Raw genomic sequence first — 54,643 nt, 5'->3', positions numbered from 1 at the left:
GCTGGCCAACCCGCCAGGACTCGCCGACGATTTCACCGCCTGGGTCCGCACCGGCTGAGGCATTCGGGCAGTTCCAATACCCGACGTCACCATTAGTGACGGAGGAGCGAACTCGCAAGGCGGTTGACACCGTCGCGCGGTTCCACTTCGACCGGCATGGGAACCGGATCTGGCGCGAGGCCAGGCAGTTGATGGAATCCGAGCATGTGCGACGGGGCCTGGAGTCGGTCCCGGTGCCGTTCGGTGGGTGTGGGGAGCCGTCCAACGTCCAGGCTGGTGGGGGCGAGTGTCCGATCCGGTTCCGGTGCGTGGGCTGCGACCACTTCAACACCGATGTGTCCTACCTTCCGGATCTGGAGCGATACCTGTCCGATCTGCTTCAGACGCGCGAGCGGATCGCGGCGCTTACTACCGCGGACGAGTGGGCCAAGGCCGAGGCGACGCCGTCGGAGCACGAGATCCAAAGAGTGCGCCGGCTGATCGCCAACGTGAAGGAGTCACTCGCTGAGCTCGAGATAGACGAGCAGGACCAAGTGCAGGAGGCGATGGTGACCATCCGCAAGAGTCGGGCTGTCATGCTCGGCATGCCCCGCGTCGGCCAGCCGGTGCCAGACGTTCGACCAGAGAGGCCTGATCGTTGAGCAAGACCGGCTCCCGTCGCACGGAAGCGATGGTCCTTGGCCGCCAGGCCGACACTGAGCGCCGTCGCGCTCGAGTTGCCCAGGCGCTTCGCGATCTCCAGGCCTCAGGCGAGGAGGTGTCGGTGACCGCCGTGGCCAGGCGAGCGGGCGTGGACCGCACGTTCCTCTACCGCCACCGCGACCTGCTGACGCAGATCCACACGGCTGAGCAGACGCCGACCGAAGGCGCTGCAGTGGGAGCGGCGGTCTCGCGGGCCTCGTTGATGGCGGACTTGGCTGCCGCGCATGAGCGCAATGCGCGGCTGACAGGCCGGATCACCCTTCTGGAACAACGTCTGTCGCAGTTGATGGGCGAGCAGACCTGGAGGGATTCCGGTCTCGGCACCCCCGACAGCGTCGAGCAGGTCCAGAGAAGGGTCGTCCAGCTTGAGCAAGAGAAGGGCGACCTCAAGCTCAAGCTCGAGGAGGCCCTGGAAGATCTGGAGGCCTCGCGAGCTGCGAATCGTGAGCTGACCAGGGCCCTCAACCAGGCCGACTAACCAAGATCGATGGCACCTCCCGAGAGACGGGGTGATGCCGTCGATCTTGGGCACGGCTTTCACAGTTTCCAAGACGATCAAACGATGAAATCGTATCGTCCAGCTCGCACCCAACGGCCTGACTTGGCATGGCGCGGCGCGTGCCACTCCTCGCCAGGAGGTCCCGTGGCATGCCGCTCCCTCGGCTGGCACTGCTGTGACGTGGTGGTTCGTACGCCTGGGCGATCAGTAAGATCGCAGCAGGTCAGGCCTCATGAGGAAGAGGGTTTCAGCAGTCAGAACAGACTATGCACAGGACAGCCGAGCGGATGACGGGTGGCGGGGACTTTCCTCAAGATGGGGGTCTACCTGCGGCTGCTGCTCATGGTGATCGAACTTCACGTACGCGCATGCGCGGAGAACGCGATCTGAAGACGCACGGAGGACGCCTGCTAGCCCCGCGAGGTGCCGTTCGGTGTCCACTTCCCAGTAGATCGTACGGTTTTCCAAGCCACCGGAGTTGGGAGGCATCTCAGCGAGAGCCTTTTCAACGACGTCCCGCTCCAAGTCCGCATCCCGGACCCACTCGGCCAGCAGAGCGTTGAACGTGGTGCCCTTCTTGTGCGCCTCCATTGCCACGGCGTCGAGCTCGCCGGCGGGCCAGCGCAGCGTCCGTGACACCATCGAGGGACGGCGCCACACGTTCGGTTCACTCATCTCCGCCTCCGGCGTTTCCTGATTAAACCAACAAGCATACAGGTCGACTCAGTGTCCGTCCAGAGCACAGTAAGGCCGAAGGATCCGATCAGACAACAACCCGAGGCAACCGAGATTCGAAAATCCTGGACCCTCCATTTCGTCAGCGAGCATCGGCAGATGCAGCCGAGGTCGAACGTTTCTGATGTCCAAGTAGCGCCCCATTCGGCGACGGATACGCCTTTCTGTGATTCCGGATTCTTCCTCCTCGCCAGCCATTGGCATGGCGTCCAATTGTCTCTCAATAAGAGTGCGGGCTTGATCGCCCAGCTTTTCCACCCACCACATTCCGTCGAATCCCATCGCGATGATTACGTGATCAAATTGCTCAATGCGACCGTCTGAGAAATGAACCTTAACCTGCTCCTCTCTTGCGTCTAGAAGTTTAACGTAGCCCTGCACGGTTTCAACATTTGTTGCTTTGTTGATGTGCGACTTCGCCTCCGACGAGAAAACGCCGCGAAGTGTATGGTCAATAAATTTCTCCCGATTCTTTCTGCTGAGATTCTTCCAGTCCTTCGGGTTGGAATAATGCCGATTCTCGTCATAGCTTTCGCCGCGAGAATAAACCACGCCCGCTCTGGATATGATCTTGATGTAACAGCGCTCCCTGGGTATCATTTGCAGCAATGTCAATACGATCGAGGCGGCTGCACCGCCGTCACCTATGACCCCGACCGTGACTCGCGACTCGGATTCCACCCTGTATATGTTGGTCCAAAAACTTTCTGCATCGGTCACGCGGTCGCGGTGGTCGCCGGTGACCTTTGGCTGATTTGCGGTTCCGGGGCCTGTTATGACAAGGCCATCCGCTTGAACTGGTTTGCCGTCATTGAAACTTACCAGCCATTTCCCGTTGACAATATCGACATGGGTGGCGGTCCGAATATGAACAAAATCCTCCGACTCTCGTGCAACCCACTCCAGGTAATTGGCCCACTCGGTCAGTGACGGTGGTCTCGAACCCCGGTCGACCCAGTCAGCGAATTGGCTAGTCGCTTGGGAGGTATCAATCAGAAATGACTGCCAGCTGAAGTTGAGCATTGCAGAGTCAATGGCTTTATTGGCGGTGTGCCAGGATTCGGAGTGGTAAGGGAATCCGATATCCTTCATCGGTGATGTTGCAAGCGCATGTTCGCCATTTGTGAAGCCGGACCGACCTGTCCAATTCGCTGCGACGCCAGTCTTGTCTACGATGTAAAGGTCGGGAACGTCGCTGATGTGCCCCCGCAACATCTTTGCTTTCGCGGCCAAGGCTAGCCCCTTAGGGCCTGCTCCAACGACAACCAGACGCTTGGCACCCACATCAGCCTCCCGTTCGGGTGCTGTCCTCTCAAGCGAGGTGTACGTGCGGGCGGGGCTGCCAAATAAGACTCTCCCCATGCCCTATAAGCCATTTTGCGCTCAGGGGTCTCATTTCGCACGTGGACGCGTCATCGTGTGGCGGGGCACGTTCGTATACACGCCCGGTGAAGGTTCCCCTCGTGACTGGACACCTCGAGACTGGGACATGAGGTTCCAACGGAGAGTGTCCAGGATCACGGGGAAACGTCACCTGTCGTGCTGGCCGGATCCCGTCCGGGCTCAATTGACCGGGTCGACGTCAGTGAGTCTCCGGCCTCCAAAGGTCAGGCCGAGCATGAGCGCACCCTCCAGTGCGGTAAGCACGTGTTGCAGTTGCTCGCGTTCCTTCGGAACACCGCTGTCGGCGTGCTTAAGCTTCTGAAGCTTGTTGCGCGCAGAGACGAACACCATTGCGATGATTCGGTGTATGAGGGACGGACCTTCGCCGGTGTCGTACTGGGAGGGCTCACGCGGTTCCACAGGCGCGCAACTGTAGACGAAGCACAATGCCTCACCGAGTTTGCTGGGCTTGCGCTTTCCTTCATCAAGCCATGTAAGTCCCGACTCCTGGGGGAAGTTCGCGTCAATCCACTCCAGCACCAACGCTGGCGGGAACGTCTCGCGCATGAGGCGGTCGATCAGTTCGATCAAGGAGTTGGCGGCCTGAGAGACCCCGTCTTCCGAGTACTTCAAGGCATCGCGCGCACCTCTGATCTTGCGGACCAGGGGAGAACTGGCGCGCTCCACGCGTTGGGCCGAGGCCTCAGAGACAACGGAGCGAAACCGAAGGGCCAGGCCGGCCACATCGTCTGCGTCCCACGGCTCGAGATCAGCTTCGGTTGCGGCTGCCAAGTTCATGGGCAGCGGTGCGAGGAGCTTCTCCCCAATGAACATGTCTAGTTGCACCACTAGTTGGACCGCATTGAGAGCCAAGACATCTTTGGCTCTCAACTGCTTCAGCTGCTCGCGCGACATCAACGAGATTGCCTCATTCCACGCGGCCGCGAACGGGACGATAGCCCGGACCAGGCGTCGCACGGCGAGCGCAACGACAGCAGCGTCAGCCTTCAATGCACAGATGAACGAGCGGTACTCACCCGGCCCGAGCAGCCTTTCGGCGAAGATCTTGTAACCCTCGCTCCGAAACCGCCGGATCCATTCATCGGCGCCCTGAGCCTCGAGAGTTTCCTTGAACGCTGCCCCGACTTGCTGCAGCTGAGACAGCTGCTGGTTCGAGATGAGGTCCGCCAAGCGATCCGTCCAGGGACGCCTGTCGCCGGGTGTGCTGACCGTTCGACTGATCGCGACGAGAGTCTCGATTACGAGGAGTGATGCGTCGTCCAGGCGGAGAGCGTGCCGCAAGCCTGGGTCAAGGCTGCGCGCGTAAGCGGCAAGCTTGGATGGAACGTCGTCCTCGAGCTTTTGCATCGTGACCTCTTGGTGAAGTTGACCCTCTCACTGAATGTAGTGATATGAGCAGTGAACAGGTAGCGATTTTAGTGCTGGTGCCGACGAAGGAGAGGCGACGGTGGTCATGCTGACGGATGCTCTGTGAGCGGGCTCCTGCTGCCGATGTCGCGAGTGGATGCTGCTCCCCCCGATCTTCGGCGCACGCACTCGGTCGCTCTCGCTGAGACTTCATTGCTTGATCGCCGTGTCCAACTTGGAAGAGCCGCACCCATCGAGCTTCGAGTGAAGTCCACTTGCACAACAGCTGTTGCACTCGATAACCTCAGCGGCATAAGGCAGCTGAGCTGCAGCTTTTGAGAGTCGATGAGCTCCACAGGGCTGGGTCTACCCCACAGAACAGGGATGGCGTAGGTGATCGTGGCGCCGTCGATCTCGACCGGCTCCAGAACGCCACGCGGGGCGATGATGCCGGTGCGGCCCACGTTCCACTCCACCGCCAGCAGCCGGGTGATCTTCTCGACGGCGGGCAGCTTGTAGGCGATCGCCCACCGCGGCGCCCGCGAACCGGACCCGGCCGCCTGCTGATCGGCGGCCAGGTCGGCCTTGACGACGATGCCGTCGATCCCGAACGGCAGCCCGGCGCGCAGCGCGGCGATCTCCTGCACCCGGGTCAGGACCTCGCCGGTGGTGGCTGCGGTGATGCCCGGCACCGCTGTACTGGCGGTGGTGTTCACGCCCAGTCTGCGGCCAACATCATCAGCTCACTGTGGGCGAGGCCGCCCAGCCGGTCGGCCAGGGCGCCGTCGGTATCGGGCAGCGGCAGCAGGCCGTAGCCGAAGAACGTCATCGGGGCCGTGTAGGCGCGGTCCTTGGCCCGCAGGGTGCCGGCGGCCGCGCCCCGGGGGTTGGCGAAAGGCTGCCCGCCGTGCGCGGTGCGTACCTCGTTGGCGTGCTCGAACTGCGCATTCGTCATGAGGACTTCGCCGCGCACCTCCACGCTGACCGGCTGGGACAGCGTTTCGGGCAGGCCTTCGACGGTGCCCATCGCGTGCGAGACGTCCTCCCCGGCCGTCCCGTCGCCGCGTGTGATCAGCCGGGCCAGCCGCCCGCGGGTGTAGCGGGCGGCGATGGCGAGTCCGTCGAGTTTCGGCTCGACTGAGAAGCGTTCCGCCTCGTGTCCGATCCGGCGCGCCAGCGAGGTGGTCCAGGCCGTGAACTGCTCGGGCGAGAACACGTTGTCCAGGCTCAGCATGGGCACGGTGTGCGGCACGTCGCCTTCCACGGCACCACCGGCGACCTTCCCGGTCGGCGAGTCGGGAAGCACCTGATCGAGATGATCGGCCTCCCACGCGGCGATGCCCCGCACCAGCCGGTCGTAGCTGTCATCGTCCAGCGGGGACGTGCCGTCCGCGTAGTAGGCGGCCGCGGCCTTCACCACGGTCTCGACCGCCTGCGCGTAGGCAGCGGCATCCACGATCTGAGCAACTGGTGTGGTCATGCCCGTCATCCTGCCTGCCACCACTGACATTGATACTCGTAGCGGCTTCCGGCGGTCGTGGGCACCCAGCGGAGCCCGCCTGTCAACGAGCGGGCGCTGGCCCGGCCGGTCGGAGAGGACACGCAGTCGGCTCGCCTCTGCCGCGCATCCTCCCCGGCCGTCGTGAACGGTGGGGCGTCACAGTCGCAGGAGCAGGGACGAGCGCGGGCGCTTGCACGGCGACGAGGACCACAAGACCGGAGCCGAAGAGAGCGACGGCGAGGGCGGTGCGGTTGTCGGGGGCAGGGGACACGGATGGCCTCCAAGGTGTCGGTGCGGCTGGCCGGTTGGCGAGCCGCACCGACTTTCGAGGGCCAGGGGGTTAGCCACGCAACCCCGTGCGGTTCCCCTGCGGGTCGGTCAGTCCTCAGCTGTCTCGTTGAGGATGCCAAAGGCGTTTGGCACGCTTTCGTCCCGTCCGTCCCAGGAGGGGTGGGGGGCCTCCAAGGCGCCAGGGGCGTCTTCGTCCCAGGGGTGGTGGGCCTTGGGGGGAGGTGATGACGGCTGGGAGTGCGCCGGCGGCTGCGGTTCCGGTGATTTCCGGGGCCGGCCACGGGGCGTTTCCGCAGGCCAGTGCTCGTTGAGCAGGTTCAGGAAGCTGTCTGGGTCGGCGACCAGGGCGTTGAGGCAGGCGACGACGAAGGCCTTCATCTCGCGGTCCCGATCGGTCAGTTCCTTCTGGGCGTCCGCTTTGAGTGTGGCGGGCGGCCGCACGGTCAGGGGCGGGTCGCGGTGCTGGCTGCTCATACGGAGAACCTTCCACCAAGTGGCTTGCCACTTTCAAGGCCGGGAGCTACCTTAAAAGTGGCAAGCCACTTTATTGAGGGGGATTGCATGGACACCGACCCAGTCAGCAACGTCCAGAACCACACGGCCAGCGTGCTCAAGATCAAGTTCACCCCCGCACTGCCCGAAGAAGCGGAAGTCGAGCCGGGCATCGGCTATCTCCAGCCCGGTGGCCTGGTCGTGCACACCGGCTGGTCGTATCCGCGCCACGGTGAGGAGTCGGGACTGCGCCAGCACCCCGCCTACGAGGGCGGCAGCGTCCAGTGCTGGCACATCTCCACCGCCTGCGGGCACCGCGCGACCCGCTTCCGCTACCTCACCCGACCGCATGCGGAGGCCGCGGCCGCGCGAGTGGCTACCGCGTTGCCCGGGGGCGTGTGGCCGCGCGAGGCCGCCACCGCGGCGCTGCTCCCGCTCGCGCTGGAGGCGTCCGAGCAGTCGGCGCTGCTGCCTCTCACCCACCGGGGCAAGCCCACCTGGGGTTCCGGCTTCGGTGGTGACCTCGCCAGCTTCTGGGTGCCCGACACCCGGGACGAGTACGAGCGGATGATTGCCGCGCACGGCCGGATCCCGGAGAACTGCCAGGCGTGCGCCCGGACCGTGCGCGCACAGAAGAGGGCGGGCTGGGGACTGCGGACCAACCACTGGCCCGTGTGGTCGGTGCATGGTCGCAGTGGCGCCGACCGCTACGTCCGTCCCCACTGCCCGTGCACCGTCTGCATGCGCGTCCAGATACGCATCGGGGCCGTCAAGCCCATCACCGATGAGCACGGCGCCACGACTACGGGCTCCTGCGCCGTCTCCCCCTGGACCGACACGAGTTCCGTCATCGGCGCCGTGGAGCGGGACGAGCGGCCCTTCGCCTGGTTCCAGTACTTCCTGAGCGACGCCGGGTGCGTGGTGATCGACGAACGTTCCGGCGTGGGCCTGTGGCCGACAGGCGTCCGGCACGACGACGCCCTGTTCTGCGAGACCGGAGAGACCGGAGCGCTCGGTCTCGACGGCGTCACTCACGACTCCTGATGAGACCCGCCCGGCGGAACCCAGTCCGGGCTGATCCATATCCGCGCACTCCGCGTGGTGTGCCGCCAGCCTCCCGGCGCAGCGAAACCAGCTTCCGGGAGGTACTCCGATGACCAAGGAAGGAAGACCGAAATGACGAACAAGGACGTGGCCGTACCGGAGGTCGAGGTGGCCCGCTACGCGGCGCCGCAGATCAGCGTCTCGCCGGTGACGGAGGTCGTCTCACCAGAGCCGCTCGACGGGCGTTCGACGCCGGGCCAGTACCAGAAGGTGCTGCTCGACACCCGGACCGGTGAGCTGCGGTTCCACGAGAACACGCGACACCTGGAGCCGTGGAACCCGGCCTGGGTGGGCGCCAACGACGTGCCGCGCGAGACGTGGAGCCGTTGGTACCAGGGAACGGGCTTCTCGTCCAACGGTCCGCACATGTGGTTCGGGCCGGTACCGCAGTTACTGTCCTGGACGGTCGACTCCGGCGTCGAAGAACTGCCCTACCTGGACGTCGCGGCCGCCAACACATTGCTTCAGGAGCTGACCCCTCTCGCGCAGGACCTGATGGACGGCCTGTTCGACGGCGGTGGCGACCTCGACTGGTCCGCCGACTCCGCCCGCGCCGGCCGCACCATCCAGCGCCTCGTCTCGCGCCACCGGAAGGCCGCAGGGCCCGAAGCGGACGGCGACCTAGTCGACTTCGGTGTGATCGTGACCCGCTTCCCACAGGTGTACCAGCCGGAGCTGCTGCGCCACCCGCTGGACAGGCTCGCCGAGGGCTGCGAGTGGGTCACCCGGTTCCTCGGCTGCAACGAGTGCTGGCACGAGGAGATCAAGGAGGTTTTCGGGATCCCGCACCGCGACGGGAGCGGCATTAACCTGCAGGTGCTGGGCGTGCGGGCCTGGTACCGCACGGTCCTCATGAACGGAGACCACCGGCCGGCGCGGGAATTCGCAGACTGGGACGCTCAGCACGGCCGCCTGGCCGCTGGTGAGATCACCTCCACCACCACGGACGCCGAACTGGCCACCTGGGTCGCCCACGAGGAGGACCGCGCCGCACGTCAGGGGTGGCGCCTGCTCGGAACGCAAGCGGCCGCCGCCGGCCACCGAGAGTACCTGCGCGTCTTGGAGTGGGACCGCCTGGCCGTGGTCGGCGCGGACATTGCGTGGCTGGAGGACGAGGCCGATCTCGTGGACGCCGAGCTGGAGGCGAAGCACGCCGAGCGCATGAGGCTGGTCACCGCGGCGATCGGCTGGGGACGCAGCGACAGCGAGATCGCCATCCGTGCCAGGATGCCCCGTCATATGGTCTTGACGCTGCGGGAGAACAGCGCGAGGCCCGGGAGCCAGCAGAAGTAGAGCGTGCCCGGGACTGCCGTTAACAGCCCCGGACACTGGATCATCATCCCATCCGGAGCCCTGCCCGTGCGGGGCTCCGGATGTTCGTGTGCCTATCGCGCCAGCCGAGGCCCGTGGACCTGTCCGGCAGATGTTCGGCGCCGCGACAGCCGCGCGGGACCCTGCACCCTCAGGGCGACCGAGCGGCACTGGGCAGGTACTGCTCAATTCGGTTCCAGGTCTGCTCCAGCGAAGCGGCAGCCTGCTGCTCCTCGTGAGCGCGGCGTGGTTGGCATGCCAGTTGCGCGGCGGCAGGCAGACAAGGAAATCTGATGTGGATACCGGTGCCTGTGTCATCGGCGGAGGGGATGAGGAAGTGAATGCCGACAAGCAGCGCATCGGTTGGTCCGGCAAAGTGTGGCGTGCTTGGGAGTCGTTGCGTGGCAGAGGCTGCTGGTACGTAGTCTTCTGGCCAGGTGGCGAGCCGTACAGCGATGAGCGGTCTGTTCTCCTGCGACGCACACGGTACCGGTGGCAGGCTTCCCGGTGGGTCCGAAACTTCGGTGCGGGGCTCCGTACGCCGATCCTGGTTACGCCGCACGACCTGGACCCGCAGTACGAGGGACGCCGACCTCTGTATCCGTACCCTGACCGGCCGCTTGGAATGGATGAGCAAGTCGTAGGCCGCATGCCCGGGAAGCCTGACGCCCGCGGAGCCTGAGGACATCCCACGCCTTCCGCGGCAGCGCGCCCGGAGTGACCGTCGGGTCGGCGTGGGTAGAGCCGCGCCCACCTTCCGGTCCGTCGTACGGGGGCTGCTCATTCAAAGAGGGCTCTGCGAGCGGCGTCTTCCCGAGCTGCCGTCAGATGGGTTCCAGGAGGTCGACGACGGAGAGCCCGGTTTCGCCGCTGACGAGTTGGAGGGCGACTTCGGCCCGGGCCGCGAGGTCGAGGGGATCGAGGTCTTCGGCGTACGCGGCGTGCACGATGCGGTCCAGGCCCGCGCCGACCAGCGGGGCGGCGGTGCGCAGCGAGGCATCCAAGGCCACGCCCTGGGTGGCGCCGCCGTGCAGGATGATGTTCCGAGTGCGGTACAGGCGCCGCAGTGCGATCCGGAAGGCGCCAGCGACGTCGCCCAACACTGGGCGGGGGCCCTGGACCAGGTCGGCCATGCGTTGGGCAGCGGGGCGGTCGCTGTATTTCGTGGGCGCCCCGGTGAAGTCCAGAGCTGAGGCACCGCGCGCTTGCAGCGCCTCGGCGACCAGGCGGGCGCGCTGTTGATTCGTGGTGCAGGCCGCGATGCCCCGGGCGAGCTCGTCCTCGGTGCGGGGCTTGTGGTGATGGGCGAGGGCGGTGAGCTCGGCGCGGGGCCAGGAGCAAGCGATGATGGCCGACATCCGGTCGGCGGCCACGGCTTTGCCGGACCGCTCGTTCTCGCCCTTGGGGTCGTCCGGGTGGGTCAGCAGCGATTCGACGGCGGCCCAGGCGCCGGCGACGGCCGGGGCCATTGGGCCACGGTTGACCGCGGCCGCCAGCTCCAGGGCGTCGTCGATCCGGCTGCGCGTGCCGGCGACTTGGTAGAGGTGCCCCTCATTGACCAGGGTCAGAACGTCGGCGCCTCGCGCCGGGGGATCGAGCGGGATGGGATGCGGGTGTCCGGCCACCCAGATATAGGGCAGTGGTTGCACTCGGCCGCGGTCCCGGCGCAGGAACTGGGAGCGCGCGGTCATCCGCTCCAGCATCTGCCGCGCCTGCTCGGCGGCGCTGAAGGGGTCCAGCGCCGTGAACCGGTAGACGAACCCGCCTCCGGGCCGGATGCCTGCGGTGCCGTGGCCGTGTTCGCGCAGCCAGGCGACGACCTTGCCCTTGTCATACCAGTGCTCCAGGGGTTCTGCCAGCTCCCGTCGGGGCACCTTCTCCAGCGCCACCAGTACGTCGTACGAGCGGGCCGGTGTCCGGGCGAGCTGGGCAGCGCTGTCCGCTATGTCCGTCGTGGTGGCCCGGGCGCGGTAGAGGTCCTTCGCCCAAGCCTTGAGGTGGCTCGCGCTGTAGCCCAGGTCCAGAAGGTGGGAGGCGACCGTTCGGGAGAACCGCTCCGGCTTGACGCGCTGGTCAACGGGGACGTTGACCGCGGCCGCCCACCGCTCCAGGTAGTCGGCCCGGACGTGCCCGATGATTTCCTTGAGCCGACGCCGTGCGGGGCTGGGATCGGGCAATGGGTACTTCAGCAGGCTGGTGAGCTCCTTGCGCAGCTCCTTGTCTCCGAGGCCTCGGTCGGGGCCGATCAGGGCGTTGAGCTGGATGCGCTGCCAGTCGCAGGCGGCCGGTGACAGCACTCCGTGGGCCTGCCAGTAGCCAGCCTCCCAGAGTTCCTCAAGCGCGAGGACGGAACCTATGTCCCACAGGCGGCGCGCCCACGGCGTGCCTTCGTCGGTGAAGAAGTCCGCCATACGGGCCAGCACGTGTCGAGCGTAGGGATCCGAAGCAGGAGGGGCCGTGACCATCGCAGCACCCTAACCGAGCAGGAGATCAGCCGCCGCAAGTCGAGCGGGTCCGTGCTACTCTGATCGCAGACTTAAAGGGGCACCCGCCGTCTAACGGCCGCTGCCCCTTTCTTCTTGGCCTCATACCCAAGCTCTCGGCACCACGAAGCCCGGACTGCCCGGCCGCCGACGAGAACGAGCGGGCGCTCCCCGAACTCATACCGTTGATCGTGCTGAGTTCTTGACACGCCTCGTGAGGTCGGTGACGGACACGAGATCAAGATGTCTCGGTCTCGTACCGCAAGACGTCTTTACCGCGCCGGAAAGGTCGCAGGAGCCGCAGAGGTACCTGCGCATGATGAATCTTTAGCGCGGAACACCATCGGCGATAAGACTTGCGGACACCCGAGAAGATGCAGCGGCTCGCAGATGCGTCTTGCTGATGAAGTCAGAGTGCCGCGAGACTGCAGCGAGAACGTGCTGAGACCGTATCGAGAAGGCAGTCGTTGCAATCGCGGATGTTGGCATTGAATCGGACGACGTGAGAACCTAGATTGCCGGTGAGCCAAGTCGAGCAAGCCAGAGGCAACTCGAGCTCGATGAAGTTCTCGGTCTCACTCCGGAAGGTGTGCAGAAGCACGAAGGGCCTAGCTCCGGCGGCAACCAGAACTAGGCCTTCACGCAGTTGACGAGCCCGGTCGAGTAGATGCCGACCGGGCTCGCTGCATGCAGCTGCCGGTCCGACCGGGTCCTCGGGTGGGCACTCAGAGGTACTGAGCGAACTGTCCCACCAGGGCGATGACCGCCACCCCGAAGCTCAGCCCAGACAGGATGACCTGCCACTTCTCAGGGCCGGTCCACTTCTTCCTGCCGCGCTTGTCCAGGTCGGACATCGCAACCACCTCACCTTTCCCTCCGTCCGGCACCCGCGGTTCGGGTCCCGGTGGTCTGTGAACTCTCGCCCCCCAACGAGGAGTTCAAGGCAGTGTCCGGTGAAGCGGCATTCATACTACTGGGGCCCCCGACAGTAGACGTCACCTCAAGTGCAAGTCGCTCGCGCAGCGTTGACGGTCGAAGGAGGGGGACAGCAGGCCATACCACGGAAGCCCACCCCGATATCACACCCCCTCCCGCCGCGAGGGGAGAGGGACTGCATCAAGGGCTGCCGGCTAGGGGCCGTGACATGCCGAGCCCCCCGGAGACCACTCCGGGGGGCTCGGGAAGGGATGCGCGGGGTCAGGCCAGCAGGCGCAGCAGCGCGGCTGCCATAGCAATTGTCGCCTCGGCCTCGGCGCGGCTGTACTGGAACGACTTGGTGACGGCGTCCTTGTGCAGCGCGCCGCTCGCCTGGTCATCGAGGGCGGCCCTGATCCACGCCCACCGTTCGTCCGGGGTGCGCTCGCGGGGTGGCTTGTTGCCGGGCCAGGACCAGCCGCTGTTGACCTTGATGTACTCCAGCGTGCGGCGCGCTTCAAGCATGGCGCCGTCGACATCGTCGTCCCGCAGTCGGCGCTGTGCCTCCCGCAGGTAGCGGACGGCCTCCTGGCGCTCTTCATCGTCCGCGGGGAAGGGCACGGACATCTCGACGGCGAGAGACGGACCGAGTCCCTCGATCTGCTGGCGCCAGCGGCTTTCGGCGACGGCAAGATGCAGCGTCGCCGAGGCACCCGGGTAGGAGGTCGCCTGGGGCAGGGTTGCTCGAACCTCGATCTCCAGGCGCAGGTCGCCGGACCGGTGTTCGTCCAGGGCCCGCACCTGCGCGCTGGTGAGCATGTAACGCAGCTCCGGGCGCTCGACGGAGTCGGGGCGGAACGCGACGGTGGCTGTGGCGGCGCCGAGCATGCCCCGCAGTCCGTTGTCGAACGGCGCCCACAAGACGGTGTCCAGGATCAGCACGCGCCCGGCCTCGACGACCGCAGGGGTTTTCACCTCCAGTTGCAGACGCAGGCTATGCGCCCCGAGCTCCTTGAGGAGCATCAGGCTGTTGTCCCGGTGGCCGATGGCCATCGTCCCGACCGGCGCGTCGAAACGCAGTTCGTCCATCGTGCGGCGCCTTCCTGGTGGCTCGAATGCTGCCCCGATTGTGGGGCCTCAGCCCGGCACGGTGCCCCTGCATTTTGGGCATCGGGCTCCCGTTCTCCCCAGCGCCACAGCCGGGCCACGCCCAACAGCGGCGTCACGCGATGCGGCGCAGAAGGCGTCAGATGACCGAGGGGAGCCCCGCACCGGTGGTCATCGGATCCGCCCCCCCTCAGCCGACCAGAGGCGGAGACACTCGCCGTAGGCGACGGGAAGGACCGCTCACGCTGCGGCGAGTTGGAGGAGTTCCGGTACACCCTGGGCGCGGACGTAAGGCTGGAAGCGGGGGAGGAGGTCCTCGATGAGCTGCACGCAGCGAGGTGCGCCGAGGCGGCGGGCCAGGAGCAGGGATTTGGCGGCGGCGGCCGCGGCGGGTTCGGGTTCCCTCAGGTCGAGGTGGCTGGCGGCGCGGTAGGCGAGGAACACGCCGCGGGTCTTGTCCCGGGCCGGGGGCAGCAGTTGTTCGCCCTCGGTGATGAGCTGGTGGGCGGGGCCGGTGTCGCCGAGGTCCAGGAGAGCCTGACCGGAGTCCACCGCGAGATCGGCCGCGGAGATCCAGGCGCACCAGGCGGGCCGGATCGCGCCGGCGTCGTTGAGGTGTTTCTCGGCCGCAGTGAGGGCGCGCAGCACGGCGCGTCGTTCGCTTCGGTCTCCACGTGCGGCGAGGGTGCGGGCGAGGCGCAACTGCAGCAGGCTGCGGGCGGCAGGGTGCTGGGCGCGGGCCAGGGCGTGATGGAGGATGCGGGCGGCGGTGGTGTGGTCGCCTCGCCAGGCGGCCTGGTAGGCGAGGTCGCTCAGGAGGCCGGCGCCCATGTCGTGGTCTCCGGCCGCGTGGGCGTGGTGCAGGGCGGCGACCCAGTTCTGGCTGGCGTGGGTGTGGCGGCCCAGGTCGAAGCGATGCCACGCGACGGTTTGAGACAGGGAGGCGGCGAGGGTGTGAAGCCGCTTCCCGAGGGCGGGCATATAGCGGCCGTCTTCGAGTAGTTCAGCCACCGTGGCCGGGTGGGCATCCAGCAGGACAGCGCTGTGCTGTCGCTGCTCGGTGGCGAGACCGGCGAGATGCTGGGTGGTGTTTTCCAAGAAGGCGACGAAGTCTTCGCCGACCGGTTTTCCGTTGTCGAGCTGGGTGAGCGCGGCGGCAGGGCCAGCGGCCCAGTCCGCGGCCAGGGTGGACAGGGCGGCGCCGGAGATCGTGAAAAAGGTGCGACGGTCCATCGCTGTTCGCTGGGCCTCTCTCAGAGCGGGTACGGAGCTGCGGGGTCCGAACGGAAAAACACGCCGTCGGCGGGGAGCGGCAGGAGGCATGCTCAGAGTTCGGCGGTGATCAAGGCTTGGGTAGTCAACGCACCGCGCAGGTTTCTCGCCGAGCCAGTCCGGGTCGCCACGGCGACGGCTCGGGAGGCAAGGTCGGCGGCGATGTCCAGGTCTCCTGCGGCCTGGTACATGCGAGCACTCGCAGTGAGTACCTCGGCAGAGCCACGCACGATCGTGGCTGGCCAGATGGCGCGGGCCTCGTCGAGAGCGGCTGTGCCTGCGGGGATCAGGGACGGTGTCTTGGCAGTGAGCCGGACCATCGCGTGGCCTGTCCATTTTTTCAGTTCGGCGGTGCTCAGGTAGCCGATGTAAGGGGGCTTCTCACCGTCGTCGGCACGTTCGAACAGTGTCCACGCCGTGCCGAGGTCGGCTTGGGCGGTGTGACCAGCGCCGAGGCAGGCGTGATGGTGTGAGCGGACGGCGTGCAGCCAGGACCGTACGGCAGGGTGGGCGCGTGTGCCGGCCAGGTGGAGGGCGCGGTCGGCGAGGGCGAGCGCTCCGTCGTAGTGGCTGAGGTCGGCCAGAATGCGGCTCATCTGGCCCAGAAGGTTCGCGCAGGAGGAGACGTCGCCGGCCTCTCGGGCGTGAGCAGCGGCATCGCGATAGTGCATGGCTGCCAGTTCGGCCTGTCCGAGATCGTATGCGAGGAAGCCGACGAAGCCTCCGGTGTCGGACGCGAGGGCAGCAATCCGCTCCCGCTCAGCGCCGGCCGCACAGGCGTGCCAGGCGAGGATCTGCTGGTGATGGTCGACCGCTTGGCGGTACACGGCGTCTGCGCCGCGGAGATTGTCCAGGCGGCCGTGGACGGCGCGTAAGTCCTTATGGGCGTGCAGCAGATCGCGGCTGTCCGCGTTGACGGCATCGTCCACACCCAGCCCCGTGGCCAGTGCCGCCGCTGCGGCACCGGTTCCTTTGAGGAAGTCTCTGCGAAGCACGTCGTCCCATTCCCGCAGGAGACCTTCCACGGCGCTGTCCGGAGCCGTAGGGGCTGCCCGCTCACTCGCGCGATGTCGTTCCGCCTCGGCTAACACCACCAGTCTGCCCCCCGCCCCGAGCGCTCTGTCCAGAGCGCTTGCTATCCGGGGCGTCGGTGTCCGCCGCCGGTGCTCGAGATCGCTGATGATGCTCTTGCTGCAGGCGGCCCGCCGCGCGAGTGAGCGCAGAGGCAAGTCCCCGCGTATCCGTCGCAGTTCCGCGGCGAAGGTCACGTCATCGGATTCCGGCATCACTACCTCCACGGCGTCGTGGTTGATGGTCGTTGTCCGCAGAACAGGTGCGGACACGCCGTACTGCTGTGACCAGGACACACTCTCCTGCCGGGCCACGGGAGGCGGTCAGCTCGGCTGCGGACAAGTGCGGACATCCGTCCCCTGCCCAGGTGCCTTGAGCTGTGGCCACACTGGCGGACGTCAACAGGCCGTGCCGAACCGGCCTGGCCGCTCAACTCCGTTCTACAGGAGGAACCATGTCCAAGTCCGCTGCCGCCGCCGCGGCCGCCACCGCCACCGCGGAGGAGAAGCCGGTGACCACCGAGCCGGTGGTCGTCGCCGAGGACGTCGAGCAGGACGACCCGTACGTCCCCTGATCCGCAGCCGTGCCCAGAGTGTTCCTCCCGGTGTCCGACGGACACCGGGAGGAATACTCCTCCCCGTTGGACTGTCTGGAGGAGCCTTGCACCACGTGTACGTCGGGCCGACGCTGCCGCGTTGCGAGCCGGTGCTGTCGGAGCCGGGAGTACAGGTCCATCCGCCAATCCGGCACGGCGGCCTGTTTGATGCTGCCGTCCGCGACGGCGACACCGCCGTGATCATCGACGGGGTGTATCACCAGGCCCCGGCGCTGCGGCACAAGGAGATCCTGGCCGCGATGGGCCGGGGCGTGCGGGTGATCGGGGCGGCCAGCATCGGCGCCCTGCGGGCCGCCGAGCTGGATACCTTCGGGATGCTCGGCGTCGGCGCCATCTACAACGCCTACGCCCGGGGAGAGATCACCGGCGATGACGAGGTGGCAGTCGGCCAGGCCCCGGACGGTGACCGGAAGTCGCTGACCTGGCCCCTGGTGAACCTGCGGCACGTCCTGGATCTGGCCCGGGCGGCCGGAATCGTTGACGAGGCGCGGGCGACGAGGCTGCTGGCCGCGCTGCGCGGCGTCTACTACCCGCAGCGCACCACGGCGGCGGTGCGGGCCGTCTGCCGGCAGCAGGGGGAGATGGAGCTCGCCGACTGGCTGGGCGAACAGCGCGAACGAGACCGGTACTTCGGCGATCTCAAGCGCCTCGACGCCCTCGCCGCTGTACGCACCGCGCTCGGCGGCCGGGGCCCGACCGGAGCCCCGCCGCCACCGCTGGCCTGGGACTCGGCGTACTTCCGCGGATGGTCCAACCACTTCGCCCACAGCATCATGGACGGAAAAGAGCTGTCGACCCTGGACCGTGTCGTCTACCAGCAGGTGTTTGACCGAGGCTTCCGGCAGCGGTGGGCTGCCTTCCTCGCCCACCGTTCCCGGCATCCAGCCCACGGCGGCGAGGTCCTGCCGCTGCCCGAGCGGCTTCAGCGTGCCACCGGCGGCGTGCTGCCCGCGCACCGGGTGTTCCACCCAGTGCTCGACCTGCGCGACGAGGCGACCCTCGTCGTGCTGCTGGCCGGGGAGACCCGCGACGACCGTGACGCGGTCGCCCGGTACGCCGAAGCACGCGCCGCCTACCGCCCTGAGCGGCCGGGAGCGGCGGCCGTGTCCGACGACGTCGCCCGCCGGGTCCTGCTGCAGGTGTGGCGCTGTCGGCCGAAGGCGCTCGATGCGCAGGCGTCCGCCCGCGGCCTGATCAGCGAGGCGTACGCCATCGAGACGGTCAAGCGGTTGGTGCCCGGCTTCCTCGCCGAAGTAAGGGAAACGACCGAGACGAAGCAAAGGGAGGTGGCCGGTGGTGGGCGGTGACGGCCTGGTGGATCTGCCGGGGACGGTGCGCGCCCGGGCCCCGGAGCATGCCTGGGAGCTGCTGGCAGGGCGGTTGGAGAAGTACGGAATCACCCGGGTCGCCGAGTTGACCGGCCTCGATGTGATCGGGTTGCCGGTGTGGACGGCGATCCGGCCGGCCTCCCGCACCCTGAGTACGTCCCAGGGCAAGGGTGCCACCGACCTGCTGGCGAAATTGTCGGCGGTCATGGAGGCCATTGAGCTGTGGCACGTGGAACAGCCGCTGCTCGTCGCCGCGCACGGCCCCGCCCGGGACGTCGGCCCGCACTGCCCGCTGACCGCGCTGCCGCTGACCGTCCCGTACACCGAGCGTGTCCTGGAGCGGATGATGTGGGAGTGGACGGCGGGCAGCGGCCTGGTGAGCGGGGACAAGGTGCTGGTGCCCGTCGACGTGGTGCGCCGACGGGTGCAGCGACCGGAGTGGAGCCCGGACCTGCTGCGGGCCACCAGCACCGGCCTGGCCTGCGGGACCACCCGCGACGAGGCACTGCTGCACGCCCTGTGCGAGATCGTCGAGAGGGACGTCCTCTACCGTGACGGCCAGCCGGGCGGACAGCGGCGCACCCTGATCGACCCCGGCACCGTCGACGCCCCCTACGCCCGGCAGGTCATCGACCGTCTGACGGCGGCGCAGATGGCACTAGAGATTGCGCTCGTGGACGGCCCGTACGGGCTGCCGGTCGCCCTGGCCTACCTGTGGTCGGAAGACTTGCCGATGGTGTTCGCCGGCGGCGGCTGCCACACCAGCCCCGTCATCGCGCTGACCAGGGCGCTGACCGAGGCCGCGCAGTCCCGGCTCACCGTGATCTCCGGAACCCGGGACGACCTGCCGAGCGAGCCCGCCTCCGCCGACCACGTCCCCACCTTCCGTCCCGCACAGCAAACCGGTCTCGTCGCCTGGCCACAGGCGACGGCCGGTCTCACCTCCGCCTGCGGCGGCTTCGCCGAGCAGGTCACCGAGATCGCGCGACGCGTCCAGCGCGTCACCCGCCACGAGCCCGTGGCCCTGGACCTGTCCGATCCGGCGGATCCCGTCCACGCCGTACAGGTCGTCGCTCCCGGCACCCGCTCACGGATCACAAGGTCGATGCCCCGATGACACACCAACCCCTCCCCGCGGCCGCGCCTTGCACTCCGCCGCCCGGGCCGCAGACAGTGGCGGCCGCGTTCGACACCTGGCACACGGCCCGCCGGGCCGGCGCGCCGCTCATCGCCCGCCTGTACGCCGAGGCGATGGGCGAGCGCTACCCGCACGAGGTCGCAGCCAACAGCTCGTGTGACTGGCCGCTGCTGGGACTGCTCGTCGCCCGCCTGCAGATGACGCCCGGCCAGCTCCTGGTCGACGCGGGCTGCGGCACCGGCGGGGTGGGCCTGTGGCTAGCCCGCGCCCTGTCCGCCCGCCTGGTCGGCATCGACGTGTCAGCAGCCGCCATCCAGCAGGCCACCGCCCGCACCGCCGGCTTCGTCCCCGCCGACCACGCCGCCTTCCGAGTCGCCCAGCTCGAGGCCACCGGCCTGCCCGACGGCTGCGCCCGCGCCGTCGTGTGTGTCGATGCCCTCTCGTTCACCACCGACCGGGCCGCCGCCCTTCGCGAACTCGGCCGTCTCCTGACGCCCGGCGGCCGCCTGGCCCTCACCCGGGCCGTGCGACGCGATGCCGCCCCGGACTTCGAGGAACACGCCCAGGCCGCCGGACTCGTCCTCGAACACGTCGACGAACGCACGAACGAACCCGCGACATGGGAGCGAGTGTTCCGGCTGTGGACCCGTCACACGGACGCCCTCACGCGCGAGCTCGGCGACATAGAAGCACAGAACATGCTGGCCAGCGCGACCCGCAGACTCCCCTCGCTCCCCGAACGGCGCGCGGTCCTGCTGACGCTGCGACGCCCCGTGGCAACCCAGGCGATGGCCGCCGTGGCCGCTACGATGACCGCACCCGGCCACCCTGACAGCGGCCGCGGACCGGACGAGAGGACCGAGCAGTGAGCCAGCGCCCCGCCCGAGCGGCAGTTTTCTCCGCCGGATCCTGGGGCACCGCCGCAGCAACGATCCTCGCCGACGCCGGCACCAGCGTCGTCCTGCACGCCCGCCGCAACGAAGTCGCCGACGCCATCAACACCAGCCACCGCAACCCGGGTTACTTCCCCGACGTCGAGCTGCCCGCCTCGCTGACCGCCACGACCGACCCTGCTGCCGCGCTGGACGGCGCGGACTACCTCGTGCTGTCCGTCCCCGCGCAGTCGCTGCGCCAGTGCCTGCTGGCATGGGCACCGCTCATCAAGCCCGAGACGGTGATCGTCTCGCTCATGAAAGGCATCGAGACCCACACCCGTCTGCGGGCCAGCGAGATCATCCGCGAAGTGACCGGCGTACCTGCCGAGCGCATCGCGGTGCTCTCCGGGCCGAACCTGGCACGGGAAATCATGGCCAGACAGCCCGCGGCCGCCACCATCGCCTGCCCCGACGAGGACACCGCCGAGCAATTCCAGGCCGCCTGCCTCACCTCGTACTTCCGGCCCTACACCTCCACCGACGTGATCGGCTGCGAAATGGGCGGCGCGCTCAAGAACGTCATCGCGCTCGCCGTCGGTATCGCCTCGGGCATGGGCCTTGGCCACAACGCGACCGCCCTGATCATGACCCGAGGACTGGCGGAGAGTATGCGGCTGGCCACCGCGATGGGCGCCCAGCCGATCACCCTGTCCGGGCTGTCCGGTATGGGTGACCTGATGGCCACCTGCTCCTCTCCGCTCTCCCGGAACCGCACCTTCGGCACTCACCTCGGTCACGGGCTGAGCGTCGACGAGGCCGCCGCCGCAACCCGGCAGACCACCGAGGGCGTCAAATCGGCGGAGGCGATTCTCGACCTCGCTCAAGCCCACGGCGTCGACATGCCGATCACGACCGTCGTCACCGCCGTACTGCACGGCAAGGTCACTCTCGCCGAGGCCGCCGCCCAGCTGATGCAGCGGCCCCCTAAGCCCGAATAGCGGCCCCGCCACCTTCACCCTCCTCACCTCCGGAGGTTTCTTGTCATGCCCGCAGCCTTATTGACCGCTGCCCAACTCGCCATGACCGGGGGCCTGGTGGCCTGGATGTCCACCGGATTCACCCGCAGGCCCGGCCAGTGGATGCGTTATCCCCTCTTCTCCCAGGCCACCTTCGTGATCATCGACCTCACCGGAACCAAGGACGGCCAGAGCGAGCAGGTCAACCCGTATGCCTTCTTGTCGCCGGGCGCGTTCCTCCTGCCCCCACCCCAACTGCAGACGGTCATCGACCACCTGATCAACACTGGCCGGTACGACCGGATCGACGGGGATGGCCGGTGCCTGTCCGTCAAGGGCATGCAGCCGATCAAGGTGAGGGACAGCCGTGTGGCTCTCTGACGCCGTCATGTCGGGCTTCCACACTCCCACCGACCCCGGCCGGCTCCAGGCGTTCCGCATCGTCTACGGCACCGTCCTCACCACGAGGTTCGCCCTCTCCTTCAGCCAGGGCGGCTGGAAGCGGTTCACGCCCGGCTCACTCAGCCGCCGCCTCGCGCAACAGCGCTTCGGCCCCCGGCGAGGCCGTCTGCTCGCCGGCATCTACCGGCCCGCCCTGATCGTCCGCACCGCCGGCGCCGTTGCCCTGGCCGCCGGCCTCGTGCCCCGGCTGTCACTCCTGCTGGTTCTGACCGGGGCCGGGATGGAACTGCTCTACCTCAAGAGCCCCAGCGCCGTCCGCTTCACGCTCCTGACGGGCGCGTGCCTGATGGTCGCCGGAGACCTCGGCCATGGCCTCCACATCGAGCACCATCCCAGCACGGCCAACACCTGGGCCCAGGTCCTGCTGGTCGTCATCACCACCGACCTCTACTGGAACAGCGCCTTCCTGAAAATCCGGTCCCGGCAGTTCCGCACCGGCCTCTACCTCGCCCAGATGATGTACGCCTACACCCAGCTCAAAGACCGACTCGTCTACCGCCGCCAGCACGCCATTCCCGGCTTCGTCCACCGGCACACAGGCAATCTGAGCACCCGTGACATCCGCCTGTGGCGGCTCGTCTCCGTAACCGTCATCGTCGCCGAGATCGCCCTGCCCATCGCGTTGCTGATCCCGCAGACCACGCCGTACGCGGTGGCTGCGGGCATCGGAATGCACGCGGCGTTCACAGCCCTCAAACCCCGCCAGCTCATCACTTTCTCAGGACTCGCCCTGGGCACCTACCTCACCTTTGCAAGTTGACCCAACGCCGACGAGTGGAGGCTCGACACTGGAAGGCATGACGACTCCGCCGCGTAGGGAAGCCGCCCGCGCCATCGTCCTCGACGCGGACGACCGCGTCATGCTGCTGCGCTACGACGAGGAGGGCGGCTTCTGGGCGACGCCCGGCGGCTCACTGGAGGACGGGGAAGACCACGCCACGGCGACAATCCGCGAACTGTGCGAAGAACTCGGTATCGACGAGAAGGCGGTCGAACTAGGGGCGCAGCTCGCGGAGCGCAGCAAAGACCACCTCGTCGGCGGCCGTCAGGTCCGCCAGGTGGAGAAGTACTTCCTCGCCCGAGTCTCCGCAGCCGACGTCGCCCCGGCCCGGGCATCGCAGCCTGACAACATCCGCGAATACCGCTGGTGGACCCTTGCTGATCTGCAGGCCACGACGGAGACGGTCTATCCCGTAGGTCTGGCCGACCTGGTCGAGGCCCTTGTCGAGGGGCATGCGTGGGAACGGCCCGTCGTATTGAACTGACCTCCTGCTCCGGCCTGCCTCATCGAGATGAAGGCTCGTCAGTCCGGCTGGGGCGGGTCGACGGCGAACTCGTAGGCCACTTCCCAACTTCGGTCCGGAACGACGATGTCGGCCGTCTCCACGGCGCGGCCGTCGCTGTCGTAGTACGTCCGTTCGATCGCCAGCACCAGGTCGCCGGTGTTGAGACCGAGCAGCGCGCCCTGCTCCTGGGTGGCCCGGGCAGGCCGCGGGATCTCCACCCATGTTTCGATGTCGACACCGATGGAGCGCATCCGCTCGACCACGCCCTTGCCGGCGAGCGGGCCCATCTCGGGCAGCAGGATCGGCGTCTCGCCGGTGATAACCATGGGCTCCCAGCTGACGGAGAGCTGGGCGGGTTTCCCGTCGGCGAGGAACTCGTACGCCGTACGCACGGTCGGGTCCCCGGGGGCGATGCCGAGGCGCCGGGCGATGTGCTCCGGGGCGGGCGTGCGGGCCTCGGAGGACGCTTCCCAGGTGCCGCCGCTGCCGATCTCGTACATGTCGGCGCGGAAGGGGCTGCCGCCGCGGCGTTCGCGGTGCCGGGAACGGATCATCCGTCGCCGTTCGCGCTGCGGGGCCACGTAGGTCCCTGAACCGGCGCGGCCCTCGAGGAGCCCTTCGACGATGAGGCGCTCCATGGCCTTCTGCATGACGTTGGTGCCCACGCCGTAGTGCTGGGCGAGCTGCGCTCGTGAGGGCAGCTTCGTGCCGACCTCCCACTCGGCGTCCGCGAGTCGGCGCCGCAGGTCGTTGGCGACCGCCTGGTGCGGCGGCGGCGCGTCGTTGCCCATGCGCGGACTCCGTACTGGTCGGCGGCTGTCTCGGTGCCGGGTTCCGGCTTTCGATTGACAAGTTAATGCATCAGGTAGAAGCTAATGCATCAGATATACGTTACGTGATCACGTGTGTGCAGGGGAGATCCGTGAGCTCGCCGACGACCAGGGCCACCGCGATCGCCTCCATGCTCAGCGCACTGTTCGGCGACGCACCGGCCGAGGACGAGACGGACGATCGGATCCGCGTCGAGGCCACCGTACCCACCTCGCTCAGCGAGGCCGCGCGCCTCAATCTGCTCGCCTTCCTCTTCCGGATGGCTGACCGCTTCGGCCACCAGGTCGACAAGGACGGAACCTCCCGCATCTGGGCCGAGGTCGACCGCGAGGAGATCCCAGCACACCCGGCACCGAAGAGCCCGGACGCTGAAAGCGAGGCCCAGGCGTGAGCGCCACTGTCGAAGTCGTCTTCTACAACGAGGCCGTCCACCAAGCACTGCCCGTGGACACGGTCCTGGCAGCGGCCGCGATCGACCGCATTCTGGCCCCCGGAGAACCTCCTCCCGCTCGGCAGGAGGCCGAGATTCTCGCCCTCCTGTTACGCGGGCACCTCGCCGTCCTGGCCACTGAGGTGAGCAGCTTGATGGAGGCCGCTGAACAGCAGGACGACTGCACGGAACTCCCGGTCCGGGCCGCGCTCGACTTGGCAGCGCACCTCCTCGCCGCCCCGCCCATCTACACCGCGCGCCGCACCGTTTCCGTGGTCCCGCTCGCGCACTGCTGTCACGACCTCCATCGTTTCTACGCCGCAGCCAAGTCCCCACTCCCGCCCCGCAAGCCATGACACCTCGGAACTGCCTGTCATGTCAGTGGTGGCTGTCAGGATGACGTGCATGGCGATCAAGGATGTTGCCCGGCATGTCGTGAGCGAGCAGCGCATTGCGCAAGCGTTGGAGGGCATCGAGCGGCGGGCGCATCGCCGCTGGCACACGATGCAGTACGACTGTTACTCCGATGAGGAGCTACAGGCGATGCGGGACGAGCTCCTAGACCACGCAGCTGCCCGCACACTCACGGACCCTCAGCTCAGCACTGCCGCGTCGCGCATAGCCCTGCGCACCGCGGCGGAGTGCGCCCTGGGTTTCTTGGAACTTGGCTGCTATCCCAACGGGGATCAGGAGATCTTCTTTCCCCTTGTCAACGAGAGCATCAGCAGCGAGGACAAGGACTTCGAGGCCGTGGTGGAGCACGCATCCACCGCGAAAGACTGGCTGAGCGCCTTCGCTTTGTGCATGATCAGCGGCATGGTCTGGGAGCGGGACCGGGCCATCGGACTACTGCTGCACGACCACGCGACCACGATCCACGACGGGGTGCCGTACTCGCAGCTGGAGTCCAAGTCGGATCCAGCGGAACTGGCGGAGATGGACACCCTTGCCTGCTACCTGGCCAAGGCCCAAGGGCATCTGCCTGGCGACTGGCCCTCAGTGGCGATGCGCATGCCGGAGGTCGACGAGCGTCTCGATGCCGTCCTGGAGCTGAACGCCGTGGGTGCCTTGACGCCGGATCAGCAACTGCTGCGCATTCTCTTGGAGGACAACCAGCTGGCCTTCGAACAGGCCCTGGCACACCGTCTTGTCCAGCACCAGCAGAGTGCACCCTCCGATGCGGCGCCCCGCAGCCTGCTGCCGCACAAGACCATCGCCCTGGCCGCTCTGGCAGTCCAGGTACACGGCTGGGACTTGCACGTCCAGTCTGCCTACCTGCCGCAGGCCCTGCTGAATGCTCCGGAAGGCGCGCCGTCGGTTGAGAGGCCGCCCCGGCCTGCAGCGGCGCCGCGCAGCGGGCGGACGAACCGATAGCCCTGTCACCGCAGCACGCCACCGTCTGCCACGGCCACCTGATGGCGGGTTCGCCGCCGACCGCTGCGCCGACACCCGAGGCCGAAGATCCGTGAGTGCCGGACAGGCCGGGACAGCCGCGAGCGGCTACCCTGGTCCGTTCTGCTATGCACCCTGCGTGTACGGGGCCGCCGTCCTCGCTCTGCTGCCGACCCGCACGTAACGCATCCCCGCTCGGCCGAAGCCGCCTTCTTCTGCGGAGCCTTCATCGGCAGACCGCGCACGCTGGGGACGGGTGTGGCACCGTGAACGCAAGTGTGGTCCGCCACCCCCGTTATGTTCTTCGCGGTTCCGCAATGGGACCGCTCGCCTCCGGGCCCGGCATGACTGTTCCCCCCTGTCGCAGGTATGACCTGGGGGGTGGTGTCACCGGGTCCGCGGGGTGCCGTTGGAGACGCTGATGAGAGGTCCGACTACCGCCCGGCCTGGCGCAATGCCCGGCCGCTTGCGGCGGCAGGTCTGCATAACGTGGATGCGCGCATACGACACCGAAGCCCTGGCCAGCACCGCACGAACCCTGCTCGGGAGGATGGGTTGGACGACATCGACGACGTGGGCGTCTTCCTCGGCCTGGACGTCGGCAAGACCGCTCACCACGGGCACGGGCTGACCCCGGCCGGCAAGAAGGTCTTCGACAAACAGCTGCCCAACAGCGAGCCCAAGTTGCGGGCCGTGTTCGACAAGCTGGCCGCGAAGTTCGGCACCGTCCTGGTCATCGTGGACCAGCCCGCCTCGATCGGCGCCTTGCCCCTGACGGTCGCCCGGGACGCCGGCTGCAAGGTCGCCTACCTGCCCGGCCTGTCGATGCGGCGGATCGCCGATCTCTACCCGGGCGAGGCGAAGACCGACGCGAAGGACGCCGCGGTGATAGCGGACGCCGCCCGCACCATGCCGCACACCCTGCGCTCGCTGGAACTGACCGATGAGATCACCGCCGAGCTCACGGTCCTGGTGGGCTTCGACCAGGATCTGGCGGCCGAGGCCACCCGCACCTCCAACCGAATACGCGGCCTGCTCACCCAGTTCCACCCCAGCTTGGAACGCGTACTCGGGCCCCGCCTGGACCACAGCGCCGTGACCTGGCTGCTGGAACGCTACGGATCCCCGGCCGCACTGCGAAAGGCCGGTCGCCGCAAGCTCGTTGAGGTGATCCGGCCCAAGGCCCCGCGCATGGCCCAGCGCCTGATCGACGAGGTCTTCGACGCACTCGACGAACAGACCGTCGTCGTCCCCGGCACCGGCACCCTCGACACCGTGATCCCGTCCCTGGCCCGTTCCCTCGCCGCCGTCCACGAACAACGCCGGGCCCTGGAAGCCCAGATCAAAACCCTCCTGGAGGATCACCCTCTTTCGAAGGTCCTGACCTCGATGCCGGGGGTCGCGGTCAGGACCGCTGCCGTGCTGCTGGTCACCGTCGGCGACGGCACCAGCTTCCCCACCGCCGCCCACCTCGCCTCCTACGCCGGTCTGGCACCGGCCACCAGATCCTCTAGGACCTCGATCCACGGCGAACACGCACCCAGAAGCGGAAACCGGCAGCTCAAACGGGCCATGTTCCTCTCCGCCTTCGCCGCCCTGCACGATCCCGCCTCCCGCACCTACTACGACAAATGCCGGGCCCGCGGAAAGACCCATACGCAGGCCCTTCTCCGCCTGGCCCGTCACCGCATCAGCGTGCTGTTCGCCATGCTCCGCGACGGCACCTTCTACGAGCCCCGCACCCCCGAAACCGCCCTCGCATGACCCACTCAGCCTTGACGAAGGACATAGAGGCACCCCCCCGTGGTGGCGGTCCGCACCTGTCTACGTGGCCGACGGTGTCGGCTCCGACGAAGGGGCCTCCTCGAGGACCTGCCGCAGATCGGTGTACATCCGCAGCCGCACACCGGGCTGGCCGGCATCCCGGGTGGTGCGCTCGGCGACCGCGGTCCCCCAGGTTCGGGCGATCGCCGCCTGGAAGGCGAAGACGGTGTCATCGTTCGAAGCCCGCCACGTCGATGACGAGCAGGCCGGGCTCGGACAGGTGCGCTTCTCGGATCGAGTCCACGTCGGCGCAGACGTCCTGACGATCGACGGCGCACTGGCGCCGGTCCACATGCGCGACTTCATCCCTGCCGTGCAGCGCCACCAGGGGGCACTGTCGCCTTCGCACAAGGTCCTGGTGCTGAAGGCGTTCGAGAAAAAGGTGAAGGCAGCTCGGTCAGGCCAACGCGACACGGGCGACTGGAGTGGCGTGCACGCCATCTTCGAGAAGATCGTCCACGCTTTCGACTGAAGGGACGCAGGAGCGACCTGTCAGGAGGCCGCCTTCGCGACGGACCGGATGAGCTGCTCCCGGTTCATCTTGGACCGGCCCGCGATGTCCAGGCTGGTCACCCGCTGATACAACTCGCGACTGGGCTTGCGCACAAAAATGCAGGTCACACTGGATCTTCGCCCGCCTTCTGGGAATCCGCCCGGCCTCGGCGTCGGGCAGACGGGGGAGGGGTGGTGATGGCGAGGGTGGCGGGGTAGATCACCTGCTGCCCGTAGCGGGCGCGGGCGCGATCGGCGACGGCTTCGATCACGAGGGGTTTATCGTCCCCCGCGTCGAGCGTGAGCTGCCGGGTGGCCCGTTCGGCGGGGTGAAGGGCGTCGGCGCGCAGCGCGATGGTGCGGACCCGGGCGCGCTGGAGGCCGAGGGTGTCGTACACCGCGTAAGCGGCGCGGGCCAGGAGGACGGTGTGCTGGGTGGCTTCGGGCAGGGTCCGGCTACGGCGGGTGGCGCTCAGGTCGGCGTAGCGGATCGTGCAGGTCACGCCCGTGGCGATCTGGCCGGTGGCGCGGAGGCGTGCACCGAGGTCGTCGGCGAGGGCGAGCAGGGCGCGTCGGTGTTCGGCGGGGTCGAGTTCGTCCCGGGGGAAGCGGTGTTCCGTGCTCAGGCTCGCCGGGGCTGGGGTGGGATCGACGACGGTGGTGTCGTGGCCGCGGGCGTGTTCGTGGAGAGCGCGGCCGGCGCGGGCACCGAGGAGGCGTTGCAGGGTGTGCTGAGGGACGTCGGCGACGTCGCCGACGGTGTGCAGGCCGTACTCGCCCAGCAGTGCGGCGGTTTTCCCGCCTACGCCGGGAAGTTGCCGCACAGGCCGCGGCCGGAGAAAGGCCGAGATCGCCTCGGGGGAGTCGTCGATGACGGTGCGCCGCCCGAGCGGCGTGAGGGCGCAGGCCATGGCGGCGAGCATCGGAGTTCCGGCCACGCCCGCGGAACTGCGCACCCCGAAGTAGGCGAGCGCCCGGAGCTGGACGAGTTCGGTGATGCCGCGGGCATCGCGCTGCCACCATCGGGTCGCCCCGGTGAGGTCGAGAAGGGCACCGTCCTCGAGCAACTGCGCGCGCGGCGTGAAGTCCTCCAGCAAGCGGCGCAGCCGCTCGGGGAGTTCGGCGTCGGCGTCGGGCGGCAGGTCGAAGGAGAGGCGGAGGATACGGCGGCCGCTCATCATGATCACCCTGCGCTTCCCTGGCTTCGGTGGCCGAGCCGGCGCAGGTCCGCGGAGCGGGTCCCGGCGGGCTGGAGATCGGCATAGGGGTGAAGCCGAGCCCCGGCCGTGCCGTCGGCAAGCGTGCGCTGGGGCGTGGCCGGCTGGGCGGGGGTGGGGGCGGGGCTGGTGCGGCCGAGGAGGTCGAGGGCGGCCTGGGGTCCGTGGTCGCGGCGGGCGGCGGCCACCTCATCCAGGTCCCAGGCCATCTCGCCGACGACGGTGCGGCGCGGGCCGCGCGCCTCCACCTGGCCGCGTACCAGCAGAAGCCCGGAGTGGAACACGGTGTGCGCGACGTGCTCGTGGGAGTCCTCAAAGAAGGCGATGTCGACCAGGCCGGAGCCGTCTTCCAGGGTGCAGAAGATGATCCGCTTGCCGGACGGGATGGGCGGCGTCTGTGTCGAGGCCCGCACTCCGGCGACCAGCACCTTCTGCCCGGGCACCATGCCGCGCAGGTGGGCGGCGTCGGTCGCGCCGAGCTCGCGCAGCAGCCGGTGGTGGTGCTCCATCAGATGCTGGCTCACGTCGATGGAGAGGGTGTCGAGTTCGGCGCCGAGCTTGTCGCGGCTGGTCATTTCCGGCAGCCCGCTCGGTCCGGCGGTCACCAGCTCGCCGCCCAGCGGCAGCTGCCCGTCGGTGGCGGTGCGGTTGCGGGATTGGCGGTGCAGTTCGGTGGCCTGCAGCAGCAGATCCCGCCGGGTCAGGCCGGGGGAGAGGGCGTCGAGGGCACCGATACGGATCAGACGCTGGGCGAGCGGCAAGGACGGGCGGGCGCGCAGCCACAGATCCTGCAGTCCGGTGTAGGGCTGGCCGACGGTCAGGCGGGCGGTCTCTGCCTCGCTGATGCCCTTGACCGTGGAGAATGCCAGGCGCACCCCGAGGCCCTGCCCGGTCTTCTCCACGCTGTGCTGCCCTCGCGAGTGGTTGACGTCGACGGGCAGCACGGGCACGCCGTGGCGGCGGGCGTCGGCGACGATGACCCGGCGCGGCCACATGCCCGGATCGTGCTCCAGCAGGCCCGCGTACAGATGCGCCGGGAAGTGCGCCTTCAGGTACGCGGACTGCAGAGCGGGGACGGCGAAGGCCACCGCGTGGGCGCGGCAGAAGCCGTACGCGCCGAAGGAGGAGACGGTCTCCCACACCTCGTCGAGCACGTCCTTGGGGTAGCCGCGCTCCCCGGCCGTACGACGGAACCACTGCTCGACCTTGGGCAGCCGGTCGGGGTCGGTCAGGGCGCGGCGGGCGACGTCGCCGGCGGCACGGTCGCAGCCGGTCATCGTGGTGAGGATCGCGATGATCTGTTCGTGCCAGATGACCACGCCGTAGGTGTCGTTGAGCACCGGCTCCAGGTCCGGGTGCGGGTAGGTGGGGGTGGCGCCGTGCCGAGCGGCGATGTACAGGGCGGGCATGCCCCCAGAGACGGGGCCGGGGCGGAAGAGGCTGATGTCGGCGACGACGTCCTGCATGTGCCGGGGCTGCAGCCGTCCCACCAGATCCTGCTGACCGGGGCTTTCGAGCTGGAAGAGGCCGACGGTGTCCGAGGCCCGGATCATCTCGAAGGCCTGCTGGTCGTTCAGGCTGACGTGATCGGGGTTGTCGAGGTCGAGCGCGCGTCCGGTCGTGCGGCGGATCTCGGCGACCGCGTACGCCATCGCGGACTGCATCCGCACGCCCAGGACGTCGAGCTTTAGGAGACCAAGATCTTCGACGTCCTCCTTGTCGGCCTGCACCATCGGGTATCCGGCCGGGGTCGGCTGCACCGGCAGCCGGTCCAGCAGCGCCGCGTTCGACAGGATCACCCCACACGGGTGCATGGCGTAGCCGCGGGGCAGCGCATCCAGGCCCTCGGCGAGCTCCCACAACGGTCCGAACTTCCCCGCCCGGGAGGCGAGCTGCCGCAGCTCCGGCAGTTCGGCCAAGGCACCGCGAATGTCCCGGGCCCGGACGTGCGGAAAGCTCTTGGCGATCTCGCCGACAACCTGCGGCGGAATCCCGAGGGCGAGACCGCTATCCCGCAGGGCGTGCCGCGCCCGGTAGGTCTCGGGCATGCCGGTAACCGCAGTCCGATCCCGCCCGAACCGCTTAATGATCGCGTCGTACACCTCCAGGCGCCGCTCGGACTCCACGTCGAGGTCGATGTCCGGCAACGACGTACGCCGCTCGCTGAGGAATCTCTCGAACAGGAGCCGGTGTTCGAGAGGGTTGGCCGTGGCGACGAACAGCGCGTGGTTGACCATGGAGCCGGCGCCGGAGCCGCGGGCGGCGACCCGGATCCCCAGGGCCCGGGTGTCCGCGACCACCTGGGCCACGGTCAGGAAGTACCCCTCGAAGCCGAGCCGCCCGATGACCTCCAGCTCGTAGCGGAGCTGTCATGCGGCAGGCTCGTCCCGGTCCAGGCCACGCGCGACCATTCCCGTCTCACACCGTTGCCTCAGCAGCCGCATCGCCGAGCCGCGCTGGGGGCCGGCGCCGACGACGGAGGGTTCGGGGAAGTGGGGACGCCCGAGCCCGAGATCGGCCGGGGTGAGGGTGCAGGACTGGCCGGTGGCCTCGGTCTCGGTCAGCAGGCGGGCCGCCCGGGCGGGGTCGTCGCCTACGGCCTGGGCGATGCGGTCGGCGGCTGCCGCCATGGCGTCCGGTGCCTTGAGCCAGCGTTCGCCGCCGTCTAGGTGCCGGCGGTCGACGGGCCGCAGCAGGCGGGCCGCGTCGAGGACGTCGGCCAGCCGGTGCTGGTCGGGGTCGGCGTAGCGGACCGCGTTCGTCAGCACCGTACGGACGCCGAGCTGGTCGGCCAGGCCCACAATGCGCGCGGCCAGTCGCAGTGAGCCCGCGCCGGTGCCCTGCCGTCCCAGGTACACGGCTTCCAGCCGCAGCTGCTTTCCGGCGAGCTCCCGCCACGGCGCGAGCAGCTGCTCGGCGACGTCGGGGCGGCCGGCGGACAGGGCCCGCACCGGTTCGGAGGCCGGGCCGAGCAGCACCATCAGGTCCTGGTCGGCGTATGCGCTCAAGGTAGGCCAGGACACGACCGGTGCCGCGCCGTCGGCCTCAGCATGTGCGGTGGACACCAGGCGGCAGAGCCGCGCCCACCCAGTCGCGTTCTGCGCGAGCAGGGTGATCCGCAGCGGCGGCTCGAGCACGTGCGCGCCGCCGCGGACGGGCGTACGCGGCCGTCCGGCAGCCGGGTCGGGCGAGGTGAGTGGGGCGACGGCGACGTCGACACCGAAGACGGGACGGATACCGGCGGCCGCGGCGGCGGTGGCGAAGCGGACCGTGCCCGCGACCGTGTCCCGGTCGGTCAGCGCGAGCGTCGTCATTCCGCGCTCGGCAGCGCGCTGCACGAGAGCGCCGGGGAGGGAGGCGCCGTAGCGAGCGGAGTAACCGGAGGCGACTCGAAGATGAGTAAATCCACGGCTCGAACCTCCCGTCTGTCGCTCGCCCCTCCCTGACCTGTGTCCTCTCCAGGTATCCACCATAACGGGAAATCGCACAAGCGTGCGGATGAAGATTCCGAGCCGCCCCACGTCGCGCCGCGGCCGCAAGGAGTAGGACGGCCTTGATTCAGCGGCCCGAAGCGCGCGCCCGTGACGTGCATCTCACCGCTCGTTTCGATCCTGTAGGGCGGCCTGTTTCTCGGCGGAAGGGGTGAGGCCAGCGACCGTCGACTGGCCCAGAAAGGCAGTGATGCCCCACCTGTTCGATCGCGCTGCTCGCGGCGTTCGTCGTCCTCACGGCGATTGCCCTCACGTCACTCACGATCGACCGCGACGACGAGCTCACCGAGCCCCAGGCCCGCGTCCTGTGCGCCGCGATGATGGCCATCGAGCACGTCGCGATCGCCTACGGCACCGTGCTGGCCGCACAGGACACGCCGCTCACGCTGGTCGTGAAGGCGGTGATGCCCCTGCTCAGGTAGCGCCCGTCCACATGCATCGGTGCGGTGGCGGCCGGAGTCTGATGCCGTGGGCTTCCCGTCGACGTCGCGCTCGCCAAGCTCGTCCCGCCTGCCGGCTGCGGCGAGCTGGCGGTACGAGATGAAGTTCGATGGGCACCGGACCGTCGTCTGGCGGGATTAGGCGTCGATCTCGTGTCCTGCGAGGTAGCGGAACGGCATGTGCGGGGCGTCCTTGCCGTCGTCCCCGGGTGGCCGGTGGCGACGGATGCCAGCGAACTCCGGTGCCGCGCGGCCGCGATGGGACACAATGCGCTCACGCTGGCCCCGCTTCGGGGCCGGGACCAGGGACGCGGGGGAACACGAACAGCGTGGATGGGGTGCGGGCGCTGCTGGCCGACTACGGCCAGTGGGCCAAGGACGACACCGCGACCGATGCGGAGAGATACGAGACGCTCGCCGAGCTGGTGGCCGCTCTCCTGAACCAAGTCATCGACGAAGGCGCCGTGCAGCGCGTTGACCTGGAGGGGCTGCCCGGGCTCGGCTTCGAGTACGAAGGGCGGGACTACCTGCTCAGCCTGGCCATCGGCCCGAACGATGCCATGGGCCGGGCGGTGATCGCCGCACGCCGGTCGGGGCTGGAGTCAGAGCGATGGGCTCTGCTGTGGTGGACGGCCACAACCACGCCCGACGACGATGATCTGGATCAGGTCGAGGGCGCCGTGCGGGCCTTCGGCGTGGTGCTGGACCGGACCCATCTGGACGCGGCAGTGGCCGGTCTGCGGTCCCTTCCAGAGCTGATCCGCGACACCTTCCGGCAGCGCCAGCCCTACGTACCGCTCGCTCAGCTGCTCACCGCCTCCCGCCCTCCGGACTACGCATGGCCGATGACGCCTGCGGCGCGTCTGAGCCCGACGGTGCGGGTGGAGATGCAGGCCCAGGCACCTCTGGCCGCTGAGCTGCTCTTCATGGGGCCGGCCTTGGCGGATCCTCCCTCGGGCCTTGCAGCTCTTTCGTGGCCTGGCGGGAACAGTCTGCTGATCACCGGCGCGCACGGTGTGGCAGAAATCGGCGGGTGGGGCGCAGCGCGCTGGCGCCTGAAACTGTCCGGATGCCACGGAACCCCAGTCCTTCAGCCCGACGACGCGCTGCTGGTGATGTGCGGGCCGGCGCTGGTCCGCTGGCACGACGGCGCACTGACCGTCCTGGCCGGCGCCTTCGAGGAGGGATCCCAACTGCTGACGGGACCCGGCGGGGAGCTCTGGGTGCTCTCCGGTTCCGGCGTCACCTTCGGCGCTGGCGACGGCACGCTCGCCCTGACCCGCGTGGGCAGCGAGCTCGGCGACCAGCTGCGCTACCCCGTCGCCTTCGAGGCAGCTGTGCGCTCGGCCGTCTGGCTGGATGGGCGCCGCTTCTTCCTCGCCGCGGGCGGGAGCAGCACCGTGGTGGATCTGGGGCGCAGCACAGATGCCGGTCGGCGTGAGGACTGGATTCCGACGGCCGGGCATTACCCGGCGCACCTGCTGGCCGACGGGCACGACGGCGTGCTCAGTGCCTCCCCCGACGGGTCCGGCAACCACGTCCTGCTGCACCGTACCCTCGTGGCGGATCGCTCTGCTGAGATGGTGGCTGATCTCCGGCTCGCCCAGGTCTTCGGCCTCGCCCAAGCCGAGAGAGCCAACGGGCCTGCCTACCTGCTCGCCTCCCTGCCGAACAACGACCCGTCCCGGGTGCGACCTGTCGTGGTCAAGCTCACCGGGCACCAGCCGGCCGCGGAGTCTCGCCAGGGGGACACCTCTCCGGTTGGGGCGCGGGTGCAGGAGTACAGACTGGTGAGCTGCTCCGCCCGTGGGGAGAGGAAGGACTACCGGCTCGCCCGGCTGCCGCTGGCGGAGGGCGGGCAGGCCGAGGTTTTCGAAGCCATCCACAAGGCGTCGCACGTGGTCGTGGCGTTCAAGCGCCGCCTGGGTAAGGGGTCCCGGGAGCGCCGACGCATGGCCCGGGAGATCGAACTCGGGCAGCAGCTTGGCGGTCACCCCCACGTGATGCCAGTGCTCGACTTCAGCCCGGACCACGCCTGGTTCGTGATGCCGAAGGCCCAGGCCACCGCCGAGGACCTGCGGTCGGAGCTCCTGGAGCCGAGCCGGCTGCGCGTCCTGGTGGACGCCGTCGCCTCAGCTCTCGCCGCGGCGCACGAGCACGGGTGGCTGCACCGGGACATCAAGCCGTCCAACATCCTGTACCTGGAGGAACGGTGGGTACTGGCCGACTGGGGCATCGTGCGTCGCCCGCGCGGAAAGACGAGCACTGCCGGCCTGTTGACCACCACCGGAATCGGCACCGAAGGGTTCGCGGCCCCGGAACAGTTCATCGACGGCCACGATGTAATTCCCGCCAGCGACATCTACAGCCTCGGCCAGCTCATCGGCTGGATTCTCACCGGGACCTGGCCACAGACCAACAGGCCCCTCCTGCCCGAGCCGGGACCGTGGTACGGCGTCGTACGCCAGGCCACCCAGCTCGATCCCGCCCGCCGACCCCAGGACATGGCGGCCTTCCTCGACCTCGTCGACCGCGAGACGGAAGCCGGAAGAGAACTACCCATCGTGCGCGCCCAGCGCCTGCTGGAGGCCGCCGACAAGAAGAACGACACCTCTGCGGCTGCCCAGCTGCTCACCCTCGCCGCCGATCAGCCCGGCTCCTACGAGCTGTACCTGGACGTGATCACCAGGATGAAGGTGACGACCGCCAGGAAGGCGTTGCTCGACAACCCCGCGCAGGCGACCGCCGTGGTCCAGGCCCTGACTGAACATGCCGCCGACGACGACTGGCCCAGCCGGGAGGAGGCCGACCGGGCCGTGTGGTGGCTGCTGGATGTCGCCCGCCTCGCAGCGCGCGAGAAGCAGTGGGCTCTGCTCGACACGGCCGTTCAGGGCATGTGCGACTGGGACGGCCGCTTCGACCGGTGGAGACCGCAAGATGACATCAAGGACTGGATGCGCGAGCTCACCGGGCAGGCCGCGAGCATCGTTGCCTCCGCGCTGCGCGCCCAACCGGACGGAGCGGGCCACCTCCATGAACTCGCCGACGACCGGCGAGTCGACCAGGCCATCCGAAGCGCTGTCTACAGGCCCTGAGCGGTCATTGCAGGGGCATTGATCAACCACGCCGCCGAGGCGGGCCACAACACTCCCCACGCCCCTGTCGTCGCGCGGGCACGGGCCGCCCGTCCGCCGTACTCGCGCATCAGCTGCCTGACCGGCCCTCGGTCCTCTCGGTCAGACATGGGGCGACCGGGGTGCGGACGCCTGCCATGCGGTGAACAACGGCAGTCCGGTGTCGCCGGCGAAGACCACGATGCCGAACGGCCTGTCGAAGGCGATGTGCCTGGTCCGCGGCACACGGCCCGAGACGCCCAACCTTCTCTTCCACACCTGCGTCACCGCGGCCGCCCGGACCCCCTCCTCGTCGATCCTCAGAACCGACTTCTGGGCGACCCTGCCAACGTGCAGCGACTCGGGAGACATGCCGGAGAAGTCGGCCAGATCGGACACGGCCAGGGGCGCACCGAGCCAGGCTAGGAGCTGCTCCGCGCGCAGGCGCGTGTGGAGGTGGAGGCGTGGGAGGGCGATGGTCACGGCGTCCGCGTCGATCGGCCGCCGGTGCTCACGCGCCGCCCAAGCGGCGGGCAGTACGTCCTCCGGGCCCCGGCCCGGCGCTCCCAGCACACAACTGACCTGCAGCGGCCGTCGCCCAGCCTCCTCGGCGCACAGCAGCGCCACGACGTCTACCTCGTCCTCCCGTGCTCCGGAAGGGGCCTCCACGGTCCACGCGTACGACGGCCGGGGCAGCGACGTCGCCATCGTCGGAACGAAGTGCTCGACGCCCCGGGCGTCGGTGAAGATCTGGTCGGACGTCTCCTCCTGCATGAAACGTGGTGACGCCCAAGTGCCGTCCAGCTGAAGCGCGTTGACCAGGAGGAGCAGCTCTTCCCCCTTCGGGCGGTCCGGCAGCTCGCGGATCATTCCGCCGGTCGCCTCGCGGACCCAGGTATCGATCGCCCGCACGTCGTCGGGGTCAAGGTGCCCGAAGCGGACGTCCGGCAGCCGCTCGCGGTACGCCCGGTACACCGCGACCCGCGCCCACACGGCTGTCGCGACCGCAACGCCTTGCGTCTGAGCCAGCTGCGCCGTCACCTCGGCGGCGGCGGCCTCCGGCCCGGCCACGCCGAACAGGTCACGCAGCTCCCGAGCCGTTCCCGACTCCGCCCCGGACGCCACGGCCGACAGCGCGAGCCACAGACCCGCGGGCGAGCAGGTGAAGTCACCGTACGCGTCCCGCACCCCCGACATAAGCAGGCGTTCCGCGAACCCTCGGACGTGACCAACATGGTGAACAGATATGACGTGAGCCGTCATTCGGCCTCCCCCTCGCACCGTCCGCACGGTGCGGACCGGCCCGAACGGTTCGGGCGTCTCAGCGCAGAACGACAAGCCTGTCGCACCCCGCCCGGCCTCGCCATCAGCGCAATCACGTAAGAGGTACGTATAAGCCGGTAGCTGGAGGGACCTGGAATCATCGCTGCGTGCGTTGTGCCGGACAGCCGCTGGCAAGACAAGAGCGGCCGCGCGTCAGCACGGGCGTACGTTGTCCGCTGGCGTACATCCTTGGGCGATGGGTGCCGGGAAGCGCTGCGGGTGGCGTGAAAGTGTCCTTGTGCAGCAGGTCAAGGCAGTGCGTCTCGGGGGTGCTGTCGGTGCCCTGGGCTACTGTCGTGGGGTCGCTCCGGGCGACGCTGCTCTCGCCTGGCCTACATGAGCGGCCAGGCGAGAGCGTCAGCGCGCCCCCCAAATTCTCGGCACGGGAGCGGGCTTCTTTGAGCCGACACCGTAGGTGCCCTGTATCCATTTGACGGGGGCGTGCGGCCCGATTGCAAGGAAAACCGGGAACTTCCCCTCACACGGGCCTCGTTTTGCGCTTCCTGTATGAGGCCCTGTACAGGCCGTGCAGGAGCCTCCGTCTCGGCAGGAAGCTGTGGACCCGCGAGACCATTGTTCCGTGATTCGATGATCACGTGGCGTAGCAACTGCGCTTCACTCCATGCTGGTTGACCTCTCCGGAGGGCGGCTTCGGCACCCGCCCATCCGGGGCCCGGCGCAGCCTTTAAGGACGGCTGCCCGGTGACGAGCCGACCGTAGGAGGCTGGATGGAACGCAAGCAGATAGTGATCATCACCGCGGCGGTGACGCTGACGGTCTTCACCTGGAGCGTGGTGATGGTCTCGGTCGGTCAGGCCACGACCGCCGCGGTCGCCGCGCTCGCCCCCGTGCTGGGGCTGACCGTGCAGCAGATCGTCCGCGCGGTGCGCGCGCAGACCGCGCCGGCCTCGGGACACCGCGTGGCCGTTCCCGACAAGGAGGACGGCGCCCGGTGACCACACCCTTCGAGCCACCCGCGCCACCCGCACGGCCGGGACGCAAGCTCGGACCGATCGACAAATGCGTCGGCAGTGCACACCGCGCCTGGCTGGAGCCGATGCGTGAGGCCTACCTCCGCAGCGGCCTAACCCTCAGCGACCTCTCCGGCCGGGTACCGCTGGCCAAGTCGAAACTGTCCGAACTGCTGCGCGGCATCGGTCTCTACCCGCGCTGGGAAATCGTCTTCAGTCTGTCTGCGCTGCTCAACATGCCCTACTCACCGCTGTACCGGCTGTGGCGCCAAGCAGCCTTCGAAGCCCACAAGAGCAGGGAATGGGTCGAACGCTCCACCGAGAACACCGCGGTAACCACCACTCACGCCGCACCCCCGCTGGACCACCGGGCCTTCTGCGAACTCGTCGAACACGACTACAGCCTCTACGCCCAGAGCTTCCTCCTCGACGATCACCAGCGCGACACCGCAGTCTCCGACACCTTCGACATCCTCTGGCTGTCGTGGAACTCCGCCCTAGCCAGCCCCGACACCCGCCGCTTTGCCTGGAAGGTCCTGCGCAGCACCGTCATGTCCCGCACCCCACACATCGACGGCAGGCCATCGCTCAGCCAGGCGGCCTTCGACACCATCGCCCTGACCTCCCTCACCGACGAAGCAGACCGCCTCGAGCAGATGGCCGAAACCCTGGCCCTGTTTCGGGCGATGAGCCGCCTGCCCGACAACCAACTCGACGTGATGGTGCTCCGCACCCTGTGGCGGCTGCCCACCGAGCGCGTCTCCGCCCTCCTGGGCGTCCCGCCGGCGCTCGTGCGCTCTGACGAACGCCACGCCGTCCACTTCCTGGAGAGCATCCTCTGCCCACCCGAAAACGAAGGAACAACCGCATGACCCGCATCGACGACCTGCTCTCCCGTGCCCAGCTCGTCAAAGACCGCACCGTGCCCTGCGACATCGTCCCCGCCTACGCCCCGGCGGTCAGTGCTCCCGCCCGGCCTGGCAAAGTGGCCACCACGTCCCGGGATCGCAGGACCAGGGAGGCCGCCGAGGATCTGCGCGCCTTGTGCGAGACCCTTCTCACCCACACCCCACCCACCGACGTCGCTCAGTTCCTCACCGATCAAGTCCCCGAACCCCGCAGCGCGCTTGCCCTCGCGTGCGTCCTGCAGCTGACCGACACCGACGACGGGGCACGCCTGTGGTGGCAGTTCGCCGCCGGCGCCGGCCAGCCAGCAGCCGCCTACTGCCTCTACCTCCACCACCTCGCCCAAGGCGAGGACAACACGGCCAACTGGTGGCACCAGCAGACCGATGACCTCGAGCCCCCACCCGAGGCACCCACTCCCGACGGCCGTCCCAACACTCAACGTGCCTCCGACTGGAACCCCGCGGACCACCGGGTCCTGAGCACCTCAACCACCACGATCCTCAGGATCCTGCGCCACCTGTCCAAGCACACCGCCCGCACCCGCACAGCCGCCGTCACCGAACTCATGGCCTTCGTCCCCACAGCCGTCACAGTCGGCTGGCTCCGCGAACCCGAGATGGACCTCCCCCTGCCCGGCCCTGAGTTCGCCCGCCGGATCAACGCCCTGGTGGCCGCGGCAGCGAACCGACCAGACGTCTCCGACACTCTCCCAGCACGACCCGACCCCCAGGAACGGACCGCCGGAGACGACCGGCCCACCGCCTCACCGGCTGCGGCCGCACCTTCCGAGACGGTCCGCGAACAAAGGGGAGAGACAGCCAAGCGGTAATGCCAGCATGACGGGGCCGGTCAGGCAGGTGGCAGTCGACGGCGGAACAGGCGCAGGTCCACCCCCCCGGCCGTACTGGTTCAGGGCTGCGCACGGTCCTGGGCCGCCGCCGCACTCGTGCTCCTGCGACGTCGGCCCGGGACTGGGACTCACAGACCACTTCGGTCCCGTTTCAGTCCCGCTGGGAAAAACGCAGGTCAGAGCGTTGTATAGCGAGTGAACGGGACTGACGGGACTCAACCTGCAGGTTACTGCAATCAGGGGCGCGCGTATGCGCGCGCACAAAGCCACCTGTGCTTATAACTGCTGCGCAGCTCATATATGCAGCCTTCAGTCCCGTCAGTCCCGTTCGGGAAGCCAAACCACGTTTGACCTGCACGTTCTTTAACGGGACCGAAGCGGGACTGAATGTCTGCTGCGTCCCGGCCGCCCCCGCCTGGCAGGGTGCGGAAGCTCCGGCAGGGACTGACGGGACTGACTTTTCGACACGCCTGCTCTACCCACATCGACGCCGCCGCGCGTGCGCTAACCTCTGTGCCGCATGCGTAAAACTCAGTCCCGTCAGTCCCGTCAGCCGCCGCCCAGCACGGAGGATCCGGTGCCGACGAAGACTGCAGAAGACCGAACAGATTCGACAAGGACGCCCAGTGCCCGGCCAGGTCGCGACACCCTTGCCAGTCCCCTCGGGTTCTGCCGAGCCCCGGGATGTGGCCCGATGGTGCGCTGCTGAGGGCTGGCCGGTGCATCCGCTGGCGCCTCGGCAGAAGACGCCAGCGGCCAACTGCGAGCGCTGCCGGCGAAGTCGACACAACCCGGCCGACTGTCCTTGTATCCCTGCCGGAGGCTGGTGCCACGGCTTCCACGCCGCCACCACTTCACTTCAGCGCATCGATGCCTGGTGGTCAGCTCAGCCCCGCCTCGGGGTGGGAGTCTCCTGCGGTCCCGCGAACCTCGTGGTCATCGATGTAGACGCCCACAGCGCACAAGTCCCTGACCGCTCTCGCCTGCTGCCAGGCATCGCTATCGGCCCCCACGTGACACTCACGGGCTTGGCCACCGGCTTTGACACGCTGGCACTTCTGGCCGCTCTCCGGCACGAGCCAAGTCCCGCGGAGGACGAGGAAACCCTTCGGGTGCGCACACCATCGGGTGGCCTTCACATCTGGTACCGCAACCCCAACCCTGAAACACGCTACCGATCCTCCACAGGATCGAGTCCCAAGGTTGCACTGGCCTGGCAGGTCGATGTCCGCTCTGATGGCGGCTACATCGTCGCACCAGCCACACGGACAACAGCCGGAACCTATACACGCGTAGGAAACGCCCGACGCCCCGCTCCTCTGCCCAACTGGCTGGCCGCTGAACTCACCCGCACCGGCCACGTACCGCCCAGCCCGGCAACCGACCTTCCACCTGTCATACCGACAGCACGGCCCCGCCGACGAGCACCGAAGTCCGCCAGCCGGATCCTCGAGCCCCTCCTGGAACTGGTCGCCGCTTGCGGAACCATCCCCGAAGGCGCCAGCTTCACCGAAAAACTCAACCGGGCCGCCTTCACGGCCGGAGGCCTCATCCAGGGCGGCCACCTCGCGGAGACGGACGCAAAGACACTGCTGCTGGAGACCGCCAACCACGCGCGCCCCCACCAGGAACACCGCAACGTCTCCATCATCGAATCCGCTCTGTCCGCCGGCAAACAACGCCCGCTCCACCCCAAAGGACGCTCATGAGCAGCGCCGAAACGCCCCGCTTCGACGCCGTGGCCGCAGCCGAGCAGATCCACCAGCAGCAGAGTCTCGACCTCCACCTGGCCGACGGGCAGCCACTGCTGCCGGCGCAGGCGGCAACCGAAGGCGCCCGCCGCCCCATCCCAGCCCCAGCAGGTCTGCTCCCGGACGAACTGACCGACCGGGCCAACGCCAAGCTCTTCGCCCGGCTCTACAGCGACCGCTTCCGGCACGTCGAAGGACTCGGCTGGTACTGCTGGGACCAGTACCGGTGGAAGCGCACCGGCGGCGAGAAAGGCGCCATGTGGGCGGCCGGCGACATGGCCGAGCAGATGCCTCGCACCGACCCCCGCGGCATCTTCAGCGACCGCGACCTCGCGGCACACCGCCGCCGCACCCAATCCACCTCGGGGATGAAGGCCCTCCTGCAGCAGGCACAGGCCGCTCCCGGCCTCAGCCTCGACCCCGACACCTTGGACGGCAACATCTACGTCCTGTGCACCCCAGGCGGAGTCGTCGACCTCAAAAACGGCGAACTGCGCAAACCCGACCCACTGTCTGACATGCACTCCCGCGCCACAACCGTCGCTCCGCACGAGATGCCGATCCCGCGGTGGTACAGCTTCCTGCGCGACACCTTCGGCGACGACGGCAAGGGCCGGGAGACCATCGCCTTTCTCCACCTGCTCCTCGGCTACTCCGTCACCGGCGATGTCGGCGCCCAAGTCCTGCCCTTCCTCTACGGCTCCGGCGCCAACGGCAAATCAGTCCTGCTCGAGGTCATGATGCAGATCCTCGGTGACTACGCCAACGCCGCGCCACCAGGCTTCCTCATGGAAAAGGGCAAATTCACCGAACACAGCACCGAACTGACCGAACTCCACGGCCGGCGCATTGTCGTATGCAGCGAGCTCAAGCCGAACGACAAGTTCAACGAGGCCCGAGTCAAGCTCCTCACCGGCGGCGACACCATCACCGCCCGACGGATGCGGCAGGACTTCTTCACGTTCACACCCACACACAAACTGTGGCTCCTGGGCAACCACCGTCCCGAGGTCGGCACCGGCGGCTACGCCTTCTGGCGGCGCATGCGGCTCATCCCCTTCGAACGCAAGGTGCCCAACGCACGCAAGATCGACAACCTGGCCCAGGAACTCGTCCGCGACGAAGGACCAGGCATCCTGCACTGGCTCATCCAAGGCGCACGCCAGTACCTCGCCACCCGCGACCCCCTCCACGGACCCGCCTCCGTACGCCTGGCCACCGAGGCCTACGAGAAAACCGAAGACCACATCGGCCGCTTCATCACCGAACGGTGCACCACGCTCACCAACGGAGAGCCCAACCCCGACCTGCGCGTAGAGCAAAAGCTCCTCTACGAAACGTACGGCGGCTGGTGCTCAGCAGAAGGCATCCGCCCCGCCACCAGCCGAGCCTTCGCCAGCCGCATCCGCCAGGAACTCGGCCTATCCTCCCCAGCAGAGATGATCAAGAACAACGACCGCAAGCTGTACCCAGGACTCGCACTGCTCGCAGACGCCGGAACGGAGACCGCCGAATGATCACGGTGACGCAACCCGGCACGCTGGGAAGGCCCGCCGCCGCGCCGTACGATGAAGGACGCGAACCTGATAAGAGCTGTGCGAGGGGACAGACTGCGAGCGGTGGGCACCCCACAGAGACCGGCCAGCGGCCGCTCGACAAGAAGGAGGGTCTTCGGCCATGAGCTCGATGCTGCAAGACAGCCAGCTCACCGATGAAGTAGAAGTGGTGTGGCTGGAAGACCCGACAGACCTCGACTACGTCCGGCAGGCCCTGGACAAAGTGCACACCCGCCGAGGCAAGCCCCGATACGAACGCGACGGACGCCTCATCGGCTACACCAACCTCAAAGTCGGCGCCGCAAGCGACCCCGACAGCGGCCTCTTCGCCCGCCGCACCTTCTTCCTCCTGCCCCACGACCGCGACAACCAGCCGACCGGACCCTACGAAGTAGGCGCACCCGGGGAAGCCGTGGATCCCAGCACCATTGGGCCCGGGAAAGTCGGAGCTAAGACCCCTCGCTCCCAAAGGGGCCGCGCCGCGGAGATAACCCCAGCCGGCAAGTAACGGGGCCGGCGGAACTCGGTTTCTCAAAGGGACACGCGACATGAGTCTGAACTGGCGAGAACCGAGTACAAGCGTGGCCCTGCGCAGTGAGCCACGGGACTGACGGGACTCACGCATGGGCTTCTCTGCGCTACGGATGCCCAGAGGTACATGCAGGGTGGTTCGTGTGCAGAAATCTCAGTCCCGTCAGTCCCGTCCAACGCCGCGCCGCAGCCACGCCTGCACTATTCCGGCCCGTCGGCGACCCGGCTGCCTGGGCAGCAGCCCGTCACTGCACGAGCAGCAGCACCCGTACACCGCCTGAGCCACACGAATGCTGCATCACGGTCCGCCAGGCCCTCTAGCCGTTCGACAGACCACCGCGCCCGGGGCAAGTGATCGCCAACGACCACGATGCACCTTCGCGTGCCCTAGCGGCGCGTCTGCTACTGACGGCTCTCCACCGTGATCGCCATACTTGCGGGCCGAACGGTGGCCACCGGACGGCCGTGAGAAGGGCCGCAGCCAGCCGGTCGCGGAAGAGAGACTGCCGGACCTGGACTGCGTGGATGGTTCCAAGGAAGGCATGCACTACCTGCGCGACCTGGGGGAGAAACCGAGACCAATGAGCTCGCTGTTGGACGCAAGCGAGATCACCCACGAGCAGGACGTGGTGTGGCTGGAGGACCCCGGCAAACTCCACTACGTCCGCCAGGCGATCGACAAGACCCCGCGCCGCCACAACAAGCCGCGCTACGCCCGAGACGGCCGCATGATCGGCTACGCCGTCCTCGACGACCAGGCCGAACCCGACCCCGACAGCGGCCTGTACCGCCGGCGCGTCTTCTTCCTCCTCCCGCACGACCGGGACAGCCAGCCCAACGGCCCCTACGCCGTCGGCGCCCCCGGCGAAGCCGTCGACCCGAGCACCATCCACCCGAAGAACCCGGGAGCGAAGACAGACCGCTCCCAGGGACGCACCACGGCCAAAGCGACTGAGGCACCGTAGCGCCCCGCCGAGCACCTTCCCGATCGCCACAGACAGCGACGTGAGCTGTTCACTGGATGTGGGTGGCTCATGGTGCGCAGGGCTATCCGGCCGCTTGGTGTATCGATGTGGGTGCGGACCGATTCCAACGGAGCGGCCGGGTGGTGCTTATGCCCGCAACGGCCAGAGTTCTGGGGAAGGCAAGGCGGCCGTTGCTTCCGACTGCTCAACGGCGATGGTGTGGCAGATGAGACAGCGGCATGACAGGCCCGGAACGCTGACCTCCGGCTCAGAGTGCCCGGGAACCGCGGCCCGCAGGAGTCATCTTCTTTCATTCGAAAGAGAGATCTGATCCCCCTCATCTTGCGTCTGAGCCGACATCGGCATCAGCGGAGCGTCGAAAGCGACAGCACATCGCCTCACCTTCACCTCACCCATTCGGGTGATAGTCCGAGCCGGATTCTTGCGTTCCCTGCTGCCCCAGAGTTCTTGGAAAGCGGCGCACCCCGGCGCTGAGCAGCCGGAACACCTGCGTGAGTGTGCAGGTGCCGGGTTCTGACGGCCAAGATAACCAAGAGATCGTCTGCTTACTGTCTGCGACAGTTTGGGCTCAGGGAGACATGCCCTGCCACCGCAGGGAGGGGGAGCGGGCACGTGACAAAGCGCTGGGAGTTCTACCAGACAGCCGTGGGGGCGGATGTTGTACGCAAGGAGATGATCAAGTGTCGGCTCACCAGGACTGAGAAGGCTCGGTTGGGCCGCCTAATGGAGCGTGCGCAGAAGGGTGGACTGCTCCCCAAAGATCGAAAAGACCTGCGGGGTGGACTACTGGAGCTGAGGCTGGACTGCGGTGAGCGGATCTTCCGTCTCTTCTACAGCGAGGTGGAGGGAGCCGACCTTGATCTGCTGCTCGCTGTGAAGTTCGTGAACAAGAAGTCCACACAGGGCATCGCAACCGATCCGACCGATATCGAGACTGCACGTAAGCGTCTAAACGAGTGGCAAACCAGGTCAAAAGGTGACGATCAACGACCTGACGCGTTGAATTGATATCGGTTTTAGGCGATACTCGGCAAACAGGGGAAGGGGGACACCGTGGATGAGTACCTGGCTGACATGCTTGGGATCGACTTGGCTGATGCTCGTACACAGGACGCGCTCGACGACACCGAGCGAGTCATGAAACTCATCGAGACACTGGTGCAGCACCGCAAGAGCCGGAAGATCTCGCAGACGCAGGTCGCCGAAGCCATGGAGACCACGCAGTCAGCCGTGTCCGACTTTGAACGCCTAGGTGGCGACCCACGCCTCAGCACGGTAATGCGCTACGCCCGGGCGGTCGGACTGTGCATCCGCGTCACGACGATGGTGGTCGAAGAGCGTCCCTCGGATGCCGGCTGGCAGGCCGTTGCACACAAAGAAGAAGCCGTCGCTGTTGCAGGTAGGCGGTCCGCAGCATGACCAACCAAGTAGCACGAGTCTTGACCGCCGTGAGCGAGCTGCAGGACACGGCCGAACTAGTCGACATCGTGTACTACGAGGTCTCCGGACGCCGCCTCGACGGCTTCTCGCGCGCCAGCACCGGCTCCCGTGACGACACGGCGCCTGACGACGACACCGCCGAGATCGAGCTGATGCAGCGTCTCGAAGGTGACACCATCGACATCCGATTGAGGGCCGTCGTCGTTACTGCCCAGGGGCGCCTCATCGCCGACGTCGCAGCCGTCTTCCGGACTCCAGAACAGGTCAGCGTACCCCTAGAAGTCGTGTCAGACTTCGCGAAAGCTGTTGCCACACCCATAGTGCGTCCGTACCTGCGCGAAGCCATTCACCAAACCGCGGTCCGCCTCGGGATCGATGCACCGCTGTTGTCGATCCTGGACTCGCGTGAGCGCACGTTCTGGCAGATGAAGCGGCACGGGGCTGGGCACTAACCCCAACGCCCTTCAGACGCGATGCCGGGCCTCGACGCCGACTTCCACAACAAGATCAGGGCGCTCCTGTGACGCTCAGGCGTACCGGTTGGCCGCGTACGCATGCGGTGATTCTCAGCTGGATGGGACGTAACCGCCTGCTCGATCAGACAGCCGATCACCCGTACGGTGGGCCGCTGCGCTCGTCGAGCAGTGGGGCGTCGTGCGGCTCGAGGTCGGTCGATGCGGTGGACAGGGGCGGGGTGGCGCCAGCGCCCGGTGGGTCCCGGGCTGCGGCGATGGCGACTTCAGCCGCCAGAGTGGGTTGGATCAGGAGCACGTCAAAGGTGGCTTGCCACAGCCCGCAGAGCACGTCTATCCCGTCCATGGGCGCCGACCTGTGGGGGAGTAGCCGGTGAGTCAGGGAACGGGCAAAGACCTGGGAGAGAGTGGTGCTGGAGCCGATGTATAGCTCCGCCACGACCGGACACTCTGGCGGTAGTGCTCGTCCACCGCTTGAAGCAGACCCCCTCCAGCCTGCTCGCCGTACACGTCAGCCATTGGCGGAATCCGGGTCGGTAGTCGACGGGCACGGCTGCTACGGCGTCTGAAGGTCGCACTCTACGAAAAGCTCCTCGAGGACCGCACGGCGCAGCACGTACGGCCGGGCCCGTCAATTCGGCCCCGGAGTCCTAGCTCAGACACCGGCCGCAAGGTAACGGCCCCGGAGTCCTAGCTCAGACACCGGCCGCAAGGTAACCGTCGAGTGGCTTGCGCGTCGTGAGATAGCCCCGTTTCCCGGCCTTGGGCGCCTCGTTGGGCTGATCGAGTGATGCAAGGGTCGGCGAGGGAGGGGGCGGGGCGTGCGCCAAGAGTGGCCGCCAGAAGAGCTGTTGGCGAGCTGGACACCGGTGGACAGCGACTGGAAGTTGGTAGCCAACAAGACCGGCGCGACGCGACTCGGCTTCTGCCTGCTGCTGAAGTTCTTTGAGCTTGAGGGCCGATTCCCGGATCTGCTGGAGGAGACCCCGCAGGCTGCGGTGGAGTACATCGCCGGGCTGGTGAAGGTCCCGGCCGCCGACTTCGCGAAGTACTCCCTGACGGGCCGGACCGCCGAATACCACCGCGCGCAGGTCCGAGAAGCGCTGGGGTTCCGCCCGGCGACCCTCGTGGACGAGGAGCATCTAACCGCGTGGCTGACCGCGGAGGTGTGCCCGGTCGAGCTGATGGTGGACCGGCAGCGTGAAGCCCTGCTGGTCGAGTGCCGGGCAAGGAAGATCGAGCCTCCGGGCCGGACCAGGATCGAGAAGGTTCTGGTCGCCGCGCGGGGCCGGTGGGAGAAGGCGTTCTGCACCCGGACCATCGAGCGCCTAGGCGATGCCGGCACAGCCCGGCTGCTGGCGCTGGTCACGGAGGACAATGACGACGGCACCGCCCTGCTGGCCGTGCTCAAGCGCGACCCGGGCGCGGTCGGCCTGGACTCCCTGCTGACAGAGATCACCAAGCTGAACGACGTGCGCAAACTCGGTCTGCCCGAGGGGCTGTTCGCGGACTGTTCGGAGAAGCTGCTGGCCGCCTGGCGGGCACGGGCGATCAAGATGTATCCCTCGGACTTCCGGGACACCGCCGAGGACGTACGGATCACGCTCCTTGCGGCCCTGTGCTCCTGCCGGCAGGCGGAGATCACCGACGCCCTGGTGGACCTGTTGGTCGCCCTGGTGCAGAAGATCAACACCCGTGCCGAGCGCCGGGTGGAGAGGCAGCTCACTGCGGAGCTGAAGAAGGTCCGCGGCAAGGAAGGCATCCTCTTCAAGCTGGCCGACGCCGCGATCGGCAAGCCGGACGAGATCGTGCGCACGGCCCTGTACCCCCTGGTCGGCGAGAAGACACTGCGCGACCTGGTCGCCGAGGCGAAGGTGAACGAGAAGGTCTTCAAGGCCAAGGTCCGCACCACGCTGCGCTCCTCGTACAGCTCGTACTACCGGCAGATGCTGCGGCCGCTGCTAACCACGCTGGGCTTCAAGTGCAACAACACCGCCTACCGGCCGGTGATGGACGCGCTGAAGCTGCTGGCCAAGTACGCCGACGTCGATGGCAAGGCCCGCTTCTACGACGACGCCGAGGCGGTGCCTATGGACGGCGTCGTGCGCAAGGACTGGCGCGAGGCGGTCGCCGACGACAAGGGCAAGGTCGAGCGGATCCCGTACGAGTTGTGCGTCCTGGTCGCGCTGCGGGACGCGATCCGCCGCCGCGAGATCTACATTGAGGGCGGGCTGCGCTGGCGCAACCCGGAGGACGACCTGCCCGGCGACTTCGAGGCCACCCGCACCGTGCACATCGACAACCTCCGCGCCGCCGTGACGAAACTGGTGAACGCCACCTTCGCGGCCCGCGACACCGCATGGTGGGGGCAGGGCACGGCATGCGCGTCGGACTCGAAGAAGTTCGGGTCCTGGTCCTCAAACTTCATGACCGAATACCACGCCCGCTACGGCGGCAACGGCGTGATGATCTACTGGCACGTGGAGCGGAAGAACGTCTGCATCTACTCCCAGCTCAAGAGCTGTTCGTCGTCCGAGGTCGCGGCGATGATCGAGGGCCTGCTGCGGCACTGCACGGACGCCGAGATCGAGTCCAACTACGTCGACACCCACGGCGCGAGCGTCGTCGGGTTCGCCTTCACTGAGCTGCTCAACTTCCGGCTGCTGCCCCGGCTGAAGAACATCGGCAGCGTCCGCCTGTACCGGCCCGACGACGACCCGCCCGGCTGGCCGGCGCTCCGCGGCTCCCTGACCCGCTCGATCCGCTGGGACCTGATTGCCCAGCAGTACGACCAGATGGTCAAGTACGCCACCGCCCTGCGCCTGGGCACCGCCGAGGCGGAACAGGTGCTGCGGCGCTTCACTCGCGGCGGCCCCAAGCACCCGACCTACCAGGCCCTCGAAGAGCTGGGCCGCGCGGTACGCACGATCTTCGCCTGCGACTACCTCGCCAGCCCCGGCCTGCGCCGCGAGATCCACGGCGGGCTCCAGGTCGTGGAGAACTGGAACAGCGCGAACACCGTCCTGCACTACGGCAAGGACGGCGCCCTGACCGGCCCGGACAAAGAGCACGCCGAGACATCGATGCTCGCCCTGCACCTGCTCCAGTCGAGCCTCGTACACATCAACACACTGCTGCTTCAGCAGGTCCTCGCCGAGCCCGCCTGGGCGAAGAAGCTGAGCGACGAGGACCGGCGTGGGCTGACCGCGCTGTTCTGGTCGAACGTCAACCCGTACGGCACGTTCCGCCTCGACATGGACAAGCGGCTCGACTTGGGGCTATCGATCACAGTGCCCCGGTCGCGTTTCCCTGAGCCCACCGCGACGATGCCCAGCTGAGTGTTCGGCGCCGTCGAAGAGAGTGCCCGAAGCCAGCTCCAATGGCTTCGGGCGCTTCTCGCCGTGGCTGGCATTGCAAGGCTCCGGTGATCCGGGCCTTACCGGGCCCGTGTGCCGCCGTCGGTGTCCGAGCGCATCTGTCCCAGGGTGGGTCTCAGATCCAGGTGGGCACGTGCCCCTCGGTGTAGCGGGCGCCGAAGCCGCCCTGAGGCAGGATCTCGTCGATGGCCTTGAGGTCGGTGTCGGTGAGGGTGAGGTCGGCGGCGCCGACGTTTTCCTGGATGCGCTTCGGGCTGCGGGTGCCGGGGATGGGCACGATGTGCTCGCCCCGGGTCAGGAGCCAGGCCAGGGCCAGCTGGGAGACGGTGGCACCCTTGGCCGCCGCGAGCTGGGCGAGCCGGTCGACGGCTTCGATGTTCTTCTCGAAGTTGCCCGGCTGCCAGCGCGGGTCGACGTTGCGGATGTCGGTGGCTTCGTACTGGCCGGCGGGCTTGGCGGTGCCGGTGATGAACCCGCGGCCGAGGGGGGAGTAGGCGACGAAGCCGATGCCGAGTTCGTCCAGGGTGGGGAAGAGCTGCTCGACGTCCCGTTCGAACAGGGAGTACTCGGTCTGCAGGACGGAGACCGGCTGCACGGCGTGCGCCCTGCGGATCGTCTCGGGCCCGGCCTCGCTGAGGCCGAAGTACTTCACCTTGCCCGCGTCGATCAGTTCTTTGACGGTGCCCGCGACCTCCTCGATGGGCACCTCGGGGTCGACGCGGTGCTGGTAGAAGACGTCGATGTGGTCTACGCCGAGGTAGCGCAGGCTGTTGTCGGCGACCTTGCGGATGTTGTCGGGCCGGCTGTTGAGAGGGCCGCCGATCTGCTCGGGCGGTACCGACATGTCGACGCCGAACTTGGTGGCCAGGACCACGTCGTCGCGGAAGTCCCTGACCGCCTTGCCGACCAGGATCTCGTTGGATCCGGCGCCCCAGCCGTACATCTCGGCGGTGTCGAAGAAGGTGACGCCCAGGTCGTGGGCGCGGCGGAGGGCGGCGACGCCGGCCTCGTCGGCGGTGGGGCCGTAGGCCATCGTCAGGCCCATCGCGCCGTAGCCGATCGCCGAGACCTCAAGGCCCTGGCTTCCCAGTGTCCGGTGCTGCATGACGCACTCCTCTGAAAGAAACCTGGAAGGCAATTTCTGGCGAACCGTTGTGTCAGTGCGCTGCGGCGGCCAGTCCGGCGCGGTGGATGCGGGTGTGCTCGGCGACGCGCCGGCCGAGGTGGCGGGCGGTGTTCAGGTCCGCGTCGTGGACCGCGGGGGTGTCGTTGAAGCTCTGCGCGCCCGCGCCGAGGTAGAAGCCGAGGCGGTTGTCGTCCTGGGGGCTGGAGGTGGTGGTGTTCCAGCCCGGCAGAAGGTTCAGGCTCACCCAGAGCATTCCGTGCTGGGCCGCCAGGAGCGCCAGGTACTGCAAGGTGTGCAGCTTGTCGCCGCTCATGGAGCCGGAGTTGGTGAATCCCGCCGCGAGCTTGTCGCTCCAGGCGCGGGTCATCCACCGCTTGCTGCTGGCCTCGGCGAAAGCGTGGAACGCCCCCGACGCGGTGCCCATGTAGGTGGGGGTGCCGAAGATGATGGCGTCCGCGGCGTCCATCAGTTCCCAGTCGGCGTCGCTGAGAGAGGCGACGTCCACGCGGTGGACCTGCGTCCCAGCGATGGAGCGCGCGCCGTCCGCGACGGCCGTGGCGATCTGCGCGGTGTGGCCGTAGCCGGAATGCGACGCGATGACGATCGAGATATCGGACATGGGTGTTCCTCTCCTGCCGCGACGGCGGCGTGTTCGGTGGTGTGCCGGCAGACGATGAGGTGCCCGCTGCGGCGGTCGGCCGCACTGCTCCACGCGTGGGGGCCGACGGCCCCGGCCGGGGTCCGGCGCATGCCCAGATGCCGCAGGGCGGCGCCGACCACCATCAGCTTGGATCGCTGTTCCGCTTAAAACCGTAGCACCGATAAGGCGCCGATACGCAAAATTGGATATCGTTGTTCCATGAACGAGGGACGACGCGCCGTACGGCGCCAGGTGCTGCAAGTGGCCGCCAAGCTTCTGGAAGAGGGCGGCAGCGAGGCGGTCTCCACGCGCGCTGTCGCCGCCGCCGCAGGCATCACGGCCCCCGCGCTGTACCGGATGTTCGACGACAAGGACGGACTCCTGGCCGAGCTGGCCGCCTACGGGTTCGAGATGTACCTGGCCGAGAAACGGGAGGCACTGGCACTGACCCCCGACGACCCGGTGGCCGACCTCTACCGCGGCTGGGACCTGCACGTCGACTTCGGAGTGCGGCACCCCGCGTTCTACATGCTCATGTACGGCACTGTGCAGCCCGGGCGGCGGCCCCCGGCCGCGGACGAGGCGCACGCCCTGCTGGTGGGACTGCTGGGCCGGGCGGCCGAGGCCGGGCGCCTTCGGGTTCCGGTGGAGCAGGCGACCCGCGTCATTCATGCGGCAACGACGGGCGCCACGCTGGCGCTGATCGGCGAAGAGCCCTCGGAGCGGGACCTGGCCACTTCGGCGCGGCTGCGGGACACCGTCATCGCCTCGGTCACCACGGACCCGCCCGCCTCATCCGGGTCGGACCTGGCCTCGCGCGCACTCGCCCTCGATGCCGCACTGGAAACCGCGCTCAGCACCGGGGTACCTCTGCGAGACACGGAGACGGCTCTGCTGCGCGAATGGCTACAGCAGTTGGCAGGCTGAAAGGGTCGCCTACTCCGCAGGCGGTGGGCGTAGTCGGTTACGCCGGCCGTCCAGAACTCGATGTGCGTGTCGGCAAACGACCGTCTGCCGACACTTGGGGACGTGATCAAGAACCCGCAGGTGGGCGGTGTCGGCAACTCGCGTCGGAAAACAACGTCGGTTAACGGTGCACCCGATAGATTTCGACACATGCTCATCGGCTACGCGCGGGTCTCGACCGCCGACCAGAAACCCGATCATCAGATCGACGCCCTGCTGCGGGCCGGTGTCGACCGCGACAACATCCACGTCGACACCGCGAGCGGTGCGAAAGTGTCCCGGCCGAAGCTCGACCTCGTGCTGCAGTTGTTGCGCGAGGGCGACACGTTGAAGGTCACCCGGCTCGACCGGCTCTCCCGCTCCGTGCTCCACCTGGTGACGCTCGGCGCTGACCTGCGCGAGCGCGGCATCGGGCTGCACGTGATCGAGCAGGGCATCGACACGTTCACGATGGAGGGACGGGCGATGTTCGGGATGCTATCCGTGCTGGCCGAGCTCCAGCGCGAACTGATCGTGGCGAACACCAACGATGGGCTCGCCTCCGCCCGCGCCCGGGGCCGGGTTGGCGGACGCCGGCCGAAGCTCACCGAGGACCAGGCCGCGCTCGCCCAACGGCTTTACGACGAGCGGGAGAAGACTGTCAAGCAAATCGCCGACATGTTCGGCGTGCCCCGGTCGACGGTGTACGGGCACCTCGATAAGGCCAAGACCGTGCCCCGCCAACCCAAGAAGACCGCGGTCACGAAGTCCTGATCGCTACTTTGCGGCTGGTGTCTGAGCTAGGACTCCAGGGCCAATTCAGTGTCGGCATGTAGCAGGTAAGAGCGCCACTCCCTCGCCGCCCCGGCCGCGGCGTCCCCGCGCCGCCCGAGACGTTGCTGCAATCGTTCGAACGCCAACCGGCCCTCCTCCCACACCGTCAGCTCCCCATAGAGCCCGGTGTCGACGGGCAGTGGCGCGAGGTCGGCCGCGCGGATCTTGGGGGCGCCGGAGCCATGTCCGTGCCACGCCGCGAGCGCAGCAGCCCCCCATCCGCGTACTGGCGAGTTGGGCACGATAGCCGTCCCATTTCGACTCCGCGGCCCATCCGGGCGACAGGTCAGGGCTGGCCACGGTCACGGTGAGCATCGGCTCCGGCAGGGTCCACGTCATGCACCAGTGGGGACGGCGACCACGTAGGAAAGCTCGGCATCCGCCAGGAAGCGGCGGAAGTGCGAGTCCTGCCCGTAGGCAGAATCCGCCGTCACCCAGGCGATGGGGAGCGGGGAGGCCAGGGCGCGCAGGATCATGTCGCGGGCCAGTTCACCCTTGGTGGCGAAGATGCGCTCGTCGGGGATGCGGGCCGCTTGGCAGCGTTTGCGGTCCTCTAGCCAGGACTTGGGCAGGTAGAGCTCGCGGTCGACTAGGGCGTGGCCGCGGGTGGTGGCGTAGGCGGCCAAAACCCCGATCTGGCAATTCTCTGTCCGTCCGGGGGCCCGTATTTCAATAAGTGCTCGGCAGAGGGGTGTTGGTGGGAGTCTGAGATATGACCCCGCGTCTGTCAGACCGCGTTGCCGCTC

Annotated in this window: 46 protein-coding genes and 3 pseudogenes; 30 read left to right on the top strand and 19 right to left on the bottom strand. The window is 68.1% G+C overall.

The window, feature by feature from the left end; genetic code table 11:
* Nucleotides 1–641, top strand: a 641-nt coding sequence (locus ACWGJM_RS43160; RefSeq protein ID WP_453417241.1) for a hypothetical protein, incomplete at its 5' end; no start/stop codon positions are given.
* Between the two features lie 29 nt (nucleotides 642–670).
* Entirely contained in the window at nucleotides 671–1,180 is a 510-nt protein-coding gene (locus ACWGJM_RS43155; RefSeq protein ID WP_453417244.1) for a DUF6262 family protein, read from the top strand.
* A gap of 285 nt (nucleotides 1,181–1,465) precedes the next feature.
* Here ACWGJM_RS43155 and ACWGJM_RS43150 read toward each other — a convergent pair whose 3' ends face one another.
* The 5 genes and pseudogenes from ACWGJM_RS43150 to ACWGJM_RS43130 form a co-directional block, all read right to left on the bottom strand.
* Nucleotides 1,466–1,876, bottom strand: coding sequence for a hypothetical protein (locus ACWGJM_RS43150; RefSeq protein WP_453417240.1), 411 nt, complete (start codon nucleotides 1,874–1,876; stop codon nucleotides 1,466–1,468).
* Between the two features lie 48 nt (nucleotides 1,877–1,924).
* Nucleotides 1,925–3,169, bottom strand: a complete 1,245-nt coding sequence (locus ACWGJM_RS43145; RefSeq protein WP_453417239.1) for a SidA/IucD/PvdA family monooxygenase — start codon at nucleotides 3,167–3,169, stop codon at nucleotides 1,925–1,927.
* Between the two features lie 330 nt (nucleotides 3,170–3,499).
* Nucleotides 3,500–4,687, bottom strand: coding sequence for a hypothetical protein (locus tag ACWGJM_RS43140; protein WP_453417238.1), 1,188 nt, complete (start codon nucleotides 4,685–4,687; stop codon nucleotides 3,500–3,502).
* 386 nt (nucleotides 4,688–5,073) lie between these two features.
* Nucleotides 5,074–6,167 (bottom strand): annotated as a pseudogene (locus tag ACWGJM_RS43135) (NAD-dependent DNA ligase LigA); the annotation flags it as partial.
* Between the two features lie 399 nt (nucleotides 6,168–6,566).
* Nucleotides 6,567–6,953, bottom strand: a complete 387-nt coding sequence (locus tag ACWGJM_RS43130; RefSeq protein ID WP_453417237.1) for a hypothetical protein — start codon at nucleotides 6,951–6,953, stop codon at nucleotides 6,567–6,569.
* 87 nt (nucleotides 6,954–7,040) lie between these two features.
* On the opposite strand from ACWGJM_RS43130, the gene ACWGJM_RS43125 reads away from it, so the two are divergent.
* Both ACWGJM_RS43125 and ACWGJM_RS43120 read left to right on the top strand, forming a co-directional pair.
* A complete protein-coding gene (locus ACWGJM_RS43125; RefSeq protein WP_453417236.1) occupies nucleotides 7,041–8,015 on the top strand; it encodes a hypothetical protein in 975 nt (324 codons plus the stop codon).
* Between the two features lie 132 nt (nucleotides 8,016–8,147).
* A complete protein-coding gene (locus tag ACWGJM_RS43120; protein WP_453417235.1) occupies nucleotides 8,148–9,368 on the top strand; it encodes a hypothetical protein in 1,221 nt (406 codons plus the stop codon).
* A gap of 842 nt (nucleotides 9,369–10,210) precedes the next feature.
* Here the strand turns inward: ACWGJM_RS43120 and ACWGJM_RS43115 are convergent.
* From ACWGJM_RS43115 to ACWGJM_RS43095, 5 genes are all read right to left on the bottom strand, one after another.
* Complete coding sequence (locus ACWGJM_RS43115; protein ID WP_453417234.1) at nucleotides 10,211–11,809, bottom strand: hypothetical protein; 1,599 nt, start codon at nucleotides 11,807–11,809, stop codon at nucleotides 10,211–10,213.
* A gap of 785 nt (nucleotides 11,810–12,594) precedes the next feature.
* Nucleotides 12,595–12,723: a hypothetical protein gene (locus tag ACWGJM_RS43110; RefSeq protein WP_453417233.1), complete on the bottom strand. Its 129-nt coding sequence runs from the start codon at nucleotides 12,721–12,723 to the stop codon at nucleotides 12,595–12,597.
* 343 nt (nucleotides 12,724–13,066) lie between these two features.
* A complete protein-coding gene (locus ACWGJM_RS43105; RefSeq protein WP_453417232.1) occupies nucleotides 13,067–13,873 on the bottom strand; it encodes a hypothetical protein in 807 nt (268 codons plus the stop codon).
* Nucleotides 13,874–14,131: 258 nt separating this feature from the next.
* Nucleotides 14,132–15,124, bottom strand: coding sequence for an XRE family transcriptional regulator (locus ACWGJM_RS43100; RefSeq protein ID WP_453417231.1), 993 nt, complete (start codon nucleotides 15,122–15,124; stop codon nucleotides 14,132–14,134).
* Between the two features lie 92 nt (nucleotides 15,125–15,216).
* On the bottom strand, nucleotides 15,217–16,530 hold the full coding sequence (locus ACWGJM_RS43095; RefSeq protein ID WP_453417230.1) for a helix-turn-helix domain-containing protein: 1,314 nt from the start codon (nucleotides 16,528–16,530) through the stop codon (nucleotides 15,217–15,219).
* A gap of 373 nt (nucleotides 16,531–16,903) precedes the next feature.
* Here ACWGJM_RS43095 and ACWGJM_RS43090 point away from each other — a divergent pair, with 373 nt between their 5' ends.
* The 7 genes from ACWGJM_RS43090 to ACWGJM_RS43060 are packed head-to-tail and all read left to right on the top strand — an operon-like array spanning nucleotide 16,904 to nucleotide 22,934.
* Entirely contained in the window at nucleotides 16,904–18,157 is a 1,254-nt protein-coding gene (locus ACWGJM_RS43090) for a TfuA-like protein (protein ID WP_453417229.1), read from the top strand.
* A complete protein-coding gene (locus ACWGJM_RS43085) occupies nucleotides 18,144–19,295 on the top strand; it encodes a YcaO-like family protein (protein ID WP_453417228.1) in 1,152 nt (383 codons plus the stop codon). The genes ACWGJM_RS43090 and ACWGJM_RS43085 overlap by 14 nt, the downstream gene beginning before the upstream one ends.
* Nucleotides 19,292–20,185: a class I SAM-dependent methyltransferase gene (locus ACWGJM_RS43080; protein WP_453417227.1), complete on the top strand. Its 894-nt coding sequence runs from the start codon at nucleotides 19,292–19,294 to the stop codon at nucleotides 20,183–20,185. Before ACWGJM_RS43085 ends, ACWGJM_RS43080 begins: the two co-directional genes overlap by 4 nt.
* Nucleotides 20,182–21,189, top strand: a complete 1,008-nt coding sequence (locus tag ACWGJM_RS43075) for an NAD(P)H-dependent glycerol-3-phosphate dehydrogenase (RefSeq protein WP_453417226.1) — start codon at nucleotides 20,182–20,184, stop codon at nucleotides 21,187–21,189. Before ACWGJM_RS43080 ends, ACWGJM_RS43075 begins: the two co-directional genes overlap by 4 nt.
* A gap of 45 nt (nucleotides 21,190–21,234) precedes the next feature.
* The gene (locus ACWGJM_RS43070) at nucleotides 21,235–21,588 is read left to right on the top strand and encodes a hypothetical protein (protein WP_453417225.1); all 354 of its coding nucleotides are present in this window, start codon (nucleotides 21,235–21,237) and stop codon (nucleotides 21,586–21,588) included.
* Nucleotides 21,575–22,429, top strand: a complete 855-nt coding sequence (locus tag ACWGJM_RS43065) for a hypothetical protein (RefSeq protein WP_453417224.1) — start codon at nucleotides 21,575–21,577, stop codon at nucleotides 22,427–22,429. Before ACWGJM_RS43070 ends, ACWGJM_RS43065 begins: the two co-directional genes overlap by 14 nt.
* 37 nt (nucleotides 22,430–22,466) lie before the next feature.
* Nucleotides 22,467–22,934, top strand: a complete 468-nt coding sequence (locus ACWGJM_RS43060; RefSeq protein WP_453417223.1) for an NUDIX hydrolase — start codon at nucleotides 22,467–22,469, stop codon at nucleotides 22,932–22,934.
* A gap of 38 nt (nucleotides 22,935–22,972) precedes the next feature.
* Here the strand turns inward: ACWGJM_RS43060 and ACWGJM_RS43055 are convergent, their stop codons facing one another.
* Nucleotides 22,973–23,746: a GntR family transcriptional regulator gene (locus ACWGJM_RS43055; RefSeq protein WP_453417222.1), complete on the bottom strand. Its 774-nt coding sequence runs from the start codon at nucleotides 23,744–23,746 to the stop codon at nucleotides 22,973–22,975.
* Between the two features lie 131 nt (nucleotides 23,747–23,877).
* On the opposite strand from ACWGJM_RS43055, the gene ACWGJM_RS43050 reads away from it, so the two are divergent.
* The 4 genes from ACWGJM_RS43050 to ACWGJM_RS43035 all read left to right on the top strand — a co-directional run bounded on the left by ACWGJM_RS43050 (nucleotide 23,878) and on the right by ACWGJM_RS43035 (nucleotide 27,372).
* On the top strand, nucleotides 23,878–24,177 hold the full coding sequence (locus tag ACWGJM_RS43050) for a hypothetical protein (RefSeq protein ID WP_453417221.1): 300 nt from the start codon (nucleotides 23,878–23,880) through the stop codon (nucleotides 24,175–24,177).
* Entirely contained in the window at nucleotides 24,174–24,572 is a 399-nt protein-coding gene (locus ACWGJM_RS43045) for a DUF6415 family natural product biosynthesis protein (protein ID WP_453417220.1), read from the top strand. The genes ACWGJM_RS43050 and ACWGJM_RS43045 overlap by 4 nt, the downstream gene beginning before the upstream one ends.
* Before the next feature lie 49 nt (nucleotides 24,573–24,621).
* Nucleotides 24,622–25,590 (top strand): immunity 49 family protein, encoded by a 969-nt coding sequence (locus tag ACWGJM_RS43040; protein WP_453417219.1) that lies wholly within the window; start codon nucleotides 24,622–24,624, stop codon nucleotides 25,588–25,590.
* A gap of 573 nt (nucleotides 25,591–26,163) precedes the next feature.
* Nucleotides 26,164–27,372, top strand: a complete 1,209-nt coding sequence (locus ACWGJM_RS43035) for an IS110 family transposase (protein ID WP_453417218.1) — start codon at nucleotides 26,164–26,166, stop codon at nucleotides 27,370–27,372.
* A 60-nt stretch (nucleotides 27,373–27,432) separates the two neighbouring features.
* Here the strand turns inward: ACWGJM_RS43035 and ACWGJM_RS43030 are convergent, their stop codons facing one another.
* On the bottom strand, nucleotides 27,433–27,726 hold the full coding sequence (locus ACWGJM_RS43030) for a DUF6207 family protein (RefSeq protein WP_453417217.1): 294 nt from the start codon (nucleotides 27,724–27,726) through the stop codon (nucleotides 27,433–27,435).
* Between ACWGJM_RS43030 and ACWGJM_RS43025 the strand changes: the two genes are divergently transcribed.
* Nucleotides 27,725–27,904 (top strand): hypothetical protein, encoded by a 180-nt coding sequence (locus ACWGJM_RS43025; protein ID WP_453417216.1) that lies wholly within the window; start codon nucleotides 27,725–27,727, stop codon nucleotides 27,902–27,904. The two genes, ACWGJM_RS43030 and ACWGJM_RS43025, sit on opposite strands and share 2 nt — an antisense overlap.
* Nucleotides 27,905–28,049: 145 nt before the next feature.
* On the opposite strand, the gene ACWGJM_RS43020 is transcribed toward ACWGJM_RS43025, so the two are convergent.
* Nucleotides 28,050–29,105, bottom strand: coding sequence for a DNA polymerase Y family protein (locus tag ACWGJM_RS43020; RefSeq protein ID WP_453417243.1), 1,056 nt, complete (start codon nucleotides 29,103–29,105; stop codon nucleotides 28,050–28,052).
* Between the two features lie 2 nt (nucleotides 29,106–29,107).
* Nucleotides 29,108–32,614, bottom strand: a pseudogene (locus tag ACWGJM_RS43015) (DNA polymerase III subunit alpha).
* A 787-nt stretch (nucleotides 32,615–33,401) separates the two neighbouring features.
* On the opposite strand from ACWGJM_RS43015, the gene ACWGJM_RS43010 reads away from it, so the two are divergent.
* The gene (locus ACWGJM_RS43010) at nucleotides 33,402–36,167 is read left to right on the top strand and encodes a protein kinase domain-containing protein (protein WP_453417215.1); all 2,766 of its coding nucleotides are present in this window, start codon (nucleotides 33,402–33,404) and stop codon (nucleotides 36,165–36,167) included.
* Nucleotides 36,168–36,308: 141 nt separating this feature from the next.
* Here ACWGJM_RS43010 and ACWGJM_RS43005 read toward each other — a convergent pair whose 3' ends face one another.
* A complete protein-coding gene (locus tag ACWGJM_RS43005) occupies nucleotides 36,309–37,382 on the bottom strand; it encodes a serpin family protein (protein WP_453417214.1) in 1,074 nt (357 codons plus the stop codon).
* An 854-nt stretch (nucleotides 37,383–38,236) separates the two neighbouring features.
* Here ACWGJM_RS43005 and ACWGJM_RS43000 point away from each other — a divergent pair.
* The 10 genes from ACWGJM_RS43000 to ACWGJM_RS42955 all read left to right on the top strand — a co-directional run bounded on the left by ACWGJM_RS43000 (nucleotide 38,237) and on the right by ACWGJM_RS42955 (nucleotide 46,954).
* Entirely contained in the window at nucleotides 38,237–38,464 is a 228-nt protein-coding gene (locus tag ACWGJM_RS43000) for a hypothetical protein (protein WP_453417213.1), read from the top strand.
* Nucleotides 38,461–39,351 (top strand): sigma-70 family RNA polymerase sigma factor, encoded by an 891-nt coding sequence (locus ACWGJM_RS42995; RefSeq protein WP_453417212.1) that lies wholly within the window; start codon nucleotides 38,461–38,463, stop codon nucleotides 39,349–39,351. Before ACWGJM_RS43000 ends, ACWGJM_RS42995 begins: the two co-directional genes overlap by 4 nt.
* Complete coding sequence (locus ACWGJM_RS42990) at nucleotides 39,348–40,217, top strand: hypothetical protein (protein ID WP_453417211.1); 870 nt, start codon at nucleotides 39,348–39,350, stop codon at nucleotides 40,215–40,217. The genes ACWGJM_RS42995 and ACWGJM_RS42990 overlap by 4 nt, the downstream gene beginning before the upstream one ends.
* Nucleotides 40,218–40,924: 707 nt before the next feature.
* On the top strand, nucleotides 40,925–41,947 hold the full coding sequence (locus ACWGJM_RS42985; protein ID WP_453417242.1) for a bifunctional DNA primase/polymerase: 1,023 nt from the start codon (nucleotides 40,925–40,927) through the stop codon (nucleotides 41,945–41,947).
* On the top strand, nucleotides 41,944–43,506 hold the full coding sequence (locus tag ACWGJM_RS42980; protein WP_453417210.1) for a DNA primase family protein: 1,563 nt from the start codon (nucleotides 41,944–41,946) through the stop codon (nucleotides 43,504–43,506). The genes ACWGJM_RS42985 and ACWGJM_RS42980 overlap by 4 nt, the downstream gene beginning before the upstream one ends.
* A 160-nt stretch (nucleotides 43,507–43,666) precedes the next feature.
* Nucleotides 43,667–44,053 (top strand): DUF6009 family protein, encoded by a 387-nt coding sequence (locus ACWGJM_RS42975; RefSeq protein ID WP_453417209.1) that lies wholly within the window; start codon nucleotides 43,667–43,669, stop codon nucleotides 44,051–44,053.
* A gap of 604 nt (nucleotides 44,054–44,657) precedes the next feature.
* A complete protein-coding gene (locus tag ACWGJM_RS42970) occupies nucleotides 44,658–45,041 on the top strand; it encodes a DUF6009 family protein (protein ID WP_453417208.1) in 384 nt (127 codons plus the stop codon).
* A 633-nt stretch (nucleotides 45,042–45,674) separates the two neighbouring features.
* Nucleotides 45,675–46,070 carry a type II toxin-antitoxin system RelE/ParE family toxin gene (locus ACWGJM_RS42965; RefSeq protein WP_453417207.1) on the top strand — a complete coding sequence of 132 codons (396 nt, stop codon included), beginning with the start codon at nucleotides 45,675–45,677 and terminating at the stop codon, nucleotides 46,068–46,070.
* Between the two features lie 45 nt (nucleotides 46,071–46,115).
* On the top strand, nucleotides 46,116–46,481 hold the full coding sequence (locus tag ACWGJM_RS42960) for a helix-turn-helix domain-containing protein (RefSeq protein WP_453417206.1): 366 nt from the start codon (nucleotides 46,116–46,118) through the stop codon (nucleotides 46,479–46,481).
* 29 nt (nucleotides 46,482–46,510) lie between these two features.
* Complete coding sequence (locus tag ACWGJM_RS42955; protein WP_453417205.1) at nucleotides 46,511–46,954, top strand: hypothetical protein; 444 nt, start codon at nucleotides 46,511–46,513, stop codon at nucleotides 46,952–46,954.
* 157 nt (nucleotides 46,955–47,111) lie between these two features.
* Here ACWGJM_RS42955 and ACWGJM_RS42950 read toward each other — a convergent pair whose 3' ends face one another.
* Nucleotides 47,112–47,321 (bottom strand): hypothetical protein, encoded by a 210-nt coding sequence (locus tag ACWGJM_RS42950; protein WP_453417204.1) that lies wholly within the window; start codon nucleotides 47,319–47,321, stop codon nucleotides 47,112–47,114.
* Nucleotides 47,322–47,796: 475 nt separating this feature from the next.
* On the opposite strand from ACWGJM_RS42950, the gene ACWGJM_RS42945 reads away from it, so the two are divergent.
* Nucleotides 47,797–50,313 carry a Tn3 family transposase gene (locus ACWGJM_RS42945; RefSeq protein ID WP_453417203.1) on the top strand — a complete coding sequence of 839 codons (2,517 nt, stop codon included), beginning with the start codon at nucleotides 47,797–47,799 and terminating at the stop codon, nucleotides 50,311–50,313.
* Nucleotides 50,314–50,467: 154 nt separating this feature from the next.
* Here ACWGJM_RS42945 and ACWGJM_RS42940 read toward each other — a convergent pair whose 3' ends face one another.
* Both ACWGJM_RS42940 and ACWGJM_RS42935 read right to left on the bottom strand, forming a co-directional pair.
* Nucleotides 50,468–51,457 (bottom strand): aldo/keto reductase, encoded by a 990-nt coding sequence (locus ACWGJM_RS42940; RefSeq protein ID WP_453417202.1) that lies wholly within the window; start codon nucleotides 51,455–51,457, stop codon nucleotides 50,468–50,470.
* A 52-nt stretch (nucleotides 51,458–51,509) separates the two neighbouring features.
* Nucleotides 51,510–52,097 (bottom strand): flavodoxin family protein, encoded by a 588-nt coding sequence (locus tag ACWGJM_RS42935; protein WP_453417201.1) that lies wholly within the window; start codon nucleotides 52,095–52,097, stop codon nucleotides 51,510–51,512.
* 240 nt (nucleotides 52,098–52,337) lie between these two features.
* Between ACWGJM_RS42935 and ACWGJM_RS42930 the strand changes: the two genes are divergently transcribed.
* A complete protein-coding gene (locus ACWGJM_RS42930; protein WP_453417200.1) occupies nucleotides 52,338–53,045 on the top strand; it encodes a TetR/AcrR family transcriptional regulator in 708 nt (235 codons plus the stop codon).
* A 102-nt stretch (nucleotides 53,046–53,147) separates the two neighbouring features.
* The gene (locus ACWGJM_RS42925) at nucleotides 53,148–53,837 is read left to right on the top strand and encodes a recombinase family protein (protein ID WP_453417199.1); all 690 of its coding nucleotides are present in this window, start codon (nucleotides 53,148–53,150) and stop codon (nucleotides 53,835–53,837) included.
* A 413-nt stretch (nucleotides 53,838–54,250) separates the two neighbouring features.
* Here ACWGJM_RS42925 and ACWGJM_RS42920 read toward each other — a convergent pair.
* Nucleotides 54,251–54,553, bottom strand: a pseudogene (locus ACWGJM_RS42920) (transposase); the annotation flags it as partial.
* Nucleotides 54,554–54,643 lie beyond the last annotated feature (90 nt).

This window comes from Streptomyces sp. NPDC054834 (assembly GCF_053611185.1).
The sequence above is the reverse complement of the archived record's forward strand: the minus strand, read 5'-3'. Positions and strand labels throughout refer to the sequence as shown.

Coding starts and splice junctions, on each gene's coding strand:
- ACWGJM_RS43155 (WP_453417244.1), top strand. CDS start 671: ATGGTCCTTGGCCGCCAGGCCGACACTGAGCGCCGTCGCGCTCGAGTT.
- ACWGJM_RS43150 (WP_453417240.1), bottom strand. CDS start 1,876: ATGAGTGAACCGAACGTGTGGCGCCGTCCCTCGATGGTGTCACGGACG.
- ACWGJM_RS43140 (WP_453417238.1), bottom strand. CDS start 4,687: ATGCAAAAGCTCGAGGACGACGTTCCATCCAAGCTTGCCGCTTACGCG.
- ACWGJM_RS43130 (WP_453417237.1), bottom strand. CDS start 6,953: ATGAGCAGCCAGCACCGCGACCCGCCCCTGACCGTGCGGCCGCCCGCC.
- ACWGJM_RS43125 (WP_453417236.1), top strand. CDS start 7,041: ATGGACACCGACCCAGTCAGCAACGTCCAGAACCACACGGCCAGCGTG.
- ACWGJM_RS43120 (WP_453417235.1), top strand. CDS start 8,148: ATGACGAACAAGGACGTGGCCGTACCGGAGGTCGAGGTGGCCCGCTAC.
- ACWGJM_RS43110 (WP_453417233.1), bottom strand. CDS start 12,723: ATGTCCGACCTGGACAAGCGCGGCAGGAAGAAGTGGACCGGCCCTGAG.
- ACWGJM_RS43105 (WP_453417232.1), bottom strand. CDS start 13,873: ATGGACGAACTGCGTTTCGACGCGCCGGTCGGGACGATGGCCATCGGC.
- ACWGJM_RS43100 (WP_453417231.1), bottom strand. CDS start 15,124: ATGGACCGTCGCACCTTTTTCACGATCTCCGGCGCCGCCCTGTCCACC.
- ACWGJM_RS43080 (WP_453417227.1), top strand. CDS start 19,292: ATGACACACCAACCCCTCCCCGCGGCCGCGCCTTGCACTCCGCCGCCC.
- ACWGJM_RS43070 (WP_453417225.1), top strand. CDS start 21,235: ATGCCCGCAGCCTTATTGACCGCTGCCCAACTCGCCATGACCGGGGGC.
- ACWGJM_RS43060 (WP_453417223.1), top strand. CDS start 22,467: ATGACGACTCCGCCGCGTAGGGAAGCCGCCCGCGCCATCGTCCTCGAC.
- ACWGJM_RS43055 (WP_453417222.1), bottom strand. CDS start 23,746: ATGGGCAACGACGCGCCGCCGCCGCACCAGGCGGTCGCCAACGACCTG.
- ACWGJM_RS43040 (WP_453417219.1), top strand. CDS start 24,622: ATGGCGATCAAGGATGTTGCCCGGCATGTCGTGAGCGAGCAGCGCATT.
- ACWGJM_RS43025 (WP_453417216.1), top strand. CDS start 27,725: ATGCGCGACTTCATCCCTGCCGTGCAGCGCCACCAGGGGGCACTGTCG.
- ACWGJM_RS43030 (WP_453417217.1), bottom strand. CDS start 27,726: ATGTGGACCGGCGCCAGTGCGCCGTCGATCGTCAGGACGTCTGCGCCG.
- ACWGJM_RS43020 (WP_453417243.1), bottom strand. CDS start 29,105: ATGATGAGCGGCCGCCGTATCCTCCGCCTCTCCTTCGACCTGCCGCCC.
- ACWGJM_RS43005 (WP_453417214.1), bottom strand. CDS start 37,382: ATGTCGGGGGTGCGGGACGCGTACGGTGACTTCACCTGCTCGCCCGCG.
- ACWGJM_RS43000 (WP_453417213.1), top strand. CDS start 38,237: ATGGAACGCAAGCAGATAGTGATCATCACCGCGGCGGTGACGCTGACG.
- ACWGJM_RS42990 (WP_453417211.1), top strand. CDS start 39,348: ATGACCCGCATCGACGACCTGCTCTCCCGTGCCCAGCTCGTCAAAGAC.
- ACWGJM_RS42980 (WP_453417210.1), top strand. CDS start 41,944: ATGAGCAGCGCCGAAACGCCCCGCTTCGACGCCGTGGCCGCAGCCGAG.
- ACWGJM_RS42975 (WP_453417209.1), top strand. CDS start 43,667: ATGAGCTCGATGCTGCAAGACAGCCAGCTCACCGATGAAGTAGAAGTG.
- ACWGJM_RS42970 (WP_453417208.1), top strand. CDS start 44,658: ATGAGCTCGCTGTTGGACGCAAGCGAGATCACCCACGAGCAGGACGTG.
- ACWGJM_RS42950 (WP_453417204.1), bottom strand. CDS start 47,321: ATGGACGGGATAGACGTGCTCTGCGGGCTGTGGCAAGCCACCTTTGAC.
- ACWGJM_RS42940 (WP_453417202.1), bottom strand. CDS start 51,457: ATGCAGCACCGGACACTGGGAAGCCAGGGCCTTGAGGTCTCGGCGATC.
- ACWGJM_RS42935 (WP_453417201.1), bottom strand. CDS start 52,097: ATGTCCGATATCTCGATCGTCATCGCGTCGCATTCCGGCTACGGCCAC.
- ACWGJM_RS42930 (WP_453417200.1), top strand. CDS start 52,338: ATGAACGAGGGACGACGCGCCGTACGGCGCCAGGTGCTGCAAGTGGCC.